48 protein-coding genes and 1 pseudogene are annotated in these 45,625 nt (G+C 41.4%); 44 read left to right on the forward strand and 5 right to left on the reverse strand.

Going from position 1 to position 45,625, the window contains the following annotated elements; translation table 11 throughout:
- Positions 1-77: 77 nt before the first annotated feature.
- The gene (locus FYJ75_RS14950; RefSeq protein WP_408638931.1) at positions 78-212 is read right to left on the reverse strand and encodes a hypothetical protein; all 135 of its coding nucleotides are present in this window, start codon (positions 210-212) and stop codon (positions 78-80) included.
- A 215-nt stretch (positions 213-427) separates the two neighbouring features.
- On the opposite strand from FYJ75_RS14950, the gene FYJ75_RS11875 reads away from it, so the two are divergent.
- The 18 genes from FYJ75_RS11875 (at position 428) to FYJ75_RS11960 (ending at position 12,458) form a co-directional block, all read left to right on the forward strand.
- A complete protein-coding gene (locus tag FYJ75_RS11875; RefSeq protein ID WP_154430662.1) occupies positions 428-1,231 on the forward strand; it encodes an SDR family NAD(P)-dependent oxidoreductase in 804 nt (267 codons plus the stop codon).
- A gap of 144 nt (positions 1,232-1,375) precedes the next feature.
- The gene (gene rbr, locus FYJ75_RS11880; protein ID WP_154430663.1) at positions 1,376-1,915 is read left to right on the forward strand and encodes a rubrerythrin; all 540 of its coding nucleotides are present in this window, start codon (positions 1,376-1,378) and stop codon (positions 1,913-1,915) included.
- Between the two features lie 155 nt (positions 1,916-2,070).
- Positions 2,071-2,436, forward strand: coding sequence for a response regulator (locus FYJ75_RS11885; protein WP_154430664.1), 366 nt, complete (start codon positions 2,071-2,073; stop codon positions 2,434-2,436).
- Positions 2,437-2,531: 95 nt separating this feature from the next.
- On the forward strand, positions 2,532-2,807 hold the full coding sequence (locus tag FYJ75_RS11890; RefSeq protein ID WP_154430665.1) for a hypothetical protein: 276 nt from the start codon (positions 2,532-2,534) through the stop codon (positions 2,805-2,807).
- A 259-nt stretch (positions 2,808-3,066) separates the two neighbouring features.
- Positions 3,067-3,582, forward strand: coding sequence for a type III toxin-antitoxin system ToxN/AbiQ family toxin (locus tag FYJ75_RS11895; protein WP_154430666.1), 516 nt, complete (start codon positions 3,067-3,069; stop codon positions 3,580-3,582).
- A gap of 429 nt (positions 3,583-4,011) precedes the next feature.
- Complete coding sequence (locus FYJ75_RS11900; RefSeq protein ID WP_027421677.1) at positions 4,012-4,227, forward strand: helix-turn-helix domain-containing protein; 216 nt, start codon at positions 4,012-4,014, stop codon at positions 4,225-4,227.
- Positions 4,214-4,927: a tyrosine-type recombinase/integrase gene (locus FYJ75_RS11905; RefSeq protein WP_154430667.1), complete on the forward strand. Its 714-nt coding sequence runs from the start codon at positions 4,214-4,216 to the stop codon at positions 4,925-4,927. The genes FYJ75_RS11900 and FYJ75_RS11905 overlap by 14 nt, the downstream gene beginning before the upstream one ends.
- 393 nt (positions 4,928-5,320) lie before the next feature.
- Entirely contained in the window at positions 5,321-5,488 is a 168-nt protein-coding gene (locus FYJ75_RS11910; protein ID WP_154430668.1) for a hypothetical protein, read from the forward strand.
- Between the two features lie 76 nt (positions 5,489-5,564).
- Positions 5,565-6,122, forward strand: coding sequence for a P-loop NTPase family protein (locus FYJ75_RS11915; protein ID WP_075680650.1), 558 nt, complete (start codon positions 5,565-5,567; stop codon positions 6,120-6,122).
- Positions 6,123-6,154: 32 nt separating this feature from the next.
- A complete protein-coding gene (locus tag FYJ75_RS11920) occupies positions 6,155-6,520 on the forward strand; it encodes an ACT domain-containing protein (RefSeq protein WP_328596941.1) in 366 nt (121 codons plus the stop codon).
- Between the two features lie 528 nt (positions 6,521-7,048).
- Positions 7,049-7,333, forward strand: coding sequence for a hypothetical protein (locus tag FYJ75_RS11925; protein WP_154430669.1), 285 nt, complete (start codon positions 7,049-7,051; stop codon positions 7,331-7,333).
- Positions 7,334-8,005: 672 nt separating this feature from the next.
- Positions 8,006-8,515: an ATP-binding protein gene (locus FYJ75_RS14770; RefSeq protein WP_331467529.1), complete on the forward strand. Its 510-nt coding sequence runs from the start codon at positions 8,006-8,008 to the stop codon at positions 8,513-8,515.
- 113 nt (positions 8,516-8,628) lie between these two features.
- On the forward strand, positions 8,629-8,784 hold the full coding sequence (locus FYJ75_RS14775) for an HTH domain-containing protein (RefSeq protein WP_331467530.1): 156 nt from the start codon (positions 8,629-8,631) through the stop codon (positions 8,782-8,784).
- A gap of 86 nt (positions 8,785-8,870) precedes the next feature.
- Positions 8,871-9,194 carry a hypothetical protein gene (locus FYJ75_RS11940; protein WP_154430670.1) on the forward strand — a complete coding sequence of 108 codons (324 nt, stop codon included), beginning with the start codon at positions 8,871-8,873 and terminating at the stop codon, positions 9,192-9,194.
- Between the two features lie 5 nt (positions 9,195-9,199).
- Positions 9,200-9,784: a DUF6933 domain-containing protein gene (locus tag FYJ75_RS11945; protein ID WP_154430671.1), complete on the forward strand. Its 585-nt coding sequence runs from the start codon at positions 9,200-9,202 to the stop codon at positions 9,782-9,784.
- Between the two features lie 75 nt (positions 9,785-9,859).
- Positions 9,860-10,360, forward strand: coding sequence for a MarR family winged helix-turn-helix transcriptional regulator (locus tag FYJ75_RS11950; protein ID WP_154430672.1), 501 nt, complete (start codon positions 9,860-9,862; stop codon positions 10,358-10,360).
- 117 nt (positions 10,361-10,477) lie between these two features.
- Complete coding sequence (locus tag FYJ75_RS11955) at positions 10,478-11,575, forward strand: MATE family efflux transporter (protein WP_154430673.1); 1,098 nt, start codon at positions 10,478-10,480, stop codon at positions 11,573-11,575.
- 22 nt (positions 11,576-11,597) lie between these two features.
- Entirely contained in the window at positions 11,598-12,458 is an 861-nt protein-coding gene (locus FYJ75_RS11960; protein WP_154430674.1) for an alpha/beta hydrolase, read from the forward strand.
- A gap of 10 nt (positions 12,459-12,468) precedes the next feature.
- On the opposite strand, the gene FYJ75_RS11965 is transcribed toward FYJ75_RS11960, so the two are convergent.
- A complete protein-coding gene (locus tag FYJ75_RS11965) occupies positions 12,469-13,626 on the reverse strand; it encodes a PucR family transcriptional regulator ligand-binding domain-containing protein (RefSeq protein ID WP_195839009.1) in 1,158 nt (385 codons plus the stop codon).
- 215 nt (positions 13,627-13,841) lie between these two features.
- Here FYJ75_RS11965 and FYJ75_RS11970 point away from each other — a divergent pair, with 215 nt between their 5' ends.
- From FYJ75_RS11970 to FYJ75_RS12025, 13 genes and pseudogenes are all read left to right on the forward strand, one after another.
- Positions 13,842-15,473, forward strand: a complete 1,632-nt coding sequence (locus tag FYJ75_RS11970) for a M20/M25/M40 family metallo-hydrolase (RefSeq protein WP_154430676.1) — start codon at positions 13,842-13,844, stop codon at positions 15,471-15,473.
- A 14-nt stretch (positions 15,474-15,487) separates the two neighbouring features.
- Complete coding sequence (locus FYJ75_RS11975) at positions 15,488-16,324, forward strand: dimethylarginine dimethylaminohydrolase family protein (RefSeq protein ID WP_154430698.1); 837 nt, start codon at positions 15,488-15,490, stop codon at positions 16,322-16,324.
- 61 nt (positions 16,325-16,385) lie between these two features.
- The gene (locus FYJ75_RS14680) at positions 16,386-16,946 is read left to right on the forward strand and encodes a substrate-binding periplasmic protein (protein WP_328596938.1); all 561 of its coding nucleotides are present in this window, start codon (positions 16,386-16,388) and stop codon (positions 16,944-16,946) included.
- Positions 16,947-16,961: 15 nt separating this feature from the next.
- Positions 16,962-17,684 (forward strand): annotated as a pseudogene (locus FYJ75_RS14900) (ABC transporter substrate-binding protein/permease); the annotation flags it as partial.
- A 121-nt stretch (positions 17,685-17,805) separates the two neighbouring features.
- Positions 17,806-18,480: an amino acid ABC transporter ATP-binding protein gene (locus tag FYJ75_RS11985; RefSeq protein WP_408638932.1), complete on the forward strand. Its 675-nt coding sequence runs from the start codon at positions 17,806-17,808 to the stop codon at positions 18,478-18,480.
- 25 nt (positions 18,481-18,505) lie between these two features.
- Positions 18,506-19,606 carry a histidinol-phosphate transaminase gene (hisC, locus tag FYJ75_RS11990; protein ID WP_154430678.1) on the forward strand — a complete coding sequence of 367 codons (1,101 nt, stop codon included), beginning with the start codon at positions 18,506-18,508 and terminating at the stop codon, positions 19,604-19,606.
- Position 19,607: 1 nt separating this feature from the next.
- The gene (locus tag FYJ75_RS11995; protein ID WP_154430679.1) at positions 19,608-20,627 is read left to right on the forward strand and encodes an NAD(P)-dependent oxidoreductase; all 1,020 of its coding nucleotides are present in this window, start codon (positions 19,608-19,610) and stop codon (positions 20,625-20,627) included.
- A gap of 19 nt (positions 20,628-20,646) precedes the next feature.
- Entirely contained in the window at positions 20,647-21,573 is a 927-nt protein-coding gene (locus FYJ75_RS14690) for an AEC family transporter (protein WP_154430680.1), read from the forward strand.
- 340 nt (positions 21,574-21,913) lie between these two features.
- Entirely contained in the window at positions 21,914-23,284 is a 1,371-nt protein-coding gene (locus FYJ75_RS12005; protein WP_154430681.1) for an ABC transporter substrate-binding protein, read from the forward strand.
- A gap of 83 nt (positions 23,285-23,367) precedes the next feature.
- Positions 23,368-24,225 (forward strand): carbohydrate ABC transporter permease, encoded by an 858-nt coding sequence (locus FYJ75_RS12010; protein ID WP_154430682.1) that lies wholly within the window; start codon positions 23,368-23,370, stop codon positions 24,223-24,225.
- Positions 24,225-25,133, forward strand: coding sequence for a carbohydrate ABC transporter permease (locus FYJ75_RS12015; protein WP_154430683.1), 909 nt, complete (start codon positions 24,225-24,227; stop codon positions 25,131-25,133). Before FYJ75_RS12010 ends, FYJ75_RS12015 begins: the two co-directional genes overlap by 1 nt.
- A 33-nt stretch (positions 25,134-25,166) precedes the next feature.
- Entirely contained in the window at positions 25,167-26,180 is a 1,014-nt protein-coding gene (locus tag FYJ75_RS12020) for a LacI family DNA-binding transcriptional regulator (RefSeq protein ID WP_328596939.1), read from the forward strand.
- On the forward strand, positions 26,177-28,315 hold the full coding sequence (locus tag FYJ75_RS12025; RefSeq protein ID WP_154430684.1) for a SulP family inorganic anion transporter: 2,139 nt from the start codon (positions 26,177-26,179) through the stop codon (positions 28,313-28,315). Before FYJ75_RS12020 ends, FYJ75_RS12025 begins: the two co-directional genes overlap by 4 nt.
- On the opposite strand, the gene FYJ75_RS12030 is transcribed toward FYJ75_RS12025, so the two are convergent.
- Together FYJ75_RS12030 and FYJ75_RS12035 are read right to left on the reverse strand one after the other, a co-directional pair.
- Positions 28,306-29,637, reverse strand: a complete 1,332-nt coding sequence (locus FYJ75_RS12030; protein ID WP_154430685.1) for an MATE family efflux transporter — start codon at positions 29,635-29,637, stop codon at positions 28,306-28,308. The two genes, FYJ75_RS12025 and FYJ75_RS12030, sit on opposite strands and share 10 nt — an antisense overlap.
- A gap of 11 nt (positions 29,638-29,648) precedes the next feature.
- Positions 29,649-30,104: a MarR family winged helix-turn-helix transcriptional regulator gene (locus FYJ75_RS12035; RefSeq protein WP_331467531.1), complete on the reverse strand. Its 456-nt coding sequence runs from the start codon at positions 30,102-30,104 to the stop codon at positions 29,649-29,651.
- Between the two features lie 123 nt (positions 30,105-30,227).
- Between FYJ75_RS12035 and FYJ75_RS12040 the strand changes: the two genes are divergently transcribed.
- The 8 genes from FYJ75_RS12040 to FYJ75_RS12075 all read left to right on the forward strand — a co-directional run bounded on the left by FYJ75_RS12040 (position 30,228) and on the right by FYJ75_RS12075 (position 38,161).
- The gene (locus tag FYJ75_RS12040) at positions 30,228-30,785 is read left to right on the forward strand and encodes a DNA-3-methyladenine glycosylase I (RefSeq protein ID WP_154430686.1); all 558 of its coding nucleotides are present in this window, start codon (positions 30,228-30,230) and stop codon (positions 30,783-30,785) included.
- 56 nt (positions 30,786-30,841) lie between these two features.
- Positions 30,842-31,909 carry a sensor histidine kinase gene (locus FYJ75_RS12045; protein ID WP_195839011.1) on the forward strand — a complete coding sequence of 356 codons (1,068 nt, stop codon included), beginning with the start codon at positions 30,842-30,844 and terminating at the stop codon, positions 31,907-31,909.
- Positions 31,896-32,603, forward strand: coding sequence for a response regulator transcription factor (locus tag FYJ75_RS12050; protein WP_154430687.1), 708 nt, complete (start codon positions 31,896-31,898; stop codon positions 32,601-32,603). The genes FYJ75_RS12045 and FYJ75_RS12050 overlap by 14 nt, the downstream gene beginning before the upstream one ends.
- Before the next feature lie 110 nt (positions 32,604-32,713).
- Positions 32,714-34,309, forward strand: coding sequence for a potassium/proton antiporter (locus FYJ75_RS12055; protein ID WP_154430688.1), 1,596 nt, complete (start codon positions 32,714-32,716; stop codon positions 34,307-34,309).
- Between the two features lie 67 nt (positions 34,310-34,376).
- Positions 34,377-34,835 carry a ferritin-like domain-containing protein gene (locus FYJ75_RS12060; RefSeq protein WP_154430689.1) on the forward strand — a complete coding sequence of 153 codons (459 nt, stop codon included), beginning with the start codon at positions 34,377-34,379 and terminating at the stop codon, positions 34,833-34,835.
- 106 nt (positions 34,836-34,941) lie between these two features.
- Complete coding sequence (locus tag FYJ75_RS12065) at positions 34,942-35,463, forward strand: NUDIX hydrolase (RefSeq protein ID WP_154430690.1); 522 nt, start codon at positions 34,942-34,944, stop codon at positions 35,461-35,463.
- Positions 35,442-37,022: a cardiolipin synthase gene (gene cls / locus FYJ75_RS12070; protein ID WP_235907099.1), complete on the forward strand. Its 1,581-nt coding sequence runs from the start codon at positions 35,442-35,444 to the stop codon at positions 37,020-37,022. Before FYJ75_RS12065 ends, cls begins: the two co-directional genes overlap by 22 nt.
- Before the next feature lie 137 nt (positions 37,023-37,159).
- A complete protein-coding gene (locus FYJ75_RS12075; protein ID WP_195839012.1) occupies positions 37,160-38,161 on the forward strand; it encodes an SseB family protein in 1,002 nt (333 codons plus the stop codon).
- A 90-nt stretch (positions 38,162-38,251) separates the two neighbouring features.
- On the opposite strand, the gene ybaK is transcribed toward FYJ75_RS12075, so the two are convergent.
- Positions 38,252-38,734, reverse strand: coding sequence for a Cys-tRNA(Pro) deacylase (ybaK, locus tag FYJ75_RS12080; RefSeq protein ID WP_154430692.1), 483 nt, complete (start codon positions 38,732-38,734; stop codon positions 38,252-38,254).
- 384 nt (positions 38,735-39,118) lie between these two features.
- Here ybaK and FYJ75_RS12085 point away from each other — a divergent pair, with 384 nt between their 5' ends.
- The 5 genes from FYJ75_RS12085 (at position 39,119) to FYJ75_RS12105 (ending at position 45,339) form a co-directional block, all read left to right on the forward strand.
- Entirely contained in the window at positions 39,119-39,700 is a 582-nt protein-coding gene (locus tag FYJ75_RS12085) for an HdeD family acid-resistance protein (protein WP_195839013.1), read from the forward strand.
- Positions 39,701-39,717: 17 nt separating this feature from the next.
- Positions 39,718-39,948, forward strand: a complete 231-nt coding sequence (locus FYJ75_RS12090) for a hypothetical protein (RefSeq protein ID WP_195839014.1) — start codon at positions 39,718-39,720, stop codon at positions 39,946-39,948.
- 111 nt (positions 39,949-40,059) lie between these two features.
- Positions 40,060-40,626 (forward strand): TetR/AcrR family transcriptional regulator C-terminal domain-containing protein, encoded by a 567-nt coding sequence (locus FYJ75_RS12095; RefSeq protein WP_154430694.1) that lies wholly within the window; start codon positions 40,060-40,062, stop codon positions 40,624-40,626.
- Positions 40,627-40,761: 135 nt separating this feature from the next.
- Positions 40,762-42,837 (forward strand): efflux RND transporter permease subunit, encoded by a 2,076-nt coding sequence (locus FYJ75_RS12100; protein WP_154430695.1) that lies wholly within the window; start codon positions 40,762-40,764, stop codon positions 42,835-42,837.
- A gap of 15 nt (positions 42,838-42,852) precedes the next feature.
- Entirely contained in the window at positions 42,853-45,339 is a 2,487-nt protein-coding gene (locus FYJ75_RS12105) for a hypothetical protein (protein WP_154430696.1), read from the forward strand.
- The last annotated feature ends 286 nt before the right edge of the window (positions 45,340-45,625 follow it).

A 45,625-nucleotide genomic window follows, 5' to 3' on the forward strand; every position in this document is an offset into this window, starting at 1 on the left:
AAACATGAAAAAAATGTAACAGCCGCATAGGATTCCATAATAGCCTTTCTTATGGGGTAAGGGGAATTATACACGTTTTATGAAATATAACTACTGTTGTATCCATAATAAAAAGGACGCATGAAAACACGCCCTTTTAATACAGCAATCACTGCAAAACCTCTGCCTGCATCACCACTTCTTGAAGCTTCAACCGCAGCATTCATAGCAATAAGATTTTAAAAATAATGTCTCTGAAAAGTTACCTTTGTTGTGAATAGTGTTGTATAATTTGTAATTTGTCTTTATTTTTTTGTGAGAAATGCTATAATATTCAGAGTGGGATGTCTCATTTTTATAATATAATTTGTATACTTAAAAATGCGATGGACAACCTATTTTATGTAACTGTTTGGTGATTTGTAAGTATAATTTCAGGAGGTTTAGAATGGAACGTTTAAAGGATAAGGTTATCATTGTAACAGGCTCAACAAGTGGAATTGGAATTGGGATTGCGAAGCTTTGTGCTAAGGAAGCAGCTACAGTTGTCATTACGGGTCGTAATGTAGAGCGTGGACAGAAGGTGGTCGATGAAATTACAGCAGAGGGCGGCAAAGCATGGTTCCACGCATTTGATTTGACGAATACAGATTCTATGCACAGCTTGATTACTGATGTTGCAGAGAAGTTTGGCCGCATCGATGTGTTAATTAATAATGCTGCAGGAATGGGTATGAAGGATGGTCGTGTGGACGAGCTTAGCTTAGAAGAGTTTAACGCCGTGGTAGCAACCGATTTAGGTGGAACCTTCAACATGATTAAGGAGGCTTTGCCAATCCTCATGAAGAATGAGAAAGGTGGCAATATTATCAATATTGGTTCTATGGCGAGTGTTGCTGGAGATCTGGGAACAATTGCTTATGCCTGTGCCAAAGCGGGAGTTGATAAGCTGACGGAATATGTGGCTTGTATGTATGGTCCAAGTGGAATCCGTTGTAATTGTGTTCGGCCGGGACTGATTGTCACACCACAGAATGAGGCTCGTATTCCGGATGCATTAAAGGATATTTTCCTTTCTAACATTCTTGGCAAGCGCTATGGTAATCCGGAGGATATCGGTCATCTTTGTGTTTACCTTGCAAGCGATGAGGCAGAGTATATGAATGGACAGGTACTTACCTGTGATGGTGGTCTTAATTCACATACACCTACCGTTGCACAGTTTAGACAGATGGCAAGTCGCACTTGGTAAAACATAGTATATAGAAAGTAAACGATTCAGATACCAAAATAGGATTCACACTAAAGCCTGTTTGAATACAAGCTGGTTAAGAAGTTGAATCGTCTTAGCTCTGAACAGTTTAAAAATAAGAAAGTAGAAAGCAGGAGGTTTTTTATGGCTAACAAGTATGCAGGAACAAAGACAGAAAAGAATTTATGGGAAGCATTTGCAGGTGAATCACAGGCAAGAAATAAGTACACATATTTTGCTTCGGTTGCAAAAAAAGCAGGGTATGAGCAGATCGCTGCATTGTTCTTAAAGACAGCAGAGAATGAGAAGGAGCATGCCAAGCTTTGGTTTAAAGCACTCGGAGAGTTGGGTGATACGCCTGAGAATCTTTTGCATGCTGCACAAGGCGAGAATGCTGAGTGGACAGATATGTATGACAGAATGGCTAAAGAAGCAGATGAAGAAGGATTTCCGGAATTGGCAGCACAGTTTAGAGGTGTTGCAGCGATTGAGAAAATGCATGAGGAAAGATATCGTGCTCTCCTTCACAATGTGGAAGCAATGGAAGTGTTTAAAAAGAGTGGAGTTACGATGTGGGAGTGCAGAAACTGTGGTCATGTTGTAGTTGGACTGGAAGCTCCGGAGGTTTGCCCGGTTTGTAATCATCCACAGGCGTTCTTTGAAGTAAGACAAGAGAACTATTAATTCGTTATTGAATCAGATTAGACCAATTACCATTCTTAGAATGCCTGCATTCAAAAGAATGGTAATTCTATTATGGAGTAATAATTATGTTTGCAATAGTATTTTGCGAATGAAGGCTTTAGTAACATGATTTATAATTATGGGGAATAAGGAAAATGGATAGACCGGCAGTTTTAATTGTAGATGATATGGAAGTTAACCGCGATATTTTAAGCTTTTATTTCCGCAAAGAGTATACTGTTTTAGAGGCGGCGGATGGGGAAGAGGCAATTGATACCATCAAAAAATATACAGATAGGATTGCTCTCGTTTTTTTGGATTTTTATATGCCGGGGAAAAGTGGACTCGATGTTCTTTCGTTTATGCAAACGGACAATTATAATATACCAGTCATTATGGTTACCGGTGAACCGGATAATGAGCTTGAAAAGCAAGCTTTTGCTCTTGGTGCGGTAGATATTATTTATAAACCTTTTGACCCTGATGTTGTTTATGGTTTCGCTTCTAAGTATATTCAATGATAGGAAACTGAAAGAATAATTTAGTTTTACAAATAGTATTAACGCCTTTTCACACATAAAAAGAACCTATTATTATTGATCAGCCTGAGGATGACTTGGACACAAAAAATATTACTGATTTTATTGTAAAAGGAATTAATGAAAAGAAACAAAGTCAGCAAATTATTGTGGTAACACATAATCCCAATATTGTTGTGAATACAAATTCAGAACAAGTGATTCATATGGAATTTGCAGGTGGAGAAATAAATGCATCTCATTCAGGTGCTTTACAAGATTTTGAGATAAGAGATGCTATATGTGATGTAATGGAAGGAGGAAGAGAGGCTTTGGAGAGCAGATATTATAGAATTACTAAAGCTCTTGAATAGGAAGAAAAAGTAACGCATATTCGCATATTTAAAATTTTTATTGATTTTTGCGACAGAACTGCATATAATATAAGTGAGCAAAGAAATTTGCTCGATTTAAGTGCGTTGCTACTTTGAGTGCAAACCTTTAATTTAAGTGCTTCACTACTTTGAATGTGAACCTTTAATTTAAGTGCTTCGCAGCTTAAAATGCGAATCGTTAATTTTCAGGGAGATAAGCATCTTATCTCCCTGTTTTGTTATACTATGGAGGATATAAATGGATTTTTACCGCATAAACGAGGAGTATAATAAATTTCTCCAAAGATACGAAAAGGAAAAAAGAGGAGTTACGAAAGTACCGAATATCCGGTATACAGACCGTAATAAGTTTGCATTTGGTGCTGTTATGCAAGTAAATGGGATGAATTATTATGTGTCTGTATCATCTTTTGATAAGAAGCAGGAGGCGAACATTTTGATTCGTGTTCCGGGAGATGAAAAAGAAGTGAAAGGCTCTTTGCGCTTTAATTATATGGTTCCGGTTCCGGATGAATGTATTGAAAAATTGGTGATCAAAGATGTTGAGGATGAGAAATATAGACTATTGTTAAATAAAGAATATCAGTTTTGTATGAACAATGCAGAGCGAATTCATAAGAAGGCTAATAAAATATATGAGATGGTTACAACAAACCGTAAGCAGATTTTAACCGACAATAGCTGTGCATTTCATATTTTAGAGGATGGGTGCCGGGAGTACATAGAGAAATATCTGAGGAGTGATTCGAAGTAATAATGATTGCAAAATGCTTGCAAAAAGTGCCAAAACGATAAAGAATGCATAGAATATTAAGAATAATAATACAAAATATAGCAATATATAATTTGATAGACATAATATATAGTTGCCAAAATCGAGTTTGAGTAGACCTGAAGTGGTTTAGAGGTTGGTATAACAAATCAAGTATTTTTAAGGCTTGAAATCATGTTAAGAAAACATGATTTCAGGCCTTTTTTGTGTCGTGATACGATTATGATACTGTTTTTCTCAAAAAACTGTATCGGAATTATTCCAGAATAAAGTCCAAATCTGTTTTTCATCTTTTATTTTCCACAAATTATATAATTTCAAACTTTTTTTGCTCTCGTTTAGTAATGGGGATTTTTTCAACCCAAATGTATTACGTAACAAGAAATAGTACGTAAGCGGAGGGCAAAAAATATGTTTGAATGCAGAACGTTTATATCAGTAAAAGAGATCTGTCAGGTATTGAGTGTTTCCGAATCAAAGTCATATGCAATCGTTCGTGACTTAAATAAGGAACTTTCTGATAAAGGCTACATGGTAATCCCGGGTAGAGTAAGCAGAAAGTATTTCGAAGAAAGATTCTACGGAGTTGATTCATTTGAAAAGGAGGACGAAGATGGCAGTTTATAAAGATAAGAAGAGAGGCACTTGGTATGTGTCGTTGTATTACACCGACTGGACAGGCAAGCAGCAGAGAAAATTAAAGCGTGGCTTCTCGACTAAAAAGGAAGCACAGGACTGGGAACGTCATTTTTCATTGGAAAAGGCCAGTAGCCTTGATATGACCTTTGGGGATTTTTACAAACGCTATACCGATGATGTAAAGCCAAAGCTTAGAGAGAATACGTGGAAGTCCAAAGAATATGTAATCGAGTTAAAGATACTACCGTATTTTAAAGATTTGGTAATGCGTGAGATTACACCGAGAGATGTTATTGCTTGGCAAAACGAGATGCGTAAGTGTGAGTCGCAGGATGGTGAAAAATACAAAGGAACCTATCTTAGGAAGATGCAGGCGGAACTTTCAGCCATATTCAATCATGCGGTGAAGTATTACGAACTGCCAAAGAATCCGGCTGTAATTGCTGGTCCACTTGGACAACACCATGCAGATGAAATGCTTTTTTGGACAAAGGAAGAGTATATGCGCTTCATTCCCGAGGTCGCGAATAAAACCTATTCCTATATGGCATTTGAGCTTTTGTATTGGTGTGGGATCCGAATTGGTGAACTGATGGCTTTAACTCCTGCGGATTTTGATTTCGATAAGAATAAGCTATCTATCCATCCATGTATGACAATATGGATATGGATGAGGTGGCTGGGTTAGTTATTGGTGCTATCCGTCAGAGAGATAGCAAACAATCCTCTGAGTTAATATAAATCAAAATAGTAGGCTGGAGTTGTGTGTGCTTCAGCCTATTATTATGCCCGTAAGTAGATACAAATTCTTTGAGATAATTTATGTGCTACAAAGTCTTTAAGGTACTTATCCAATTGAGAGCATTTTTGCCATCATGAAAACTGATTTAGCTCAAGTAATCTTGCAGACCTTGTAACCCGTGTGTTTGATTTAGTGCATCCAGTACCTGTAGTTGCTGTAAATGAGTTTGTTCAGGATATTTTGAGGTGCTTTGGGGTACTGATGCCTTAAAACATTTTCTTGACAAAGTAAAAATGAGAGGTATCATACACCTACTTGGATGAGAGGGGAGTGTAAAATATGCAGGAGTCTATTGATAAAATTAAAGGTGCAGCAGCAATTATTCAGAACATGGTCAGCACAGATGAAGAAGTAGTATATAATGATTTAGCTTTGTTTTTTACTGCCAAGCTACTGTATGAAGCTATTGATGAATTGGAAGAGTTTTTGAGTAAGCAGAAAGATTGAAAGTATTAGGGGTAGTTTTTTTATAGGTTCTCATGATATAATGTGTAAGACAAATTTGAATTTTGCGAGGTATATTATGAAGAAACTTTTACTTATTATGGGAGATTTGGCAACAGGAAAATCTACTTTTGCAAATATTCTTTCAAAAAGATATGATACAAATGTATTTTTTAAGGATTCAATCAAAGAAGTGTTAGGAGATACAATTGGATTCTCAAATAGAGAAGAAAATAAGAAATTATCAAGAGCAACAATGGAATTAATGTTCTTTATCTTTTCAGAGTTTGAAAAACTAGATAAGAATCTCATTTTGGAATCAAACTTTCATACTATAGAATTGGAAACATTACACAAAATGGCATATGAAAAAAACTATGAGGTGCTTACCCTTGTTCTTCGTGGAGATGTTGAGATTTTACATAAGCGATATTTAAATCGAATGCATAATGAGAATAGGCATCCCGTACATTTAAGTACAACATTAGATGTTTTTGACGATTTTAGAAGATATACTGAATATTCGAGAAGTGAAAAAATTCTTGGTAATACAATAGATATTAATGCAAATGATTTTTCATATCAAACAAACATAGATGTTTTAGAAAAAATAGACCAATTTATGAGAGATTGCTAACCCTCAATTTGTGGAGGTGTGATAGGGTGATAATAGAAATCAAAAAGATAGACCGCGATTTTTCAATTTGTAAAGTTACGGAAATTTCTGAAAAGATGCTAACGGAAGAGTACTGTTTTGTTGGAAAAACGGACGAAGAACTGTCGCTTGTTTGCCTAACGTCAAAGGTTCCCCAAAATACAATAGAACGTGAGGACGGCTGGAAAGCATTTAGAATTCAAGGAATATTGGACTTTTCTCTAATAGGAATTCTGGCACCAATAGCAAACATTTTAGCCGAAAATAAAATAGGTATTTTTGCTGTATCAACCTACAATACAGATTATATTCTTGTAAAGCAGGAGAATTTTGAAAAAGCAGCTACTCTTCTTGCAGATAATGGATATTCGATTACATAGGGCAAAGTTACTTAGTTGACAAACCCCAGTTTGACGTTTCGATAAACCCCAATATGCAGAATAAGATGTTTAAGAGTGGCAAAATTAAGTAAGGTAGAATATGATATGCTTTCATTTTTGGGTGTGCTTATATGGATTTGATTTTTTATATTTCTTATAGTTGGTGATTTGTTTCTGGCAGTTAAATGGTTATTCTGTCATGGCAAGAGGAATTGCTTAAACACTCAATGTCCTATCCGTAGTAAGTGCAGTCAGGCAGGTCAGACAGAAGAAGAGAAAGCTATTATGCTTGCAAGGATAAATCAGTTATTAGCTGAGTTGGAACAACAAAATATGTAGTATGCTTTAGAGCGTTTATCCAGTCTGGGGTAGATGCTCTTTTCTTTTGCTCATTTCTTTCAATTTCCTCCAAGACACGCAAAGATTCTGATGTTTTTTATTGAGATGATTTTTAATTATATGAGATGACTTGCAAATATCTAAGCTGATGGTAAAATGACATCATTTCAAAAATAGGAGGTGTCGACCATGACAATGAAAGCAATGCTAAAGCGTCACGTGAATAAGTTTATTATTTGCATACCAGCCCTGCGTGATGCTGTAACCAATCGACCAACAACCTTTAAGGTGCTTAACACCTGTCGTTCAGCAGATGAAGCCTGCGAAGCTTTGGAGAACTACGAAAAAGAAGGTGGAGATTATGCCAATACTATTATAGTTCCCAACTTCCCTGAAGAGTTGAATGAGAACCCACCAGAACTCTGTCCATCAAAGGTTGCAAAGATGTTTAGAGTTCTCTATGGTATGCAGTAATATCAACAGCTTCTTGAGACCCTCGACTTCGATTATCAAGTTGGGGATGTATAAGGCTCATGGGGAGTATATGGGGATGGTTAATCGGAGACAAGGGAGACATGGTGGAAAATTCGGTACAAAAGTGCGTTTATGTAGATGAAAAATGTCGGAAAAGCATCCAAAATTAAAAAGTCGAAGCGGAGTTTGAATAATTTTCAAAAGCTCGCAAAGCCTAGTAAAATGGGCATTTGCGAGCTTGTTTTTTGCCTTGTGGTACTAAAATGGTACTAAAGTGAGTTGTGCAGGAATAGTTTCATTCACGCATGAGGCCATGTTATTTTCCACTCAAAATATTCATTAGGAGAAATTTCTCCATTATTTAATTTCGTTTTCATTTCACACCATTCCGAAAGGAAATCATTTACCAATCCATATTCAAAGAATCCGAATTCTTTTACTGAACAGTTACAGCTAAGAACACAGACCAGGATGATGGCAGAGGAAATCGTTATTATGCATGCTTTATGTTTATGATGATGTTGTTTCGGAAAAAGTAAAAAAAAATAGAATTATAGAACTGAAAGCACTTTTCAAGGACAGAATACCAGAAAAGAGCGTTTTCTTTAAGAAGAATGAACTTATATGTAGTTCATACCGATTTGTTAATTGTATTATTGATTACTTATTTGGATGATTATTTTTGCAAAATGTGTTGACATTATTGTTAGAACTGAATATAATAAACGCAGAATCACAAAACACTATGTGTTTTTGGAGGAGCGGCGTTGCGACGGCGCTCCTTCTTTTTTTTCTATTGAAATAGAAATGTCTGATTATCTGGATCGTGCAGTGCTCGAAGGTGTAGTAAATGCCTTGATTCATAGAAATTATATGGAGATAGGCAGCGAAGTCCATATAGATATGTTTGATGACAGAAGTGAAATATATTTCACCGGGGGGAGTATCTCTAGAGGGAAAGATTTATTGAAAATCCCATCTAAGCGAAGAAATCCGATATTAGCTGATATATTCAGCCGCTTGAAATACATGGAGCGAAGAGGTAGTGGATTTAAGAAGATATTGGCAGACTATGAGGGACAGGTGGAATTTGATGAGACTAAGATGCCGGTCTTTGAGGCAGATAATGATGATTTTACATTGACTTTGTATAATCTGAATTATGGATCTAGTTATATATAACACAGGCAAATGAAAATGTCATAGAAAATGTCATAGAAATTTCTGAAAAAATCAAGCGGTTATTGCCTGAATATTCTAAGAAGAAGCCCTCTAAAGCGTGTGAAATTCTGAAAATGATTTCGGAAAAACCGAATATTTCTATTGATGAATTAAGAATAGCCTTAGATGTCACAGATAGAACAATTGCCAGATATATATCAGAATTAAAGGATAAAGGTGCCATAGAACGAATAGGTCCAGATAATGGTGGAGAATGGAAAATTAAGTAAATGATAACAAATTTGGCACTCAAGAATATTTCAAAGTTAGTCGCAACAAAGCCTTATGAGATTTGAGACTGAGGAGGTTCAAAATCATGGACATAAGCAAAAAGGATTGGAAATTATTTCGAGAAAGACTATCCGGTTGGCAGGAAAATTATATGGAAGGTCTTGTTAAAGAGTATGCCAATTTTCTGAATGATGATAAAAAGCCTGCATCAGAGAAATTCTGGAAACTTGAAAAACGGATAAAAGAAGATAAGCGTCATCCGGGAGTTATCATGGAGATGAGTAAGTCAGAGGTGATAGGGGATATTGTTCGTCTTATTAGATTGAAAGTAATTACATATGATGATTTATCAGACTTTAGTGATGAATTGCAACAGGAAGTAAAAGGAATACTTGAAATGAGCAGGTGATACATATGGAGATTGGTGCAACAAAAGCAGTTCAAGATCGACTAAAAACAACAAAGATTGAAGAAAGCAAAGGTGCTTTACTTGTGTTCTGCTGGGACACACATTTGACGAAAATAAAAGGAAGAAATGTCTTGTTTATTGTGAATGCCAGTAATCGTTATACAATAGCAATGACAGATATTGAACCAAGAAACTGGAATTACTATACAATGTATATCCGCAGTGTGATTCATGGCGTGATGCAGGAAATGGGATATTCCGAGGAGCAGATAGGGCAGTATTTTAAAATGTCAGGCGATACAACTGTAACAAAAACTCATGGTAGGAAATCGGTTGGCGGCATTAACAGAATGGTAATGGATGCACAGTATTTTAATAAAAAACTGGAGAAAGAAGTAAAGTATCAATGGGAGCTTAGCGAGTATCTGAACAGAGATATTTGCCAGCCAGAGGGATTTGATGCATACGGATATCCAAGTGAACTTTTTAAATTAGACATGGAACGATTAGGGATTGCTGCTAAGAGAAAGCCAGCAAAGGTAATTGATTTTGCTCAGTACATAGAAAACAATCGTGGTACTAACGATTAGTACCACAAAACTTTTTCTTGCAGAAATATTGCTTGCAATGCACGAAAAAGATGTTCCTTTACTGGAAAATAATTTATGCAGAAAATGAAAGCGAAGGGATTATTCGGAAATATTGTCCGTTTTTTCTCCATGCAGAGCGCAAAAGCAACAAAGCTAGAGCCGTTTCAGGTAGAACGTGTGATTCATGAGTATCATCAACGCGAGAATATACCTAGGAGTTACGGAGAGGATATTCTGCTTACACAGACTGAAATTCATATGCTTACAGTGATTGGTGAACAGCCTGGGATAGGTACTAAGGCACTTGCAAAAGCAAAGGGAGTTACGGCCGGGGCAGCCTCACAGATGATAAAAAAGCTGGTTCAGAAGGGGCTGATAATGAAAAGAATATCTGCGGAATCAGACGCAAAAATTGAACTGTATTTAACAGAAAAGGGGCTTGGCTGCTTTGAAGAGCAACAAAGAATTCATAGAGAAGCAAACCAGAAATGGTATCGTTTGTTAGATGAACTGGATGACAAAACCTATCAATCCATGGAACGGATTATAAATAAGATGGAGGAAGTCCTGAGCTAGAGGTTTGCTTGAAATAAAAAGTAAGAGAAAATTAAAAGAATTTTAATAAGCATCTTTCCAGTTCCGTGCTATAATGTGCCTGTCATGAGAATACATGGATAGAGAGGACTGAGAACGATGAGAAACTATGGACGTTTCTTGAAAAATATAGCTGGAATTCTATTACTGCTTGCATTGGTTTCACTGCTTCTTCCGTTTTGCCGTTTTCCGGTGGGCGGACAGGAGATCACGCTTTCAGGAATGGATGTATTGAGTGCAGGAGCAAAAGCAGGTTATACTTATCTGACAAAGGGACAGCTTGCAGATGATTATGTATTAAAGGCACCACTTACTGTTGGAACGATGAAATCAGTTCTGACATTTGTTCAGGGAAATGTGGACAGCAGATTATTGGCGGCTGGTGCGGTGGCAGTAGTGCTTCCGCTTTTGCTTTGTTTTCTGGCGATGTGCATGCTGTTTTTGGCAAGAGGGAAAAAGACCATGGTATTGCCGACATTGTTTACACTTATTGTGCTGGCGGAGATGCTTGTGGCATTATTCGGACTGGCAGAACTGCATCCATATTTGCGGATTGGCGTGTATCTGTTCACGTTATTGCATGGAATCGCATTGATTCTGATCCTCATAGGATGGGTGACCGGTGGCTACCGCAGACCGGAAGAAAAGTCAAAAGATTCCAACAGCCATGAAAGAACTCCGAGAAAGTCACATCACAAATGGCCGCGCAGAAAACTGTTCCGGAAGAAGAAATCAAAAAAGAAACGGAAGAGTAAAAAGCAGCCGGCAAGGAAAGAAAGCACGGATAAAAGGCCGCAGACAGGAAAAGACAATACAGATAAAAAGCCACAGACAAAGAAAGACAACACAGATAAAAAGTCACCATCCAGAAAAGAGAGCACTGCTCAAAAGAATGGAACCACAAAAAGTGACAGCAGCGCAGCCGGAAAAAACCAGCCATCTAAGAAAAATAGCAGCAGGGATATGGTAGCTGACAGAGGAAGTGCATACGTATGGAACGACTGTTCCATCTCTTACGATGCAACAAGTAAAACCTATCAGATTGTCAACAATTCTTTGGAGGATATTCTGATCTACAAAGATGACACCGTCATCGGAGGACTGAAAAGTGGTGGAAAAGTATTTGTGGATGATACTGTGACACTGCAGCGAAAAGGAAGCCAGGAAAGGCTGAGGCTGTCAGTAAAAAGCAGATAAATGGTAAATGGGGGAAAACAAAATGAAATTAACACAAAAACTTGCAATTGAAAACCCACAGTATGTGGTTACCACGGATATCACCTATGCACAGGTGGATTCCTGGTATGGACATAGCAGAAGAGATCTGAAAATGGACCTGATCTATCCGGAGGACATGGAAGGACGTACGTATCCATGCATCGTGTGGATCTGTGGCGGAGGATGGCTTAGAATGGACAAGTCGGCGCATCTTGCGTATCTTGCACAATTGGCGCGGAAAGGATTTGCAGTGGCAAGTGTGGAATATCGTACTTCGAATGAGGGATCATTTCCGATGCAGTTAGTAGACGTGAAGTCTGCGATCCGTTATCTGAAAGCGCATGCTGAGCGCTATCGCATCAATCCGGATGCATTTGGCGTGATGGGGGAATCCGCAGGAGGATATCTGACATGCATGGCAGCCCTTGATATGGACGCGTCACTGGAAGTCGGGGATTATCTCGAGCAGTCCAGTCAGGTGCAGGCAGCCTGCCCATGGTATCCGCCGACCGATCTTGCAACATTTCCACATGAAAATGAAAAGCAGGCGGCAGCGTCTCCGGAGTCTCTGATGATGGGATTTTCTGTTATGGATCATCCAAAGGAAGCAAAAGAGAATTCACCGGTTTCCAAGGTGACACCGGCGTCTCCGCCGTTTTTTATCATTCATGGAAACGAAGATAAAACGGTTCCGTTTTCCCAGAGTGAAGAGCTTTATGAGGTGTTAGAGAAAGCCGGCTGTGATGTGACACTGCTGGCATTGGACGGCGCAGATCATGCCGACCTTATGTTTTTCCAGGAAAAAGTGTGGGAGCAGATCGCGGAATTTTTCATTCGCACTTTAGTGGAAAATAGATTTTAGCATAACGGAATTAAACGGTCGAATATTCATCTCTCGATAAAAGAATGCAGAGAATCTGAAACTCCAGATCGTTTTTGACACGGAAAAGATCTTTTAATTTTCCAATGCGGTAGCGTATGGTGTTTGGGTGTTGGAAGAGCGATTCCGCAGTGGGATCAATTTCAAAATCATGAAGGACCAGTTCCTGCATGGTATCTTTTAAGGCAGCATGTTTTGCAGGACGCAGAACAGCTGCTTTTTCTGCAAGAAATGCACAGGAATAACGGTCTTTGTAAATAGAAAAAATCAGATTGGAGAGACCAAGATCGCTGTATTTTGATAGCAGACAACCATGTTTTGCGGACATTTTGCAGGCATGGAGGCTGCGCTCAATCGCAATGTCGATTTTGGAGATTTGGAGAGGATGATCACTTATTCCGGCAATATATTGGGTAAGGTTTAGTTCTTTCATAATATCATTCCACATGGCATACGTATTTTCAGGCGAATTTTGTTTTTCTTCGAAACAGAGAAAAAGGATTCCTTTCTGATATTTCAGGATATGAAGGTCTGCTTTGGTTTTCATGTGGTTGACTTGAAGCATGAGTTTGTTGATTGTTCGCTGGAGTGAAAATTCGTCAGTGTCCGTTGGCGGAAACAGGGAGAGAGAAGTTACAGTTTTTTCACTGATCCGCTGGTCTTCATCAGGAAGAAGAGAATGAAGAAGCTCGTTAATCTGTGCATGATGAGACGGTGTGAGTAAAAAAGAATCAATCAGATTCTCATAATAGTTATAATTGGCAGAAGAACGTAAATGATCTGTAATGCTTAAAATAACATCCTCAATGTATATGTCGTGAAAGAAAAAGACAGGAATGCGGGAATGCTCTGCAAGTTCAAGAACCTCAGCGGGGAGTTCTGTAAAGAACACCGTTTTGATTGCAAAAGCAGACACTCCGATATCAATTAATTCCTTAAATGCGGGATATATTTTGGAAGTATCATTTTTCGCAAAAAGCATGTTGGTGATGACAAAATCACCTTCATGAAAACCACTGAAATCACCTTCTATTCCTTCGTAATCCAGAATTACAACATTTGAAATATTGCGATATAATCCTTTGGCACCGGCAATCAGCACAAAATTTTTAAAAAAGTCAAATTTCTCAAGAGAGGCAACGTCAAGCATATTTGTTCTCCAATCTGTAATATAAGGACACAATAGCATATTTTTGTAAAAATTACAAAAAATTATAAAAAAATTTGTTTCACAGTCCATTGAAAACAATGAACTATGCTGATATAAATATAGGCATAGTAAGCGAAGGGGCTTGCAGAAAATAATTCTGCAGGCCCCATTTTTGTAGTATTTAAAGCATTTTAGATGGATTTCAGGAGGTGGATATGAGAGAGGAAATGTTAGAACTTACCAGAAAAATGGTTGCAGTTCCAAGTATTAACACAACATCGGGTGAGAAAGATATTGGAATTTTTATAGAAAATTATCTGAGAGAGATTCCATATTTCAAACAGCATCCAGAGCTGGTCGTGATTCAGACACTGAAAGATGACTGGCTGCAAAGAAGAAATGTATTTGCTTTGCTTCGTGGAGAAAAGGATGAGAATTCGAATACGATCATTTTTCATGGGCATACCGACACGGTCGGTGTTGAAGATTATGGACAGTTTCAGGAGGTTGCATTTGATACGGCTGCATTGGAAAAGGAACTGGCAAAGGTGGAACTTCCCAAGGAAGTGAGGGAAGATCTTGAATCCGGAGACTATCTGTTTGGAAGAGGCGCATGTGATATGAAAAGCGGAGATGCAGTATTCATGGTTCTTATCAAGCACATAGCAGATCATGTAAAAGAACTTTCGGGAAATATTCTGCTCTCCCTGAATCCGGTAGAAGAAAACCTTCATACTGGAATCATCGAAGGAATAGAAACATTTGAGGTTCTAAAAAATAAATATGGATTAAATTACATACTTGCAATCAACAATGACTATACCTGTCCGATGTATCCAGGAGATACAAATCAGTATCTTTACACCGGTGTTGGCGGAAAACTACTTCCATGCTTTTACATTCAGGGAAGGGAGACACATGTCGGACAGTGTTTTGAGGGCTATGACCCGACAGCTGTGGCGGCCAGGCTGACATCAGAGATCAGTTTTCATACGGAATTTTGTGACAGCTATGGTGGAGAGTATTCGCTTCCTCCGGTTGCGCTTAAACTCAAGGATCTGAAGGGCTGGTACAATGTGCAGACAGCAAAAGAGGCTTTGGTTTATTTTAATTATTTCGTCCACAATGCCAGTACAAATGAAATTCTTTCAAAACTCAAAAAAACAGCTGAGAAAGCTGTTTCTGATACAATGAAGGATCTGAATCAGAATTATAAGGACTTTTGTGAACTTTCAGGAAAGGAATATGTCACGATTCCGAATGCATGGTCGGTGTTAACGTATGAAAAACTGTATCAGCTTGCCAGTGCAAATTGTAAAGAACTGGATGAGCTTCTTGCTACGATCACAGAAGAAGGTCTTCAGAAAAATGAGGATAAGCGGGAACTGCCGATCCGGATGATCCGGATGATGCTTGAAAAGGCGGGGATTTATCATCCGGTCGTAGTGCTTTATTTTGCTGCTCCGTACTGTCCGCATAACACTTTAAAGAGCGAAGAAGTGCAGGATAAGCGTATTATGGATAAACTGCGGCAGATTACGGATGAAGTGGAGAAAGAAACAAAGGTACATTATGAAATCTGCCAGTTTTTCCCGAGTCTTTCGGATAGCAGTTACCTTTGCATTGATGATCCACAGGAATCCACGGAAAGTCTGAAGAGGAATTTCCCACAGATGGAACAGCTTTATCCGCTTCCATTTGAAAAGATGAGGGCGCTTGGAATCAAATCGGTGAATTTTGGTGTTCACGGAAAAGATGCGCATAAGTGGACGGAACGTTTGTATATGCCGTACAGCTTTGAAGTTTTACCAAAGCTTATTATAAAAACATTGCAGAAATTCTTATAGGAGGGAATGTGAAGATGTTTGTAAAAGATGGAACAAGTAAGTTAAAAAAAGTATTGGTTTCAAAGCCCCAGTTTTTAAAACCGGCACCGATCAATGAAATCGCAAAGCTCTGGAAGGATACTACGATGGATGTGGATATCATGCTTCGTGAACATCAGGAATTTGTAGATGCGTATCATAAAGCCGGAATAGAAGTGGAGTTTTTAGAACCGGACGACAAAAGACCGAATTCCGTATTTGCCAGAGATTTTGGCGGATGCGTGAAAGAGGGATATATCATGGGACGTTTTAAGCTTGATATGCGTTACAAAGAACATGTAGATTACAAGCAGCGCATGGAAGAACTTGGAGTGCCAATGATTGGTGAAGTAAAGGAAGGACTTTTTGAAGGCGGTGACTTTATGTTCATGAACGAGCATTGGATTGCGGTTGGAATGGCAGATCGTACGAATGAGCAGGGATTGAATGAATTAAAAGCAATTTTAGAACCACTGGGATATGAAGTGACGGGAGTGCCTCTGAAAAGGGAATATCTTCACCTGGACATGTGTTTTAATCTGGTGGACGAACATCTGGCAGTTGCTTATCGGAATGGACTTCCAGAGCAGTTTCGAAAATTATTGACAAAGCGTGGAATTGAGATCATTGATGTGCCGGAAGAGGCAATTTCCCTTCATGGATGTAATCTTCAGGCTCTGGGCGGTCATCGCGTTTTGTCATTAAAGCGGAATGAAAAAGTAAACGAGCAGCTTGCGGCAAAAGGAATGGATGTGATCGAATTAAATATTACGGAAATCCTGAAAGCCGGAGGCGGACCGCACTGTATGACGTTCCCTCTGCTTAGAGGCTGATCGATTCATTACCTGATTGATGTAGAAACTAAGGGGAAATCTATAGAAAAAGGGTAAAAGAATGAAAAAGAAAATTTGCGTATTGATTTTTATGGTGCTCTGTATATTTGCACTTGCCGGTTGTGGAAAATCCTCTGCAGGAACCAAAAAAGTAACTTCGGTGGATGAACTTTCCGGGGCAAAAATCGGAGTCCAGCTTGGAACGACAGCAGATATTTACGCTTCTGATTATGAAGGCGATGATGCTGGAACAACGGTAGAACGTTACAACAAAATGGCAGATGCTGTTCAGGCATTGAAGCAGGATAAGATAGACTGTGTGATTATCGATGAACAACCCGCAATTGCAGTGACAAAAGATTCCGATGATTTAAAGATTCTGGATGAGGAGTTTACTTCTGAGGATTATGCAATCTGTATTGCAAAAGGAAATGACCAGTTAAGAGAGAAGATCAACGGTGCACTTGCAGAATTGAAGGAGGATGGAACGATCGAACAGATCCTCTCGAATTACATTGGAGAGGATGCAGGAAAACATCCTTATGAGACACCACAGGGAACAACATATGATAATGGTACGCTGGTTGTCGCTACAAATGCAACGTTTCCACCTTATGAATAATACTACGACAATGAGAAAGTGACTGGCATTGATATTGACATTATCACTGCAATTGGAGACAGGCTTGGAATGAAGGCTGAGATTTCTGATATGGAATTTGATGCCATTATCAATTCGGTAAATTCAGGTAAGGCAGATGTTGGAATTGCCGGTATGACGGTGACAGAAGACCGGCAGAAATCAATCGATTTTACAGATTCCTACACCACATCCAAACAGGTAATTATTGTAAAAAATAATGATCATGTGAATGGTTTGAATCTGGTTCAGAGATTTCAGAATAACTTCATCAAAGACAGCAGGTGGAAATACATAACAAAAGGTCTGAAAAATACGCTGATTATCGCAGTCTGCGCAGCTGCGCTTGGGGTAATTCTTGGATTTCTTACAGCGTTTGTCCGTGTTACACATGATAAAAATCACAGTCTTGGATTTTTAAACGCAATCTGTAAATTATATCTGACGATTGTGCGTGGAACACCAATGATGATCCAGCTTCTGATTATGTATTATGTAATTTTTAAATCTGTCAATGTAGATAAGGTATTTGTTGCAATCATTGCGTTTGCAATCAATTCTGGAGCTTATGTTGCTGAAATTTTCCGAAGCGGAATGATGTCAGTAGACAATGGGCAGTTCGAAGCTGGACGAAGTCTTGGATTAAGCTACAGGATCACAATGCTTTTTATCGTTTTGCCTCAGGCTGTGAAAAATGTCCTTCCGGCTCTTTGCAATGAGTTCATAACACTTTTGAAGGAAACCTCAATTTGTGGATACATTGGACTTAATGATCTGACGCGAGGTGGAGACATTATTATTTGTAGAGGGTCTGACAAAAGCATATGGAGACCACGTAGTTCTGGACAATATTTCGACGGAAGTAAAAAGAGGAGAAGTCATCGCAATTATCGGACCTTCCGGTTGTGGAAAATCTACTTTTTTAAGAAGTCTGAACCAGTTAGAAAAGATAACCTCCGGCTGCATTTTATTTGAGGGAGTAGATATCACTGGCAGCAGCGTAGATATCAATAATATTCGAAGAAAAATCGGCATGGTTTTTCAGCAGTTTAATCTTTTCCCACATATGACAATCAAAGAAAATATCATGTTCGCTCCGGTAAAATTAAAAGAAATGACCAGAGAAGAGGCCTCGAAGAAGGCAGAGGAACTGCTGAAAAGAGTCGGGCTTTCAGACAAAGCAGATGCTTACCCGGATATGCTTTCAGGTGGACAAAAACAAAGAATTGCAATTGCAAGAACACTTGCAATGAATCCGGATCTGATTCTGTTCGATGAGCCAACATCAGCGTTAGACCCCGAAATGGTTGGAGAAGTGCTGGCACTTATGAATGAACTTGCACAAGAGGGAATGACGATGATTGTTGTGACTCATGAGATGGGATTTGCAAGAGAAGTGGCAAATCGTGTTATGTTTATTGATGAAAAGCACATAAAGGAGGAAGGAACACCAGAAGAAATCTTTGAAAATCCAAAGAGTCCGAGACTGAAGGAGTTTCTTTCCAAAGTGCTGTAAATAGAAAAAGAAAGAGGAAGAAAGAATGAGTATATTTTTAGTAGATGAATACAAGGATATGGAGCCATATGTTCCAGGAGAGCAGCCAAAGGATAAGCCATATATTAAACTGAACGCAAATGAGACATCCATGCCTCCTTCACCAAAGGTTTTTGAGGCAATCTCGAAAAGTGAAATCTGGAATATGAGCTACTATTCAGATCCGCATTGCCATGAATTCCGCCGTGCTGTTGCGGAGATATATCATGTAAAAGAAGAAGAGGTATTTGTCGGAAACGGGGCTGATGAAGTATTAAGCTTTGTACTCATGAGTTTCTTCCGCCGGGGAATGAAAATATATTTTCCGGACATTACGTATGGATTTTACCGGACCTATGCGAAAACATATGGTCTGGATATGGAAGAGATTCCCGTAAAAGACGATTTTTCAATCGATATTAATGACTATATGGAGCTTGATGGGGATATTATTTTTGCAAATCCAAATAATCCGACTGGACTTACCATTCCAACAGCAGATATTGAACGTCTTGTAAAGAGAAATCCAAATCGCATGGTTATCGTAGATGAGGCATATGCTGACTATTCTGGTGAGACATGTCTTCCGCTTGCAGTGAAATACCCGAACCTGGTAGTTGTACGGACTTTTTCTAAATCCCGTAATATGGCGGGTGCACATATTGGATTTGCGGTTTCCAGCAGGGATATCATTGAGGATATGAACAAAATTAAATTTTCTTTTAATCCATTTAATTTAAATTCCGTAACTATGGCTGCAGGAATTGCTGCTGTAAAAGATGTTGATTATTTGCATAACTGTGTTACAAGAATTGTAAAAAACAGGGAGAATTTCCAAAAAGAACTGGAGAGCATTGGATTCCATGTAATCCCTTCCAAGGCAAATTTTGTATTCTGCTATCATGATGCAATAGATTCTGGCATTCTCTGTGAAAAACTCAAGGAAGAAGGAATATTGACAAGGCATTTTGCAGATGAAAAACTGACAAAATATTTGAGAATCACAATCGGAACAGAACAGGAAATGGATGTTGTGTTGATTGCAATTCGGGAAATTTTAGATGAAGTCCGGCAAAAACAAAGCGTGAAGGAAAAGAAGGCGTGTTAAGATGAGAGAAGGCAGACGGATAAAAAAAGTTTTGATCTGTGACTATGTAAGTGCAATGGAGAAGGATTATGAACCTACGATGCAGAGTGTCCGGAAAGCATATGGAAAAGACGTGGAATTTGAGATCTGTGCCTATGAGAATGACAAACAGCTGATCCAGAAGCTGCAGGGCAAAGATGGCCTGATTACTGGATTCCTTGAAATCGGAGAGACGATACTGGCACAGACACCGGAGCTTCAATGTATTTCGGTCAGTGGAATTGGGTATTCCAATATGGAACTGGAAGCTGCAAAAAAATATGGTGTGACGGTTTGCCATATCCGGGAATATTGCACGGAAGAGGTCGCAGAGCATACGTTTTCACTGATTGGGGCGTTGAACCGTAATTTGAAGTTTTATGACACACAAATTGATCATGCACACGAATGGAAGTATCATACGATTGCCGGAGGCAGGAATTTATGCAGTCAGACACTTGCGGTTTTTGGTTTTGGCAGAATCGGAAAACGAGTTGCGCAGATCGCTCATGCATATGGAATGAAAGTGATTGCAGTTGATCCTTATACAATTGGGAATGCCCAGGCAGTTGAGCAGGCGGAAGCTCTCGACGTCAAATTGGTATCAGCAGAGGCTGCTTTCAGACAGGCTGATATTATCACCAATCATATGAATCTTACGGACAAGAACTACCATTTTTTCAATAAAGAGGCATTCGCCCAAATGGAAAGAACTCCGATCTTTGTCAATGTTGGTAGAGGAGGAAGTGTCGAGGAAGCTGCACTTGTAAAGGCACTGGACGAGGGAAAAATCCGGGCAGCAGGGCTTGATGTTCTGGAAGCGGAGGAACCGGATCTTGTTCATTGTGGACTCTTAAACCGCAATAATGTTATCATTACGCCGCATTGCGCATTTTACAGCGCAGAATCGATTGAGAAACTTCAGGTGGTCAGTGGTGCAAATATGGGATATCAACTGGCAGGAGAGCCGGAACGGATCGATGAAGTTGTAAAATTAGGATAATAGTTGGAGAAGACAGAAAGTGGATCTTGTATTAGAATTAACCATTAAAATTATGATTCTGGCAGCAATTGGATTCGCAGCAGCAAAGGCAGGGATTATCGATGACACCGGTAAGGAAAAACTGTCTTCTTTGCTTGTAAACCTTTTGCTTCCGGTCAGTATGATCGCCTCATCACAACAGCCTTTTGGAATGGAGCATTTAAAAGGTGCAGGCAGTATTGTCTGTATCGCTCTGATCTACTATTTTCTGGCATTTGCCATTGGAATTGCTGTTGGCAGACTGACAAAGATGAATGTAGACCGGACGGCAATGTTTACTCTTTTAATCACATTTGCCAATACCGGATTTATTGGAATGCCGTTGCTGGGACAGGTAATCGGCGAGACAGGAACTTTTTATGGAGCAATTTATAACAGTGTATTTGATGTTCTCTATTTTTCGGTTGGAATATATGTGCTTCAGGGGAAAGAGAAGGGGCGTATTGATGGCAGGAGCAGTTTGAGTAATCTAATGATCTGGATTGCAGTAATTACTGTTTTTTTGTATGTTCTTCCATGGCGTTTTCCTACTGTCATAACGGATTCCTTAGCGATTCTTGGGGATTGTATGATGCCGGTCTCTATGCTGATCATTGGTGCTGAAATTGCAGGGATGAAAGTAAAAAGAGTACTCACTGACCGTGCATCTTATGGGGTCAGCTTATTTCGTATGTTTCTTTGTCCTACGATCACATTTTGGGTTATGAAGCTTTTACAAGTGGAAGTTGAAGTAGCAGCTACAGCAGTTATTTTATGTGCCATGCCATCCGCTTCTCTTAATGTTATTATGGGACAGAAATATAAAAATAATGCAGAATTTGCAGCTGCCGCAGTTATGCAGAATACAATGATTATGATTGGGACGCTGCCATTTTTTACATTCCTATGTGAAAATCTGCTGTCATGATATTGTGTGACAAAGTATACCGTCTTACCGCTCATGGACTGACACCGGAAGCCGGAGAAAAAGAATAATTTTTCGCAGAAAAATTGTTCACAAAATTGCCTTGTGAAAGTTTAACACTTTTACAAGGCAGTGTGAGTAAAGTACCACTTCTAAAGAATGAAAATTATGCATATTATACAAAAGAAGTGCATATATTTTATGGATTAGTGTAGAAAACACAAAAACCTATTGCGAAACTTAACGAAAATATACTATAATTCAACTTGTGAAAACGTTACCGCAAACATTACCGAAAACGTTCGAGTGTTTGCAAAAATCAAATCCTTTAGGAGGGGTTAAAATGAAAAAGAAATTAGTAACAGTATTACTTGCAGCATCTATGCTGGCAACCATGCTTGCAGGATGCGGATCAGGAAATGGGGGAAGCGGTGACAAGAAGGCAGATGGTTCTGTATACATGCTGAACTTTAAGCCGGAAACCGACCAGGCATGGCAGGATCTTGCAGCAACTTATACGGAACAGACGGGGGTTCCTGTTACGGTAGTTACAGCAGCAGACGGTCAGTATAAGACACAGCTTCAGTCAGAACTTGCAAAGAAAGAAGCACCAACCATTTTCAATATCGGAAGCACTGCAGACTGCGCAGAGTATGACAAATACATCTACGATCTGAAAGACAGCGATATTTACAAACATCTGAATGACAAATCACTGGCACTGGAATATGATGGCAAAATTGCTTCTGTAGCAAACTGCTATGAGTGCTATGGAATTATTTATAACAAGGCAATTCTTGAGAATTATTGCAAGAATTATCCGGATGCGGTTATCAAATCCGTAGATGACATCAAAGATCTGGATACATTAGAAAAAGTTGCAACTGACATTAATACGAATGTGGATGCGATCAATGAAGCATGCGGAACAAAACTGTTAGAGGCATTTGCTTCATCCGGACTGGATGATGGATCAAGCTGGCGTTTCTCCGGACATCTTGCAGGTATTGAACTTTACTATGAATTCAAAGATGCAGGCTGTGATCTGACAGCAGGTCAGGATACCATCGAAGGTACATACATGGATAACTATAAGAGAGTATGGGATATGTACACCAACACATCTGGCGCAGACAAATCCACACTGGATTCCGGAAGCTTAAATGCTGAGGCTGAGCTTGGTATGGAAGAAGCTGTATTCTATCAGAATGGTGACTGGGAATATTCCGCATTCGCTGACGGCAATGAGAACGGTTATACAGTAGCACAGGATGATCTGTCCATGATGCCGATCTACTTTGGTGTGGATGATGAGAATGAAGGTCTTGCAGTTGGTACAGAAAACCACTGGACCGTAAATGCCCAGGCAGATCAGAAAGACATCGATGCAACACTGGAGTTCTTAAACTGGGTAGTTACAAGTGATGAGGGACGTGATGCAATCACCAATAAAATGGGACTTTCAGCTCCATTCGATACCTTTACCGGTGATTATGCATCTAAGAATGCATTTGCAGCAGTAGCATCTGATCTTGCTTCGGAAGGAAAAACATCCGTTGCATGGTCCTTTAATGCAACACCTTCTGTTGATGACTGGAGAGCAGATTTCGTAGCAGCTCTTACCGAGTACACAGAGAGAGATGGTTCATGGGATGATGTTTCCAAGACATTTGTTGATCAGTGGTCATACTACTGGAAACTTTCCAATGAATAATATGGAGTAACTGCAGGGGTTATTTTCAGGGGTGAGTGGAACTTCACTCACCCCGTATTTTTAGGAGAAGAAGGGTATTTGTTATGGAGAAATCGATTAGAAAATATTTCTGGATATTTGCACTTCCTACAATGGCTGCATTTACGATCGGGTTTATCGTTCCTTTTTTATATGGAATTTTCTTATCCTTTTGTAAATTCACGACCGTAACAGACTGGTCATGGGTAGGTTTTCAGAATTATACAAGGATTTTTGTTGTAAACGGTATTGTAGATAAATCATTTTTACATTCTATCTGGTATACAGCATTATTTACCGTAGTATCTGTGCTTATCATTAATCTGGTATCTTGTGGAATAGCAATGGCGCTTACAAAGGGAATCAAGGGAACAAATCTGTTCCGTACGGTTTTCTTCCTGCCAAACCTGATTGGTGGAATTGTGCTTTCCTATGTGTGGTTGATGATTTTTAACTCTATTTTGCAGAACTATTCCAAAACGATCGTAAGCTCCCAGTGGTCTGCATTCTGGGGACTGGTCATTGTCGTATGCTGGCAGCAGATCGGTTATATGATGATCATTTATATTGCAGGAATCCAGAACATTCCGCCGGAATTGATCGAAGCGGCAAAGATTGACGGAGCAAGCTCATGGCAGCTCATCCGTTACGTCACACTTCCGATGCTGATGCCGACAATCACAATCTGTACGTTCCTGACGCTGACAAACGGATTTAAACTGTTCGATCAGAACCTTGCACTTACCGGTGGTAATCCGGGAAAAATGTCACAGTTACTTGCTTTAAATATCTATGACACGATGTATGGAACGAACGGCTGGCAGGGCGTAGGCCAGGCAAAAGCGGTTATCTTCTTTATTCTGGTTGCACTGATTGCACTGATCCAGAATAAGATTACAACAAGTAAGGAGGTGCAGGATTAATGGCGAAAAATAAAAAAGAAGAGGTCAGCACGGTACGCACAGCGAAACATGGCTGGATCTTAACACTGATATTCGGAATTCTCTCCGTTGTATGGATTTTACCGATACTGATTGTTTTGTTGAATTCATTTAAAAGAAAAGCATTCATATTCCGTTATCCATTTGGAATCAGCACTGCAAAATTATCGGATGGATGGGACGCATTCCGCTCCGGAATGTCGCAGCTTTTCTGCGGAATGTTGAATTATACAAATGGACTTCGTGCAACGAATTTCTGGGACTGCTTTGGTAATTCCCTTTTCATTACCATTGGTTCGGTTGCCCTTATCATCCTGTGCTGCTCCATGTGTGCATGGTATATCGTAAGAGTTCATACAACCGGAACAAAAATCATGTATACACTTTGCCTTTTTTCCATGATCGTACCATTTCAGATGGTTATGTTTACTTTATCTAAATTTGCAAACATGCTGCATCTGTCAAATCCGCTTGGTATCATTATCGTGTACCTTGGATTTGGTGCGGGACTTGCGGTATTTATGTTTACCGGATTTGTAAAGGGAATCTCCATTGAGATCGAGGAGGCTGCCGTTATCGACGGATGCAGTCCGCTGCAGACATTTTTCCTTGTTGTTTTCCCGATTTTACGTCCGACAGCAGTGACGGTTGCAATTTTAGAGGCAATGTGGGTATGGAACGATTATCTGCTTCCATCACTTGTATTAAATATTAATAAGTACAAGACCATTCCAATTGCGATCCAGTATTTAAAACAGAGTCATGGTATGATCGACTGGGGCGCAATGATGGCAATGTTAGTACTTGCAATTTTACCAATTGTTATATTTTACATTTTCTGTCAAAAGTATATAATAGAGGGTGTGTTAGCCGGAGCAGTAAAGGGTTAGCCGACTGATTATATCGAATATGAGGAACAGATTGTGACAATTGTAGATATTGCAAAAGAATCGGGATACTCGGTAAGTACAGTATCCCGAGTTTTAAATCATAGACAGGACGTGAGTCCTGAGGCAAAGAAAAAGATCATGGAGATCGTGAAGGCACATAATTTTGTGCCGAATACCAATGCCAAAAGGCTGAAGCAGAATACATCCCGCAATATTTATGTACTGGTAAAAGGTACATCCAATATGCTCTTTGCCAATATTACCGAGGAGATCCAGTCCGTTGTCGGTCAGACCGATTATGCGCTGAACATCACCTATCTGGATGAGGACGACAATATTGGAAGTGAGACGATGCGTATCTGCAGAGAACGGAAACCTTTAGGCATCATCTTCCTCGGCGGAAGACGGGATGACTTCAGTGAAGACTTTTCCAGTCTTTCCGTGCCTTGTGTCATTGTGACATCAAGCGCGGCAGACTGGGGAGTAGAGGGACTTTCCTCCGTGTCGATCGATGATGAGAAGGCAGGAGAGACGGTCGTGGATTATCTGATCCAGAACGGACATACCAGGATCGCTGAGATCGGAGCGAATCTGGAATTTTCGCAGACTGCGATTCTGCGTCATAATGGATATTTGAAAAGTCTGAAAAAGAATGGTATCACACCGGATGAACGCTACTATGAAAGAGCGCGTTTTTCATCCTATGACAGTGCATATCAGGCGATGGAACGTCTTCTTGACAAGGATATTGAGATTACAGCTGTTTACGCGGTTTCGGATGTGATGGCGATCGGAGCCATCCGTGCGATCTTAGACAGAGGACTGCGTGTGCCGGAAGATATCTCGATCACCGGTTTTGACGGTTCCAAGCTTGCACAGTATTACAATCCAAAGATCGTTTCGATCCGCCAGCCGCATAAGGATATGGCAGAGCGAAGCGTAGAAATGCTTTTCCGCATGATCGATCTGCACAAACCGGCGTGTCATGAGATGATCCCGTTTGAACTGACCGATGGCGAGAGTGTAAAAAAGGGTGGTAAACAATGAAGATCAGACTTGCACAGACGTTAAAAGGCTATGAGAGCAAAAATATTACAAAAGACATACTTGCGGGCATCATTATTATGGCGGTCTCTATCCCGATTTCCATGGGATATGCGCAGATCGCAGGACTGCCCGCAGTATATGGACTATATGGATCGGTATTCCCGATCCTTGTTTTTGCGTTTTTTTCCACTTCACCGCAGTTTATTTTTGGGGTGGATGCAGCACCGGCGGCACTTGTGGGCTCGGCACTGATCAGCCTGCATGTGGAGAGTGGTTCAAAAGAGGCAATGGCGGTTGTGCCGGTTCTGACTTTTTTTGTTGCGGTATGGCTTTTGGCCTTTTATATTATGAAGGCCGGAAAACTGGTAAATTATATTTCTGCGCCGGTAATGGGAGGGTTTATTACCGGAATCTGTACGACGATCATTTTGATGCAGCTCCCGAAGCTCATGGGAGGAACGGCTGGAACCGGGGAACTTCCGGAGCTGGCTGTACATATTGCCAGGACGGCAAAGCAGATCAATGTTCCGTCTCTGATTATGGGAATTGCAGCTCTTGCAATTCTGCTTCTATCCAAAAAACGAATACCAAAATTCCCGATGGCAGTTGTACTTATGGCGGCAGGCGCACTTATGACACGCTTTTTCCCGGTTGAGAGCTGGGGTGTAAAAACACTGGATACGGTGGAGACCGGGCTTCCAAAGTGGAGGATTCCGGATCTGTCACTCGTTCCGATGAATGACGTGATCACGATCAGCCTTTCCGTTGCAGTCGTAATCATGGCGGAAACATTACTTGCTGAGAACAATTTCGCACAGAAAAATGGATACCGCATCGATGACAATCAGGAAATCCTTGCTTTTTCCATGAGCAATCTGGTTGCAGCACTGACCGGATGCTGTCCGATCAATGGCTCAGTTTCGCGTACTGCGATGGGAGAACAGTATCAGGGAAAAACACAATTGACGGGAATCGTTGCGGGGCTTTCCATGATCCTGCTGCTGTTGTGCGGAACAGGATTTATTGGCTATCTGCCGATTCCGGTGCTTACAGCAATCGTCATTTCTGCTTTGCTTGGAGCAACGGAATTTGAACTTGCAGCGCGTTTGTGGAAGGTAAGCCGCACGGAATGTCTGATTTTTGTTGGAGCATTTGTGGGAGTACTTCTGCTTGGAACGATCAACGGAGTACTGATTGGAATTATCCTTTCTTTTTCAGAAATGATCATCCGTACTGCAAAGCCGGCGACCTGTTTTCTTGGAATCCAGCCTGGACACAGACATTTCCGCGATCTGAAGGAAGGCGCGCAGATTCACCAGATTGAGGGTGTGATTATTTACCGTTTCAGCAGCAATCTGTTTTTTGCCAATGTTTCGGTACTGCAGAAAGATATTGAAGACAGTATACGTGAGGACACCAGAGCCGTGATCCTTGATGCAAGTGGAATTGGAAGTATCGATATTACGGCAGCAGACCGGCTGGAGATTCTTTACCGTTCATTGAAGGAAAAAGGAATCCGTTTCTATATTACAGAGCATATTGCAGAGCTGAATGAACAGATGCGGAAACTCGGACTCGGTTATCTGATCGAAGAAGGGTGTGCACGGAGAACAATCCATATCGCGTTAAAAGATATGGGAATCAAAAGACCATATCCACTGGAAGGCGGTGTGGACAATGAGGAACGCAGTGCTTCAAGAAAACGGGTAGATAACCGTGTGCAGGAGTTTGTGTGGGCATTTGGCTCCGATACTGAGGCGGAGATCGAAAAGCAGATCATGCGCCAGATCGAGCAGCTGAAGCAGAATGGAGATGTGGAAAACCTGTTCCATGGCCGCTGGGCTCACATGGAGGAACTGGATCAGGATGAGTGGCTGGAACATCTGGAAGAACATTTAAAGGAGATCGTAAATATATCCGGAAAAGACGAGCGGACACTGGCTGCCCGTTTTGAGGAACACCGGAAAGAAGTGCATGAGCGTATCGCAAAAGATCATCCGGAGCTGGCAGAACGCTTCCATGAGAGGCGCCATCTTCTCGATGAACATCTGAGAGAACGGCGCCCGGAAGTCTATGATCTTGTTATCAGCTTAAGAGAAGCGGAAGAAAAGCGCGATCGGAACGATCAGGCATAATGATACTTCTTCCGCTGCCGGATGAGGAATGTGATCGTGACACATAATGTCAGAAGTTCGGCTGCTGACACGGCAAACCAGATTCCATTGATTCCTAAAATCGCAGGAAGAATCAGTACTGCGGCAATCTGGAAGACAAGTGTACGCAGAAAGGAAATTGCTGCAGATACACCACCGTTGCTAAGTGCAGTAAAGAAGGAAGAACCAAAAATATTAAAGCCGTTAAACAGGTAAACCAGACAGTAGATACGAAATCCCTGTCTTGTCATAGCCAGAAGTTCAGCATCGTATCCGACAAAAAGTCTGGAAAGCGGAATTGCAAGGAACTGGGAAATCACAGCAATCATCAGTCCCCAGCATCCGATCAGACGCAGGCTCTTTTTGAACAGGTTTTTCAGTTCATCGTGGTTGCCGGCACCGTAATGGAAGCTGATGATCGGAGCGCTTCCGATGGAATAGCCGAGGAAGATCGCAACGAATATGAAGCTGACATACATAATGGCTCCATAAGCGGCAACGCCGTTCTCACCGGCAAATTTCATAAGCTGGATGTTATATAAAGAATTAACAATAGAGCTTGAAAGGTTTGTCATCAGCTCGGAAGAACCATTTATGCAGGTCTGCAGAAGAACTCTTCCGTTAAAATGAGTTTTGCCAAGATGCAGCAGGCTTGAATTTGGTCTTGTAAAATACAGGATCGGGAAAAGTCCTCCAATGAATTCTCCGCATACGGTTGCAACAGCAGCACCGGTTAAACCAAGGCCGAGGACACCAACAAAAACGAAATCCAGAACCATGTTTGTCACACCAGCGGTGACGATGACATAAAGTCCAAGTTTTGGTTTTTCTGCGGTTACAAAGAAGCTCTGGAATACATTCTGCAGCATAAATGCAGGCATGGAAATAAAAGAAATCCTTGCATACAGAATACAGTTATCCAGAAGTTCGCCTTTGGCACCGAGCATTCTGGCAATTTCAGGGATCATCAGTGCGCCGAGAATGGAAAGCAGAATGCCACCGATGGCGGTCACATAGACCAGCATGGAGAAGTATTCATTGGCCTTTTCCTTCTCACCTTCTCCGAGGGTTTTGGCAACGATCGCGCTTCCACCGGTTCCAATCATAAAGCCTAAAGCGGACAGGCCCATCAGGACCGGAAAGACCAGATTGATTGAGGCAAGCGCAGTTTTTCCTGCAAAATTGGATACAAAAAGTCCGTCCACGACACTGTAGATCGAAGTAAAGATCATCATGACGATGGATGGAAAAACAAAACGCAATAGTTTGTTATAGGTAAAATGTTCGGATAATTGAATCTTCATAGTTACTCCTTTTATAGATTACAAATTCCATTGCGAAGCGCATGGATATAGTTGGTATGCAGCTGCAGAAGCTGCTGACAGTCGGTTTCACCCAGCTGGGAAAAGGCGGCATTTTCTGCCTGAACAACAGGAAAGATAGTTTTTTCCAAAAGTTTTTGTCCCTTTTCCGTCAGATGGATATGCATGCTCCGGCCTTTGCCGGGGGTCAGGAGGAGATAGCCTTCCTGTTCCAGCTTATGGATGGAGGAATTGACGGTCTGTTTCGGAATCAGGGTTGAATTGCAGACATCGCGCTGCAGGCAGCCATCTCCTTCCTCACAGATGGTATATAAAATATCAAAAGCACTGTCGGAAAGCCCGAGTTTTCGGGCTGCATCCCGGTAGATATCATTGTATTCCTTATAAAGACGGTTGAATTCGCGAAGACTCGAACTCATATAGGGAGTGCATTTTTTTTGCTCCATCATAAGAATCCTCCTTTAAGTCTGATTTCGTACTTGAGAAGTATAGTCTGATTTCGGACTTATGTCAAGTGTGGAATTTAAAAGATACCTGTGTTACAGTAATATTAAAGAAGGAGGGCACGCAGGATGCAGTGGAATGATGGAAAACAGAGGTGTTCCTGGGCAAATCCAAACAATGAAAAATACATAGAGTACCATGACCACGAATGGGGAATTCCGGTGTACGACGATCACAAATTGTTTGAGATGCTGATTCTTGAAGGGTTTCAGGCGGGATTGTCATGGGAATGCGTCTTAAATAAGAGAGAGGCATTCCGAGAGGCGTTCGATCAGTTTGAGGTTGAAAAAGTACGTGAGTATAATGAAGAGAAAATGCTTGAACTGAAAGACAATCCGGGTATTATCCGTAACATGCGAAAGATTCAGGCAGCGGTGACAAATGCGCAGGTATTTTGCGGGATACAGGAGGAATATCACAGTTTTTCCGAATATCTGTGGCATTGGACAGATGGAAAAGTAATCTATGAAAAGGGTGTTGCAAGCTCGCCGCTTTCCGACCGGATCTCAAAAGATTTAAAAAAGCGCGGCATGAAATTTGTCGGAACAACAATTATTTATTCTTATCTGCAGGCAGTTGGTGTGATCTATTCGCACGAAGAAGGCTGTTATCTGGAACACAGGTAATTCTTTACTGATTCTTAACCGGAGAATACGTATAATTTGCACTATGGGAGGCAGAAATGAAAAAATATCATAATTTGTTTTGGAATATCATAAAATCCATTGGGATACTTGCGGGATTTTTTGTTTTGTGTCTTGCAATTGAACGGTATTTTGAAGCAAGTACGCTGGTACCGGCGATTATGACATTGGCAGTATTTCTGGTATCCCTTGTAACAGATGGATTTCTGTATGGAATCCTTGCTTCTCTGCTCAGCGTTCTGGAATTGAATTTTGCATTTGCATTCCCGTATTTTGCATTCAACTTCAGTATTCCTGAGAATATTATATCTGCAATTATCATGCTGGTCATTACAATCATGACCTGTACACTTACCACCCAGCTTAAGAATCAGGAAAACATCCGCGTGGAAAGCGCAAAGGAGAAGATGCGCGGAAATCTTCTCCGGGCAGTATCACATGATCTGCGTACCCCGCTTACCACAATCTGTGGTTCGAGTTCAACAATCGTGGAACATTATGACCAGCTGACAAAGGCACAGGTGATCCAGCTCGCAAACGGAATCCGTGATGACGCGGAGTGGCTTGTCCGTATGGTGGAAAATATCCTGTCCATTACAAGAATCGACAGTGACGGCGTACAGATCACCAAGACATCCACGGTTCTTGAGGAGCTGATCGATTCGGTGCTCATGAAATTCTGGAAAAGATATCCGGATCAGAAGATTGAAGTGGATATTCCGGATGAATTTATCAGCATTCCGATGGACGCTGTTTTGATTGAACAGGTCATTATCAATATCCTCGAAAATGCCATGCAGCATGCAGCCGGAATGACGAAACTGGAACTTTCCGTTTTCCGGGAAGGACAAAAAGCGGTGTTTGAGATTCGGGATAATGGCTGTGGAATTGAAAAAGACCGGTTGCAGAATATATTCAAGGATTATTTTGAAATGAAGGATGCACCGGTGGATCATCAGAAAAAGAGCATGGGTATCGGACTTGCGGTATGTGCATCGATTATCCGGGCACATAATGGCACGATTACGGCATCAAACAGGAAAGAGGGAGGCTGCTGCTTCCGTTTTACCCTGGACCTGGAGAGGAACGAAGATGAACAGCTATAAAGTGCTTCTGGTTGAGGATGAACTGAATATCTGTAACTTTATCAAAATGGTATTCGAGACGAACGGCTATCGGTTTACCGCAGCACAGACAGGCAAAGGCGGACTGGACAAATTTCAGACGGAAAAACCGGATCTTGTGGTTCTCGATCTGGGACTTCCGGACATGGATGGTGTGGACATTATCAAGGAGATCCGCAAAAACTCGGATGTTCCGATCATCGTTCTTTCCGCCCGGACGGATGAGGCGGATAAGGTCGAAGCACTCGATCTTGGTGTAAACGATTATGTGACCAAGCCGTTTGGAACGGGAGAACTGCTTGCAAGAGTGCGGGCAGCTATACGGAACAGCCGTTTTCAGAATGCCGGAAGCAGCCGGTCAAATCTGCAGTTAGCGGATATGACGATTGATTTTGATGCGCGAAAAGTAACTATCGCAGGAAATGTGATACGTCTGACCCAGACGGAATATCATATTGTGGAACTTTTGGCGGTAAACACTGGAAAAGTTCTGACTTATGCCGAGATCATCAATAAGATCTGGGGATATTCCGATTCCGGAAGTGTGAAAAAGCTTCAGGTCAATATGGCGAACATCCGTAAAAAATTCGGAGAAAAGCCTGGTGAGTATCGATACATTCTGAATGAACTGGGAGTTGGATACCGTATGAGCGATGAGGGAGAAAGCATAGTATAATTCGGAAAGAAGGATTTTATTATGTTGGAAAATATAATCGTTGGTATTATCATTGTACTTGTAGTTATTTCGACAGTCATTGCATTCTGGCTTGAATATGGAGGACATGAATGATACAGACCCTGCTTATTATTGCGATAGTAATACTTGCCTGTGTATTTCTGGATAAAATCTCGGAGCGGATCGGTGTGCCGATGCTTCTGGCTTTTATCCTTCTTGGCATGTTCTTTGGGTCGGATGGTGTCGTAAAAATTGCATTTGACAATTATTCAGTTGCGGAGGAACTGTGTTCCATCGCGCTTATTTTTATTATGTTTTATGGTGGATTTGGAACGAACTGGCGTGAGGCAAGACCGATTGCCGCAAAAGCAGTGCTTTTGTCTACGGCAGGCGTCCTGATCACAGCCGGTCTTACCGGATGGCTCTGCCATTCGATTCTTCATTTTTCCTGGATGGAAAGCTTCCTTCTGGGTGCTCTTGTCAGCTCGACCGATGCGGCATCGGTTTTCTCAATTTTAAGATCCCGGCAATTAAATCTGAAATATAAAACAGCGTCTCTGCTAGAGGTGGAGAGCGGAAGCAACGATCCGTGTGCCTATATGCTGACGGTCATATGCATTACGCTTGCTCAGGGAGGAATGGATGGAATGACCATGTTTGGCATGGTGGTTGCACAGATCCTTTTTGGTGTCATATGCGGTGTGTTTTGTGCATTTCTCGCAATTGTAATGCTTCGAAGAGACGAATTTTCGACCGATGGGTTTGACATTATCTTTACAGTTGGGATCGCGGTACTCGCATATGCACTTCCGCAGTTGATTGGAGGAAACGGATATTTAAGTGTGTACATACTTGGAATTATTCTTGGCAATTCCGAGATCAGTAATAAATCCAATCTGGTGCATTTTTTTGACGGACTGACCGGTCTTATGCAGATTCTGATCTTCTTTTTGCTGGGACTTCTTGCATTTCCGTCGCGTCTTCCGGCGGTATTTGTGCCAGCACTTGTGATCGCACTTCTTCTTACATTTGTTGTGAGACCGATCGCTGTTTCTCTGATTCTGATTCCATTTTGCAGCAGGTTTTCCCAGATTTTTCTGGTGTCCTGGTCCGGACTTCGTGGTGCGGCATCTATTGTATTTGCGATTATGGCGACCAGAGCATTGCAGACAGAGATGGATCTGTATCACATCGTGTTTCTGATTGTAATTTTTTCAATTCTGCTGCAGGGAACCTTACTGCCGTTTATGGCAAAATTATCAGGAATGATTGATGCGAATGAGAATGTCATGAAGACATTTAATGATTACAGTAATGAAGTGCCTGTGCAGTTTGTCCAGCTTACACTGAGCGGGCGGCATGAATGGTGTGGGAAAAAACTCAGCGACATCATAATTCCACCGGATACGCTGATCGTTTTATTAAAACGAAACAGGGAGAATATCATACCAAATGGCGACACGGTACTTCTTGAGAATGATACGTTGATTTTAAGCGCACCGGCGTTAGATAAGATCAGTGGAATCCAGCTCATTGAGAAAAGAATTGAAAAATCCCATCGATACGTCGGTATGAGTCTGGCAGAACTTCCGCGAAAAGAGAATGAACTTGTAATCATGATACAGCGGATGGGAGAGATCATTATCCCAAACGGGAATGTGATCCTGCAGCCGGAGGATGTCCTTGTCATCAACCGCTCAAAATAAAATGTATAAAAATGAGCATTTTTCCAATAATGAAAATGTGATCATTATTTAGATGGAGGAATGAACTATGATTTTATCAGAGCGAGAAAAAACAGTCATTCAGGATCTGCAGACACAGGAGCAGAGCTGTGTGACAAAATATGCAAAGTATGCAACTCAGGCAAAAGATCCGGAGCTTCGCAATCTGTTTGAAGACCTGAAGCAGAAGGAACAGAATCACTATGACTCTCTGACCCAGGTACTTTCCGGAAGCGTACCGTCCGTTGATTGCAATGATTCTGACGGAAAAGATTACCAGCCTACCGCATGTTATGATTCCATGACTAATCCACAGGATAAACAGGACGACAGTTTCCTTGCAACGGATTGCATCGGAACAGAGAAAATGGTATCCGGAGAATACAATTCCAACGTATTTAATTTCGGGGATTCGGATGTCAGAAAGCTGCTTGCGGATATTCAGATTGAGGAACAGAATCATGCGGAAATGCTTTATAAATACAAGCAGGTAAACGGAATGTCATAAATAAGAATTTTTCTTCAAAAACCATTGGCTGCATCATTGCAGACAGTGGTTTTTTATTATACAATTGTTAGAAAACAAATGAGTCCATACAGGGGGAAGCCAGATTATGGAGAAAATACAGATTTACGATCTTGGAAATTATACAGAGGATATGAAAGAATACGAAAAGTATTCCGTAAGGGGAGTCATTGTGCGGAATGGAAAGATTGCCATGCAAAAAAGTAAGGAGGGTGATTATAAGATCCTTGGGGGAGGTATGGACCCGGGCGAAGACTATAAGGATGCGCTTCTTCGGGAAGTGCAGGAGGAAGCAGGGCTGATCGTGATTCCGGAGAGCATCCGTCCGATCGGAGAAATCGAAGAGAAGCGCAGAGATCGTTTTGATGAGCATATGATCTTTCACTGTCATTCGATGTTCTTTTTCTGTGATGTAAAAGAGGAGATGACAAAGACCAGTATGACGGCCAGTGAGATCGAGAAGGGATATCATCTGGAGTGGGCAACACCGGAGGAGATTCTGTCCGGAAACAGGCCATTTATGAATCAGCCATGGATCTACCGCGATACGGAATTTATCCGTATGTATGCAGAAGGGAAGTTTGATGAATGTCAGAAAAAGAACCAATGAGAGCAGAGCAGAAATCAAATGTAAAGAATAGTATCGGAAGACTTGGTGTTACCGGAATCAGCATCATTATCCAGGTGCTGTGGATTATTTTCCTTTTTATAAGACTGAATCGCTATTCTACTGCAATTTCGCTGTTTAGCAGTATTCTGGCATTGATTGTGGTGTTACATATTTATGGCAGACGTTCCAACGCAGCATTCAAAATGCCGTGGATCATTCTGATCCTGGCGTTCCCAGTTGCGGGATTGTGTATCTACGGCATTTTTGGAAATGCCAATTCTACAAGGAAAATGCGGGATAAATTTGCAGAGCTGGACCGGGAACTGGAGCCTTTGAATCCGCAGAACCCCGAAGTGATGACGTCACTTGAGCAGGAGGATTATGCGATTGCCAATGAATTCCGTTATGTGCGGGATTATGGAAAATATCCTGTGTATCGGAACACAGATATCCAGTTTTATGATGATGCTGCAAAAGGTCTGGAGGCACAGCTTGCAGAGCTGCAAAAGGCAGAAAAATTCATTTTTATGGAATATCATGCCATTGAGGAAGCAGAGGCATTTGAACGGATCAAAACAGTGCTGGCGGAACGTGCAGCAGCGGGCGTGGATGTCCGCTTATTCTATGACGATGTCGGAAGTATTGGATTTATCAATACGGACTTTATACGGAGAATGGAAGCAGTCGGTGTAAAGTGCCGCGTATTTAATCCGGTAATTCCGATTCTCAACGTGTTTATGAATAACCGGGATCATAGAAAGATAACGGTCATTGATGGAAAGGTGGGATTTACCGGAGGATATAATCTTGCCAACGAGTATTTTAATCTGACACATCCGTATGGGCACTGGAAAGACACTGGAATCCGGCTGGAAGGTGACGCAGTAAGAAGTCTTACCATCATGTTTCTTGAAATGTGGAAGGCAATGGAACGTCGTGGCAAACAGGTACAGCTGATTCCGGATGATTACAGAAAGTTTCTTGAAATTCCGGAATATCATTCCAGAGAAAACGGATATGTACAGCCATATGCGGACAGTCCACTGGATGATGAGTATCTTGGGGAGAGTGTTTACCTGAATCTGATCAAGGGTGCAGCGCACAGCTTTTATGCAGCAACGCCATACCTGATCATCAGCGATGAGATGACAAGAGAGCTGGGGCTTGCGGCGAAAAGAGGTGTGGATGTCAGAATCATTACACCGGGAATTCCGGATAAGAAGATTATTTATAAAGTGACAAGATCCTATTATGCGGGACTCGTAAGACAGGGTGTACGCATTTATGAATATACGCCGGGCTTTATTCATGCAAAACAGACCGTGGCAGATGACCGTATCGCAACGATCGGTACGATTAATTTTGATTACCGGAGTCTGTACCATCATTTTGAAAATGGCGTTTTGATGTATGATATGCAGGCTGTCCACGGAATACACAAGGATTTTGAGGCTCTGTTTGATGTATGTGAAGAAGTGACAGAAAAATACCGCACAGGCCGTTCGGTTGCGCTTCGGATCGGACAGTGTATTTTACGTTTGTTCGCGCCGTTGCTGTAGCATTTTTACCTTGATTTTACAATTTTTTACATAAACCAGACAGATACGGGGTCTTCTCAGGAATACAATATTCTCTATTCTTTTCGGCCGGTTTATGCTAAAATATAAGACAAAGCATGCCAGAGGCAATTTGCCAAATGGCAGGGAGAAAGGACAATGTAGAAATGGACGAGAAGAATACAAACAACGCTCAGGGTGGCATACAGCAGGTTGAGGACAAGAACAAAGCCCTGGATGTGCATAACGAAGAACTGGAAAAGGTTCTGAACGAATATATGGAAGACCGCACGAATGAGAAACTCGGAAAGCTGATCAACGTAATCGTAGGCTGCAGACTGTTAGTTCCGGCAATCGTAAACGAGGAGAACAAACCATACCCGCTTACGATCACTTCGAATAAACAGGAGAAATTCATCCCGGTGTATACATCGGTTGCACAGATTCCGAAAGAGCCAAAGAGCCCGGGCATTCTCAATATGCCATATATTCTGGTAAACCACATGGCTGCCAATGAGAAATCCGAGTTGGCAGGTGTGGTCATCAATCCGTTTTCCCAGAACCTGGTATTCAAGAAGCAGCTCACCGAAAAGATCAAAAATGAGTTTGATGCCAGAAGAAAAAGAGCCAAAGAACAGGGCGAAGGCGGAACAAAGACGATGCAGGTTACACAGGAACAGTACAATGTACTTACCCGCAAGCAGTATGAATTCAATTTCCTGCCAAAGAAATTCTTCGAGGGTGGACAGGAATTCATCGATACATTGTGTGACAAAAAAGAGGAATTCATCGATCAGTTATATGAAGAAGCTTATCAGGAAAAACGCCTGTATCCATATCTTCCGGAGGATTTCTCAGTAATGATCATGGACATCAGCGAGGAGCTTTTAGTGATCAGGGTTGATTTCCCGGAACAGAATATGACAGTTCCATCCTGCTATCGTATTTATTTTACATGGAATGCGAAGACAAAAGAGGGAAGATATTTCACGATTGAGAAGACGAAGGATCGTGAAGCGAAGCTTCTCGGTGAGATGAATGATAAGATCCAGCATGTAAGCTACGGAGAGGCACCGGTAGAAGGTGCAGAACTCCAGGAGATCATCGATCTGCATCAGGGAACAGCAAAACATACCAGCTAATACGTCAATCCTTCTGGATTCTTGTCAGAACAGACAGGAATCCGGAAGGATATTTTTATGCAGAAATGGGCCATAATGCAAAGCTTTTGGTTAATGTTTTGCGATAATATCAGCAAATTCGGCCCGGACAACGCGCGCAAGATCTTTTGGATTCAAACGAACGGTAGTACCGATACGGCCTCCGCTTACATACATCTGATCAAAAGCTTCAGCGGTGGAGTCGATGACGGTCGGAAACTGTTTCTTCATACCAAGTGGACTGCAGCCACCACGGACATAACCGGTAATTGCAGTAATATCTTTTACATGGATCATTTCAACGGATTTTTCTCCGACAGATCTGGCTGCAGCTTTTAAGTCGACTTCTTCCGCGATCGGAATGACAAAAACATAATATTTCTTGCTTTTTCCCTGCATGACAAGTGTTTTATAGGTCTGTTCGACCGGAGCGCCTGTCTTTTCTGCGGTGTGGAGTCCGTCGATGAACTCATCACATTCATAGGTCAGCAGCTCATAATTGATTTTGTTGCGGTCGAGAATGCGGACTGCATTGGTTTTTACTTCTTTTCCCATTGGAATGCCTCCTTGTGTTATCATTACGGTAACCGGGGCAATTATGTAACTTTTTCAAAATCACTCAAGTATATACTGTGGATACAAATAATCGCAGGCACGTTCTCACTGCCCATCGCTGTCAGCGGTACATAAGCGACCAGAATACGGTCGCTAAGTACCGGACGCTCTGAAGCACCTGCGAGTTATTTGTATGCGCAGTATATGTCTGTTCATATTTGTATAAGTTGCGTAATTGTCCAAGTTACTGTAACTATAGCACAATTTCGGGAGAGCGCAACCGAAAATGAAATGACGATTGAAGTAGTTCTTAAGGAGTGTTATAATCCAAGAAACAGAATGTGCGCGGAAATGCACTCTGCGCTGGAACGTGAGGTAGGGTATATGAAAGAATTTATGAAACAGATTCGGATGGATCTCATTACGTCATCCATTATCTGCATTATTTTTGGTATCGTTCTGATCGCTCGTCCAATTGAGACGGTAAGCCTGTTCTGCAGAGTACTTGCCATTATTATGATCGTTGTTGGTGGAATGTTTATGTTCAGTTATTTCTTAAACTGGATGTCAAGTGGTCTGTCTGCGGCGATGGGGCTGATCGTTCTTTTGATCGGGGTATGGATTTTTATCAATCCGGGCATTATTGAGACATTGATTCCCGTTGTGATCGGTGTGATTCTTTTGTGTCATGGAATCCAGGATGTGCGGATGTCCTGGCAGATGAAAGAATATGGACAGGATTCCTGGAAATTCAGTATGGTGCTTGCTGTGATCAGTGTGATCTTTGGTGTGCTGTGCATTATTGATGCGTTTATGGTTGTAAAAGCAGCAATGATCCTTCTTGGGATTGCACTGATCTACAATGGAGTATCCAATCTTCTGATCACAACCAGGACGACAAAAGCGGAGAAAGAATACAGAAATAAAATGGATCCGGTTGACGTAGAATTTAAGGATGAGGATTAGAAAAAGGAAGTGAGATCATGCGTCAAATGGAGTTTAAGATGGAGAGACCGGGACTTACCAAAGTCGGAGACCGGCTGAAGATTACGGAGAGTAAGCTTCCGACCTCCTATTATTACACGATTGAGCATGCGATTGCGATGTCAGGCAATTATGCGGTAAGCGAGCGCCTGAAGTCCAGAGAAGGTGTTGTTGTTGATGTGGAAGAGACCGAGAAAGGGTACTTTGTCACGATGGAATTTGATGAGTAAGAAACATTGCAATTCCGGGTGCTTTGGTATAAAATGGGCATTATAGTGAGCTTTCATGGGTGAGTATATAACTGGAGTTTGAAATAGCTGCGATTAGGTGATTAGATTTATATGACAGGACAAGGGAAGAATGCAATTGATATATTGCTAGCGGAATCACTCAAGGAGATTGCAACAAAGCATCCGATTGAGAAGATAACAATAAAAGAGATTACAGATAAAGCCGGAGTCATACGTCCAACATTTTATAATCATTTTCAGGATAAATTTGAACTTCTGGAATGGATTCTGAAAAAGGATCTTCTGGAGCCGGTGCATCCTCTGATTCAGAACGGAATGATATCAGAGGCCATGGTACTTCTGTTTTCAAATATTGAGAAAGAACGGGCATTTTACACAAGGGCGATCAAGCTGGAAGGACCAGTGTCTTTTCGGAGTATTGCGCAGAAATGCGTGCAGGAGGAACTCGCGGATGTATTCCGTGATCTGTCCACCGGTAAGAAATACATACACAGCTGGCTGACACCGGATCTGCTGGCATCTTATTATGCCCAGTCCATGTGTTTTGCGGTAATAGAGTGGATCAAAATGGGAATGAACATTCCACCGAAGGAGATGGCAGATGTATATGACTATATGCTCTCCCATTCGATGGATGACATAATGCGTGAACTGTAGAAATGCAGTAGACAAAATGAGCAAATTGTATAGAGTCGCTGACAGACAAAAAGGATTGAATATTTTGTTATTCAATCTTTTTTTTTATACTTAAAAACATAGTAAGACAAATTAGGAAAAGAGAAGGTGTGAAAAATGATTAAGTTTGGAAAAGGAGTTGTAAAGTTTCGAATCCCGATTCTGATTCTTTCGTTTCTTCTGCTCATTCCGGCGGCGATTGGCTATTTCAATACCAGAGTCAACTACGATATTCTTTCGTATCTGCCATCTGACATTGAAACGATGAAAGGTCAGGATATTCTGCTGAATGAGTTTGGAACGGGTGCATTTTCCTTTGTCGTCATAGAGGGCATGGATGACAAGGATATTGATACCCTTGCAGATGAGATCGAAGATGTGGATCATGTCAAGGATGTAATCTGGTATGGTTCGGTAGCTGATTTCAGCATTCCAAAAGAAGTTCTTCCGGATGATATAAATGAGTTTTTCCATAATGCGGATCAGGACAGTCAGCTGATGGCAATCCTGTATGACGATTCTATGGCATCGGACGGAACAATGGCAGCAATTGATGAGATTCAGACAAAAGTAACAGACCAGTGCTATATCAGTGGTATGGCATCGGTAATCAATGATATCCGTAAGCTGTCCATGAAAGAAGTACCAATTTATGTTGTCCTTGCGGTTGTTCTTTCACTTGTTGTGTTATCGCTGACAATGGATTCCGGTTTTGTCCCATTCCTGTTTCTGCTCAGTATCGGAATGGCGATCATTTATAACATGGGAACCAACGTATTCAAAGGGGAGATTTCTTATATTACACAGGCACTGGCAGCAGTCCTTCAGCTTGGTGTAACAATGGACTATTCCATTTTCCTGTGGCACAGTTACGAAGAACAGCAGGAGCGTTTTAACGGAGATAAAAATCGTGCGATGGCACATGCAATATCCGCTACATTGACATCCGTAATCGGAAGCTCGATCACAACCGTTGCCGGATTCGTAGCGCTCTGCTTCATGAGCTTTACTCTTGGACTTGACCTCGGTGTTGTCATGGCAAAAGGTGTTATATTTGGTGTAATCGGATGTGTAACGATCCTGCCGTCTATGATCCTTGTATTTGACAAACTGATCGAGAAGACAAAACACAGAGCAATCATTCCGGATCTTGGAAAAATTGCAAACTGGATCACAAAACACTATGTTGTTTTTGCAATTCTTTTTGTAATTATCCTGTTCCCGGCAATCTTTGGATATCGTAACACCAGTGTGTATTATGATCTTGCAGGAACACTTCCAAAGACACTGCAGAGTATCCAGGGTAATGACAAACTGACATCCGACTATAACATGGGTGCGACGGATATCATTATCGCAGACAGTTCCTTATCTGCAAAAGACAGCCAGAACATGATCGCGGAAATTGAAAAGGTTGACGGTGTCAAGATGGCAGCATCCTTAGATTCCATCGCCGGACCATCAATCCCTGAGGAAGCAATTCCGGATAATGTCAAAGACATTATGAAAAACGGAGATTATCAGATGATGCTTGTAACCTCCGAATATGCGACAGCTTCCGATGAAGTCAACAACCAGTGTAATGAGATCAACAAGATCATTAAGAAATACGATAACAGCGCAATGCTGATCGGTGAAGCTCCTTGTACAAAGGATCTGATCGAGATCACCAATACGGACTTCGCGCGAGTAAGTGCAGTATCCATCGGTGCAATTTTTGTCATTATCTTATTTGTATTTAAGTCGATCTCACTTCCGGTTATTCTGGTAGCAGTAATCGAGTTGGCCATCTTTATTAATATGGGTATTCCGTATTATACGGGAACGGTTCTTCCGTTTATTGCATCGATCGTTATCGGAACCATTCAGTTAGGAGCGACTGTCGATTATGCAATTCTTATGACAAACAAATATAAGAGAAACCGTAATCACGGCATGGAAAAAAGAGAAGCCATCAGTAGTGCACTGCAGAGTTCCATTCAGTCCATTATGGTCAGCGCATTCAGTTTCTTTGCTGCAACCTTTGGCGTAGGTCTTTATTCCAATATTGATATGATCAGTTCGCTGTGTAACCTGATGGCACGTGGCGCAATTATCAGTATGTTCGTTGTAATCTTTATCCTGCCATCGATGTTTATGATCTTTGACCGTATCATCTGTGCGACAAGTGCAGGATTTAAACCGAAAAAATAATAGGAGGATAGGAAAATGAAATTACCTGAATTAAAGAAAAGATTTCAAAATAAATATGTAGTTCGTATTATTGCCGGCGTTCTTACAATCGCCATGGTCGGAACCGGATTCTCCGTATACACCGTTCATGCAGAGAAAGCAGGAACAGAAGCAGCACAGACAACAGACAGTACATCTGATTCTGAGGATGAGTTATCTTTAAGCAGTATGTTAAAAGATAATGTGTCTGTATCCGAAAAGGAGATTGATAAGGACGAGACGGTATATCTGATCTCAGATGCCAGTGGTAATGTCAACCAGACAATTGTATCCGATCATCTGATCAACCGTGACAAATCCGACACTTTAAAAGATAAATCTTCTTTAAAAGATATTGAAAATGTAAAAGGGGATGAGACATTTTCACAGAGTGGAGATGATCTGACGTGGCAGGCAGATGGCAATGACATTTACTATCAGGGAACATCGACTGCACAGGCACCTGTTTCACAGAAAGTTACCTACTATCTGGATGGAAAAGAGATCTCACCGGAAGACCTCGCAGGAAAATCCGGAAAGGTAACGATCCACTTTGATTATACCAATCATTCTACCTACACTGAGACTGTAAACGGTGAAGAAGTGACTGTATGTGTTCCGTTTGCAGCAATTACCGGCATGGTGCTCGATGACAGCTTCAGCAATGTAGAAGTTACAAACGGTAAGGTTCAGAATACCGGAAAAGGAAATATCGTAATCGGATATGCACTTCCGGGTTTAAAAGACAGTCTGGATCTGAATGACGATGATCTGGATGAGGATGTGGATATTCCAGAGTCCTTTGAAGTAACCGCAGATGTTGAGAATTTCTCACTGGAAACAGCTATGACGGTTGTCGCAAATGCAGGAAGCTTCTTATCAACCGATGGTTCTTCTGATTTATCTTCAGTTGATGATATGATCGATACATTAACCGATGCAAGTGAGCAGCTGCAGGATGGCTCCAAACAGCTTTCCGACGGCCTGGATACTTTACAGAGCAGCCTAAAAGAATTCTCAAGCGGAATGAATACATTATCCGGCGGAATCAAGAGCTACACCGATGGCGCAAAAACACTTGGCAATGGAATTAATACTTTAAACGAGAAACTTTCTGCTCTGACTGAGGGACGTTTAACCCTGACACAGGGAGTAAATACTTTGAATTCCAGTGCAGCTACAATCCGGGATGGAATTGGCACGCTGGATTCGGCATTAAATACACAGCTTACGGATGCTGAAAAGGCTTCTTATGCAGCACAGGCTGCATCGCAGGCAGCAGCATCTGTGGAAGGACAGAAGGATTCAATTGGGGCACAGGCAGCCGCACTTGCACAGCAGTCAATTAAGGCTCAGAGCAATGCGATATCAAAACAGGCGGCTGATACTGCAACAAAAGAAATTGAAAGTCAGCTGGATGCAATTGGAACACAGGCATCTGATGCAGTTGATGCACAAGAAATTTCTTCTAAGGTGGCTGAAGAATATAAAAAACAGTTGACTGGTGATCAAACGACGAAGGAGGTAACAGAAGGGCTTAGTGCTAACTCTGATGCTCAAAAAATGATAGGCTATCTTGCCAAGGGTATGCAGTCTGATTGTGAGGATGGTATTAAATTAAAGGTAAAAGAAGCATTGATAGGGGCAGGATATTCCGAAGATGCAATTACGCCAGAATTAATTGAAAACACATATCAGGCACAAAATAGAAAGACAATTGCACAGGCAGCATCTGAGATGGCACAAGAAATGGCTCAGCAGTCAGTAGTAACCGTCGCGTCGAAGGCAGCTGTAACCGCCGCGTCGAAGGCAGCATCTGAGGCAGCAAAGGCAACAGCATTGCAGGTAGCCGGTCAGGTCGCATCTCAGACCGCAGAGGCAACAGCATCGCAGGTAGCTGGTCAGGTTGCATCTGAGACTGCAAAAAGCACAGCATCGCAGAGCGCACAGAGTGCAGCATCGCAGGCACTTATAACTGGAATTGAACAGACAAAACAGAATATTGCCGCTCAGATTGAAGAAAAACAGGCAGGAGGATATAGTCTTGTGACTGGTGCACAGGCGCTTGCGGCAGGAACAAATGAGCTTGCGTCATCTGTTAATGGTTCTTTAAGTTCTGGAATTGATCAGTTAGCTGATGGTGTTGGACAGCTGGCAGCCGGAGCAAACACTCTGGTATCCAACAATGATACATTGAATTCAGGAGCTGCCCAGTTAGTAAACGGAACCGGTCAGATCGTTGACGGTGTCAATAAACTGGATACAGGTTCCCACACACTTGCAGATGGAATGGTTGAGTTCAACGAGCAGGGAATCAACAAGATTGTGAATGCATACAAAGGTGACTTAAAACCACTTGCAAACAGACTGCAGGCCATGATCGATGCCGGTGAGGATTATCAGAGCTACAGCGACATTGCAGATGGAGCAAACGGAAGCGTGAAGTTCATCTATAAACTGGATTCCATCAAGGAAGATCAATAAGGGAAAGACATACGATCATATTGAAATGCATTGATACGGGCAGCGCGGGTTGAAAACAGCTGCCTGTATCTTTGCATTTTTTGAAAACAAAAGACTGGATACACATATTTCACAGATTTACTGTGGAAAAATAAGAGGGAATGAGTATAATTAAATTAACTAAGACTTCCCATACCTAAAATAGGCTTCGCACCTTGAAAATTCAATACTTCAGCTAACAAAATAGCAATTTATGCCACCACAGCCTCTGGATGGAGTGCATTACGCAGATATTTCGGTAGTCTTG

Source organism: Roseburia porci (assembly GCF_009695765.1).
Taxonomy (GTDB): Bacteria; Bacillota; Clostridia; order Lachnospirales; family Lachnospiraceae; genus Roseburia; species Roseburia porci.

Bases quoted from the DNA above. Each gene is read 5' to 3' on its own strand.
- FYJ75_RS11875 (WP_154430662.1), top strand. From the start codon at position 428: ATGGAACGTTTAAAGGATAAGGTTATCATTGTAACAGGCTCAACAAGT.
- rbr (WP_154430663.1), top strand. From the start codon at position 1,376: ATGGCTAACAAGTATGCAGGAACAAAGACAGAAAAGAATTTATGGGAA.
- FYJ75_RS11885 (WP_154430664.1), top strand. From the start codon at position 2,071: ATGGATAGACCGGCAGTTTTAATTGTAGATGATATGGAAGTTAACCGC.
- FYJ75_RS11895 (WP_154430666.1), top strand. From the start codon at position 3,067: ATGGATTTTTACCGCATAAACGAGGAGTATAATAAATTTCTCCAAAGA.
- FYJ75_RS11900 (WP_027421677.1), top strand. From the start codon at position 4,012: ATGTTTGAATGCAGAACGTTTATATCAGTAAAAGAGATCTGTCAGGTA.
- FYJ75_RS11905 (WP_154430667.1), top strand. From the start codon at position 4,214: ATGGCAGTTTATAAAGATAAGAAGAGAGGCACTTGGTATGTGTCGTTG.
- FYJ75_RS11910 (WP_154430668.1), top strand. From the start codon at position 5,321: ATGCAGGAGTCTATTGATAAAATTAAAGGTGCAGCAGCAATTATTCAG.
- FYJ75_RS11915 (WP_075680650.1), top strand. From the start codon at position 5,565: ATGAAGAAACTTTTACTTATTATGGGAGATTTGGCAACAGGAAAATCT.
- FYJ75_RS11925 (WP_154430669.1), top strand. From the start codon at position 7,049: ATGACAATGAAAGCAATGCTAAAGCGTCACGTGAATAAGTTTATTATT.
- FYJ75_RS14770 (WP_331467529.1), top strand. From the start codon at position 8,006: ATGATTATTTTTGCAAAATGTGTTGACATTATTGTTAGAACTGAATAT.
- FYJ75_RS14775 (WP_331467530.1), top strand. From the start codon at position 8,629: ATGATTTCGGAAAAACCGAATATTTCTATTGATGAATTAAGAATAGCC.
- FYJ75_RS11940 (WP_154430670.1), top strand. From the start codon at position 8,871: ATGGACATAAGCAAAAAGGATTGGAAATTATTTCGAGAAAGACTATCC.
- FYJ75_RS11945 (WP_154430671.1), top strand. From the start codon at position 9,200: ATGGAGATTGGTGCAACAAAAGCAGTTCAAGATCGACTAAAAACAACA.
- FYJ75_RS11950 (WP_154430672.1), top strand. From the start codon at position 9,860: ATGCAGAAAATGAAAGCGAAGGGATTATTCGGAAATATTGTCCGTTTT.
- FYJ75_RS11955 (WP_154430673.1), top strand. From the start codon at position 10,478: ATGAGAAACTATGGACGTTTCTTGAAAAATATAGCTGGAATTCTATTA.
- FYJ75_RS11960 (WP_154430674.1), top strand. From the start codon at position 11,598: ATGAAATTAACACAAAAACTTGCAATTGAAAACCCACAGTATGTGGTT.
- FYJ75_RS11965 (WP_195839009.1), bottom strand. From the start codon at position 13,626: ATGCTTGACGTTGCCTCTCTTGAGAAATTTGACTTTTTTAAAAATTTT.
- FYJ75_RS11970 (WP_154430676.1), top strand. From the start codon at position 13,842: ATGAGAGAGGAAATGTTAGAACTTACCAGAAAAATGGTTGCAGTTCCA.
- FYJ75_RS11975 (WP_154430698.1), top strand. From the start codon at position 15,488: ATGTTTGTAAAAGATGGAACAAGTAAGTTAAAAAAAGTATTGGTTTCA.
- FYJ75_RS14680 (WP_328596938.1), top strand. From the start codon at position 16,386: ATGAAAAAGAAAATTTGCGTATTGATTTTTATGGTGCTCTGTATATTT.
- hisC (WP_154430678.1), top strand. From the start codon at position 18,506: ATGAGTATATTTTTAGTAGATGAATACAAGGATATGGAGCCATATGTT.
- FYJ75_RS11995 (WP_154430679.1), top strand. From the start codon at position 19,608: ATGAGAGAAGGCAGACGGATAAAAAAAGTTTTGATCTGTGACTATGTA.
- FYJ75_RS12005 (WP_154430681.1), top strand. From the start codon at position 21,914: ATGAAAAAGAAATTAGTAACAGTATTACTTGCAGCATCTATGCTGGCA.
- FYJ75_RS12010 (WP_154430682.1), top strand. From the start codon at position 23,368: ATGGAGAAATCGATTAGAAAATATTTCTGGATATTTGCACTTCCTACA.
- FYJ75_RS12015 (WP_154430683.1), top strand. From the start codon at position 24,225: ATGGCGAAAAATAAAAAAGAAGAGGTCAGCACGGTACGCACAGCGAAA.
- FYJ75_RS12025 (WP_154430684.1), top strand. From the start codon at position 26,177: ATGAAGATCAGACTTGCACAGACGTTAAAAGGCTATGAGAGCAAAAAT.
- FYJ75_RS12030 (WP_154430685.1), bottom strand. From the start codon at position 29,637: ATGAAGATTCAATTATCCGAACATTTTACCTATAACAAACTATTGCGT.
- FYJ75_RS12035 (WP_331467531.1), bottom strand. From the start codon at position 30,104: ATGATGGAGCAAAAAAAATGCACTCCCTATATGAGTTCGAGTCTTCGC.
- FYJ75_RS12040 (WP_154430686.1), top strand. From the start codon at position 30,228: ATGCAGTGGAATGATGGAAAACAGAGGTGTTCCTGGGCAAATCCAAAC.
- FYJ75_RS12045 (WP_195839011.1), top strand. From the start codon at position 30,842: ATGAAAAAATATCATAATTTGTTTTGGAATATCATAAAATCCATTGGG.
- FYJ75_RS12050 (WP_154430687.1), top strand. From the start codon at position 31,896: ATGAACAGCTATAAAGTGCTTCTGGTTGAGGATGAACTGAATATCTGT.
- FYJ75_RS12055 (WP_154430688.1), top strand. From the start codon at position 32,714: ATGATACAGACCCTGCTTATTATTGCGATAGTAATACTTGCCTGTGTA.
- FYJ75_RS12060 (WP_154430689.1), top strand. From the start codon at position 34,377: ATGATTTTATCAGAGCGAGAAAAAACAGTCATTCAGGATCTGCAGACA.
- FYJ75_RS12065 (WP_154430690.1), top strand. From the start codon at position 34,942: ATGGAGAAAATACAGATTTACGATCTTGGAAATTATACAGAGGATATG.
- cls (WP_235907099.1), top strand. From the start codon at position 35,442: ATGTCAGAAAAAGAACCAATGAGAGCAGAGCAGAAATCAAATGTAAAG.
- FYJ75_RS12075 (WP_195839012.1), top strand. From the start codon at position 37,160: ATGGCAGGGAGAAAGGACAATGTAGAAATGGACGAGAAGAATACAAAC.
- ybaK (WP_154430692.1), bottom strand. From the start codon at position 38,734: ATGGGAAAAGAAGTAAAAACCAATGCAGTCCGCATTCTCGACCGCAAC.
- FYJ75_RS12085 (WP_195839013.1), top strand. From the start codon at position 39,119: ATGAAAGAATTTATGAAACAGATTCGGATGGATCTCATTACGTCATCC.
- FYJ75_RS12090 (WP_195839014.1), top strand. From the start codon at position 39,718: ATGCGTCAAATGGAGTTTAAGATGGAGAGACCGGGACTTACCAAAGTC.
- FYJ75_RS12095 (WP_154430694.1), top strand. From the start codon at position 40,060: ATGACAGGACAAGGGAAGAATGCAATTGATATATTGCTAGCGGAATCA.
- FYJ75_RS12100 (WP_154430695.1), top strand. From the start codon at position 40,762: ATGATTAAGTTTGGAAAAGGAGTTGTAAAGTTTCGAATCCCGATTCTG.
- FYJ75_RS12105 (WP_154430696.1), top strand. From the start codon at position 42,853: ATGAAATTACCTGAATTAAAGAAAAGATTTCAAAATAAATATGTAGTT.